42 protein-coding genes (1 of these 42 cut by a window edge) are annotated in these 53246 nt (G+C 68.0%); 19 read left to right on the forward strand and 23 right to left on the reverse strand.

The window, feature by feature from the left end; all coding sequences use genetic code 11:
• Positions 1 to 1527, reverse strand: the 5' portion of a protein-coding gene (locus VF643_RS15875) for an MFS transporter (RefSeq protein WP_331044353.1). It extends 39 nt beyond the left edge of the window; 1527 of the gene's 1566 nt are visible here — the first part of the coding sequence; the start codon lies at positions 1525 to 1527; its stop codon lies beyond the left edge, outside the window.
• Between the two features lie 180 nt (positions 1528 to 1707).
• Here VF643_RS15875 and VF643_RS15880 point away from each other — a divergent pair, with 180 nt between their 5' ends.
• From VF643_RS15880 to VF643_RS15895, 4 genes are all read left to right on the forward strand, one after another.
• Positions 1708 to 3930, forward strand: a complete 2223-nt coding sequence (locus VF643_RS15880) for a beta-glucosidase (RefSeq protein ID WP_331044354.1) — start codon at positions 1708 to 1710, stop codon at positions 3928 to 3930.
• Between the two features lie 64 nt (positions 3931 to 3994).
• The gene (mgrA, locus tag VF643_RS15885) at positions 3995 to 5077 is read left to right on the forward strand and encodes an L-glyceraldehyde 3-phosphate reductase (RefSeq protein WP_331044355.1); all 1083 of its coding nucleotides are present in this window, start codon (positions 3995 to 3997) and stop codon (positions 5075 to 5077) included.
• 116 nt (positions 5078 to 5193) lie between these two features.
• On the forward strand, positions 5194 to 6159 hold the full coding sequence (locus VF643_RS15890; RefSeq protein ID WP_414713888.1) for a LacI family DNA-binding transcriptional regulator: 966 nt from the start codon (positions 5194 to 5196) through the stop codon (positions 6157 to 6159).
• A gap of 110 nt (positions 6160 to 6269) precedes the next feature.
• A complete protein-coding gene (locus VF643_RS15895) occupies positions 6270 to 7715 on the forward strand; it encodes a sugar porter family MFS transporter (protein ID WP_331044357.1) in 1446 nt (481 codons plus the stop codon).
• Between the two features lie 27 nt (positions 7716 to 7742).
• Here VF643_RS15895 and VF643_RS15900 read toward each other — a convergent pair whose 3' ends face one another.
• From VF643_RS15900 to VF643_RS15925, 6 genes are all read right to left on the reverse strand, one after another.
• The gene (locus tag VF643_RS15900) at positions 7743 to 10193 is read right to left on the reverse strand and encodes a glycoside hydrolase family 3 protein (RefSeq protein WP_331044358.1); all 2451 of its coding nucleotides are present in this window, start codon (positions 10191 to 10193) and stop codon (positions 7743 to 7745) included.
• A 55-nt stretch (positions 10194 to 10248) separates the two neighbouring features.
• Positions 10249 to 11031 (reverse strand): SDR family oxidoreductase, encoded by a 783-nt coding sequence (locus tag VF643_RS15905; protein ID WP_331044359.1) that lies wholly within the window; start codon positions 11029 to 11031, stop codon positions 10249 to 10251.
• A 1-nt stretch (position 11032) separates the two neighbouring features.
• Positions 11033 to 12190: a fumarylacetoacetate hydrolase family protein gene (locus VF643_RS15910; RefSeq protein WP_331044360.1), complete on the reverse strand. Its 1158-nt coding sequence runs from the start codon at positions 12188 to 12190 to the stop codon at positions 11033 to 11035.
• Between the two features lie 62 nt (positions 12191 to 12252).
• A complete protein-coding gene (locus VF643_RS15915) occupies positions 12253 to 12690 on the reverse strand; it encodes a hypothetical protein (RefSeq protein ID WP_331044361.1) in 438 nt (145 codons plus the stop codon).
• Positions 12684 to 13244 (reverse strand): DNA-3-methyladenine glycosylase, encoded by a 561-nt coding sequence (locus VF643_RS15920; RefSeq protein ID WP_331044362.1) that lies wholly within the window; start codon positions 13242 to 13244, stop codon positions 12684 to 12686. The genes VF643_RS15915 and VF643_RS15920 overlap by 7 nt, the downstream gene beginning before the upstream one ends.
• A gap of 8 nt (positions 13245 to 13252) precedes the next feature.
• Entirely contained in the window at positions 13253 to 14488 is a 1236-nt protein-coding gene (locus VF643_RS15925) for an NAD(P)/FAD-dependent oxidoreductase (protein ID WP_331044363.1), read from the reverse strand.
• A 187-nt stretch (positions 14489 to 14675) separates the two neighbouring features.
• On the opposite strand from VF643_RS15925, the gene VF643_RS15930 reads away from it, so the two are divergent.
• The 5 genes from VF643_RS15930 (at position 14676) to VF643_RS15950 (ending at position 24545) form a co-directional block, all read left to right on the forward strand.
• The gene (locus tag VF643_RS15930; protein ID WP_331044364.1) at positions 14676 to 15611 is read left to right on the forward strand and encodes a UDP-2,3-diacylglucosamine diphosphatase; all 936 of its coding nucleotides are present in this window, start codon (positions 14676 to 14678) and stop codon (positions 15609 to 15611) included.
• Entirely contained in the window at positions 15608 to 16642 is a 1035-nt protein-coding gene (locus tag VF643_RS15935) for a glycosyltransferase family 1 protein (protein ID WP_331044365.1), read from the forward strand. Before VF643_RS15930 ends, VF643_RS15935 begins: the two co-directional genes overlap by 4 nt.
• A 177-nt stretch (positions 16643 to 16819) precedes the next feature.
• Complete coding sequence (locus VF643_RS15940; RefSeq protein ID WP_331044366.1) at positions 16820 to 19300, forward strand: PhoX family protein; 2481 nt, start codon at positions 16820 to 16822, stop codon at positions 19298 to 19300.
• Positions 19301 to 19460: 160 nt separating this feature from the next.
• A complete protein-coding gene (locus VF643_RS15945; RefSeq protein ID WP_331044367.1) occupies positions 19461 to 23657 on the forward strand; it encodes a response regulator in 4197 nt (1398 codons plus the stop codon).
• 54 nt (positions 23658 to 23711) lie between these two features.
• On the forward strand, positions 23712 to 24545 hold the full coding sequence (locus VF643_RS15950; protein ID WP_331044368.1) for a siderophore-interacting protein: 834 nt from the start codon (positions 23712 to 23714) through the stop codon (positions 24543 to 24545).
• 16 nt (positions 24546 to 24561) lie between these two features.
• Here VF643_RS15950 and VF643_RS15955 read toward each other — a convergent pair whose 3' ends face one another.
• The 8 genes from VF643_RS15955 to VF643_RS15990 form a co-directional block, all read right to left on the reverse strand.
• Positions 24562 to 25572 carry an aldo/keto reductase gene (locus tag VF643_RS15955; RefSeq protein ID WP_331044369.1) on the reverse strand — a complete coding sequence of 337 codons (1011 nt, stop codon included), beginning with the start codon at positions 25570 to 25572 and terminating at the stop codon, positions 24562 to 24564.
• A gap of 18 nt (positions 25573 to 25590) precedes the next feature.
• On the reverse strand, positions 25591 to 26760 hold the full coding sequence (pobA, locus tag VF643_RS15960; RefSeq protein WP_331044370.1) for a 4-hydroxybenzoate 3-monooxygenase: 1170 nt from the start codon (positions 26758 to 26760) through the stop codon (positions 25591 to 25593).
• A 126-nt stretch (positions 26761 to 26886) separates the two neighbouring features.
• The gene (locus VF643_RS15965; RefSeq protein WP_331044371.1) at positions 26887 to 27828 is read right to left on the reverse strand and encodes a Gfo/Idh/MocA family oxidoreductase; all 942 of its coding nucleotides are present in this window, start codon (positions 27826 to 27828) and stop codon (positions 26887 to 26889) included.
• A gap of 132 nt (positions 27829 to 27960) precedes the next feature.
• Positions 27961 to 28800 (reverse strand): class III extradiol dioxygenase subunit beta, encoded by an 840-nt coding sequence (locus tag VF643_RS15970; RefSeq protein WP_331044372.1) that lies wholly within the window; start codon positions 28798 to 28800, stop codon positions 27961 to 27963.
• A complete protein-coding gene (gene ligA, locus VF643_RS15975) occupies positions 28800 to 29270 on the reverse strand; it encodes a protocatechuate 4,5-dioxygenase subunit alpha (RefSeq protein WP_331044373.1) in 471 nt (156 codons plus the stop codon). Before ligA ends, VF643_RS15970 begins: the two co-directional genes overlap by 1 nt.
• Positions 29267 to 30292, reverse strand: a complete 1026-nt coding sequence (locus tag VF643_RS15980) for an amidohydrolase family protein (RefSeq protein WP_331044374.1) — start codon at positions 30290 to 30292, stop codon at positions 29267 to 29269. The genes ligA and VF643_RS15980 overlap by 4 nt, the downstream gene beginning before the upstream one ends.
• The gene (locus VF643_RS15985) at positions 30289 to 31158 is read right to left on the reverse strand and encodes a DUF1932 domain-containing protein (protein ID WP_331044375.1); all 870 of its coding nucleotides are present in this window, start codon (positions 31156 to 31158) and stop codon (positions 30289 to 30291) included. The genes VF643_RS15980 and VF643_RS15985 overlap by 4 nt, the downstream gene beginning before the upstream one ends.
• A gap of 70 nt (positions 31159 to 31228) precedes the next feature.
• Complete coding sequence (locus VF643_RS15990; protein ID WP_331044376.1) at positions 31229 to 32443, reverse strand: LysR family transcriptional regulator; 1215 nt, start codon at positions 32441 to 32443, stop codon at positions 31229 to 31231.
• Between the two features lie 95 nt (positions 32444 to 32538).
• Here VF643_RS15990 and VF643_RS15995 point away from each other — a divergent pair, with 95 nt between their 5' ends.
• From VF643_RS15995 to VF643_RS16005, 3 genes are read left to right on the forward strand one after another with little or no spacing between them, the layout of a single operon-like run.
• Positions 32539 to 33213, forward strand: coding sequence for a 4-carboxy-4-hydroxy-2-oxoadipate aldolase/oxaloacetate decarboxylase (locus VF643_RS15995; protein ID WP_331044377.1), 675 nt, complete (start codon positions 32539 to 32541; stop codon positions 33211 to 33213).
• Positions 33206 to 34261, forward strand: a complete 1056-nt coding sequence (locus VF643_RS16000) for a 4-oxalomesaconate tautomerase (protein WP_331044378.1) — start codon at positions 33206 to 33208, stop codon at positions 34259 to 34261. Before VF643_RS15995 ends, VF643_RS16000 begins: the two co-directional genes overlap by 8 nt.
• Entirely contained in the window at positions 34258 to 35145 is an 888-nt protein-coding gene (locus VF643_RS16005; protein ID WP_331044379.1) for an amidohydrolase family protein, read from the forward strand. The genes VF643_RS16000 and VF643_RS16005 overlap by 4 nt, the downstream gene beginning before the upstream one ends.
• Before the next feature lies 1 nt (position 35146).
• On the opposite strand, the gene VF643_RS16010 is transcribed toward VF643_RS16005, so the two are convergent.
• The 3 genes from VF643_RS16010 to VF643_RS16020 all read right to left on the reverse strand — a co-directional run bounded on the left by VF643_RS16010 (position 35147) and on the right by VF643_RS16020 (position 37470).
• Positions 35147 to 35440, reverse strand: coding sequence for a GCN5-related N-acetyltransferase (locus VF643_RS16010; RefSeq protein WP_331044380.1), 294 nt, complete (start codon positions 35438 to 35440; stop codon positions 35147 to 35149).
• A complete protein-coding gene (locus tag VF643_RS16015; RefSeq protein WP_331044381.1) occupies positions 35437 to 36738 on the reverse strand; it encodes a glycoside hydrolase family 130 protein in 1302 nt (433 codons plus the stop codon). Before VF643_RS16015 ends, VF643_RS16010 begins: the two co-directional genes overlap by 4 nt.
• Positions 36739 to 36870: 132 nt before the next feature.
• Positions 36871 to 37470: a L,D-transpeptidase family protein gene (locus VF643_RS16020; protein WP_331044382.1), complete on the reverse strand. Its 600-nt coding sequence runs from the start codon at positions 37468 to 37470 to the stop codon at positions 36871 to 36873.
• Positions 37471 to 37672: 202 nt separating this feature from the next.
• Here VF643_RS16020 and VF643_RS16025 point away from each other — a divergent pair, with 202 nt between their 5' ends.
• From VF643_RS16025 to VF643_RS16035, 3 genes are all read left to right on the forward strand, one after another.
• Positions 37673 to 38374: a murein L,D-transpeptidase catalytic domain family protein gene (locus VF643_RS16025; RefSeq protein WP_331044383.1), complete on the forward strand. Its 702-nt coding sequence runs from the start codon at positions 37673 to 37675 to the stop codon at positions 38372 to 38374.
• Between the two features lie 93 nt (positions 38375 to 38467).
• A complete protein-coding gene (locus VF643_RS16030) occupies positions 38468 to 40042 on the forward strand; it encodes an MFS transporter (protein ID WP_331044384.1) in 1575 nt (524 codons plus the stop codon).
• Positions 40043 to 40056: 14 nt separating this feature from the next.
• The gene (locus VF643_RS16035) at positions 40057 to 41118 is read left to right on the forward strand and encodes an alanine racemase (protein ID WP_331044385.1); all 1062 of its coding nucleotides are present in this window, start codon (positions 40057 to 40059) and stop codon (positions 41116 to 41118) included.
• Between the two features lie 60 nt (positions 41119 to 41178).
• Here VF643_RS16035 and VF643_RS16040 read toward each other — a convergent pair whose 3' ends face one another.
• The 4 genes from VF643_RS16040 to VF643_RS16055 form a co-directional block, all read right to left on the reverse strand.
• A complete protein-coding gene (locus VF643_RS16040) occupies positions 41179 to 42228 on the reverse strand; it encodes a PHB depolymerase family esterase (protein WP_331044386.1) in 1050 nt (349 codons plus the stop codon).
• An 87-nt stretch (positions 42229 to 42315) separates the two neighbouring features.
• Positions 42316 to 43377, reverse strand: coding sequence for a glycosyltransferase family 2 protein (locus VF643_RS16045; protein ID WP_331044387.1), 1062 nt, complete (start codon positions 43375 to 43377; stop codon positions 42316 to 42318).
• Entirely contained in the window at positions 43374 to 45854 is a 2481-nt protein-coding gene (locus tag VF643_RS16050) for a DegT/DnrJ/EryC1/StrS family aminotransferase (RefSeq protein WP_331044388.1), read from the reverse strand. Before VF643_RS16050 ends, VF643_RS16045 begins: the two co-directional genes overlap by 4 nt.
• Positions 45855 to 45971: 117 nt before the next feature.
• Positions 45972 to 46556, reverse strand: a complete 585-nt coding sequence (locus tag VF643_RS16055) for an arylesterase (protein ID WP_331044389.1) — start codon at positions 46554 to 46556, stop codon at positions 45972 to 45974.
• A gap of 104 nt (positions 46557 to 46660) precedes the next feature.
• Between VF643_RS16055 and VF643_RS16060 the strand changes: the two genes are divergently transcribed.
• On the forward strand, positions 46661 to 47086 hold the full coding sequence (locus VF643_RS16060) for an organic hydroperoxide resistance protein (protein ID WP_331044390.1): 426 nt from the start codon (positions 46661 to 46663) through the stop codon (positions 47084 to 47086).
• Positions 47087 to 47102: 16 nt separating this feature from the next.
• Here VF643_RS16060 and VF643_RS16065 read toward each other — a convergent pair whose 3' ends face one another.
• Positions 47103 to 47672: a hypothetical protein gene (locus tag VF643_RS16065; RefSeq protein WP_331044391.1), complete on the reverse strand. Its 570-nt coding sequence runs from the start codon at positions 47670 to 47672 to the stop codon at positions 47103 to 47105.
• 63 nt (positions 47673 to 47735) lie between these two features.
• Between VF643_RS16065 and VF643_RS16070 the strand changes: the two genes are divergently transcribed.
• From VF643_RS16070 to VF643_RS16080, 3 genes are all read left to right on the forward strand, one after another.
• Positions 47736 to 48380, forward strand: coding sequence for a peptidylprolyl isomerase (locus VF643_RS16070; RefSeq protein ID WP_331044392.1), 645 nt, complete (start codon positions 47736 to 47738; stop codon positions 48378 to 48380).
• Positions 48381 to 48439: 59 nt separating this feature from the next.
• A complete protein-coding gene (locus tag VF643_RS16075; RefSeq protein ID WP_331044393.1) occupies positions 48440 to 49555 on the forward strand; it encodes an acyl-CoA desaturase in 1116 nt (371 codons plus the stop codon).
• 83 nt (positions 49556 to 49638) lie between these two features.
• Positions 49639 to 53001, forward strand: a complete 3363-nt coding sequence (locus VF643_RS16080) for a PAS domain-containing protein (RefSeq protein ID WP_331044394.1) — start codon at positions 49639 to 49641, stop codon at positions 52999 to 53001.
• Positions 53002 to 53246 lie beyond the last annotated feature (245 nt).

Raw genomic sequence — 53246 nt, forward strand, 5'->3', positions numbered from 1 at the left:
CGCATCGAGTTCGTGCAGGTCGCGACCGCGGGTTTCGCGGCCGAAGCGCGCCACCAGCAGCAGTGCAAGAAGCGACGGCAGGGCGATCATCGTTGCGCCGCGGCCCATCGACGGCGTGATGCCGGCGATCGTGAACGCCTGCGCCAGCAATCCGCCGGCCTTCGTACAGGCGGCAACCCAACCCGTCGCGCGCCCGCGCACGCGCATCGGGAAACTTTCCGCCGCATAAGGAAGGAGGATGGCCAGCAGCGCGTTCGATCCGACCAGCAGCAGCGCGACTGGAACGATCGGCCCGACCTTGCCGGTATCGAGCAGCAGCACGCTGGCAAGGCCGCCCAGCATCACCGCGATCGCCACTGCCAGCGACCATTTGGTGCTCCAGCGGCTGTAGAGCGCGGCTACGATGAACACCGTGGGGAAAGCGATGAGCGCGGATGCGGCGAGCAATCGGCTCGATCCGCCGACGCTATACCCGCGCGCGACCAGTTCGGCGGGAAGCCACAGCAGCAGGCCGAAATTGACGAGGCCCCAGGCCAGCGCGGCGACGCTGAGTGCGACCAGCTTGCCCACCGTCTGCGCGCTGGTGAGCGCGGCCACACGGGCGGGCGCCGTGGCCGGCAAGGTGGCGGTGCGCGCCACGGCGCCGAACCGGCGGAGCACGATATCGGCCTCCGCCTGTCGACCTTGCGCCAGCAGGAACTTGGCGGACTCGGGGATCATTCCGCCGAGCAAGATAAGCAGCAGGCCGGTCGGCAGGTTCATCAGCCACAGCACGCGCCACCCGAACGCCGGCTGTAGCAAGGCCGAGGCCCCGCTCGCGGCGAAATAGCCGCCGACCGCGCCCAGCCCGCCGACGAGCACCAGCGCCCAGCCGCGGTGCCGGTTGGGCATCGTTTCGGCGAGCAGGGCGTAGGTCACGGGCAACATCCCGCCTGCCGCGGCGCCCATCATGAAGCACATCGCGATGTTCCACACGAGCGACGGCATCGCGCCGCAGATCGACGTGCCGACGAACATCACCGCGGACAGCAGGATCGACGCCTTGCGCCCGTACAGATCGGCGAGCGCACCCCACAGGATCGACCCGACCACAGTTCCGGCCAGGGCGAAGAACGGCACGAGCGAAACCGTGCTCTTTGCCACGCGATATTCGCCGATCATGCCGGGCACGGTGAAGCCGAGCGAGGCGGGTTTCATGACGTCGATGACGAGCGCCACGGTGAGCACCACCATGAGCAGCCAGTGCGCGGTGCCCAGCGGCGCATCCTCGGGCGCGGCCACTACCACGATCTGCGCGCCGTTCTGCTGCCTGGCCGGCAGGAGGCCGTAAGCGGCGACGATCACGCCTGCGACGATCAGCGCCATGCCCCAGAGCATCGCGGCATCCATCGGCATGCCCGCCATCCGGTATCCCATGCTGCGCGCCTCGACGAACATCGGCAGATGCAGGAGCACGCCGGCAGTCACGGCCAGGCACCCGCACGCAAATGCCCAGGTCGCGCGTCGCCCCTGGAAAACCCCTCTCATGCCCATTCCCCAATAGCTTGGGTGGCGCCCTACACGATCGCTGCCGCCTTCCCAAGCCATGCGCAACGCGCCGGCCCTAGTTGATGTTCGCGCTAACAGATTCGCTTTCCATCCGGGAACGCCTGCCGCTATGCTGGCAAAAAAGCGGCCCGGCGAACGGGTGCGCAGGAGAGGACAGCCATGATTTCGCATCGTGCCATGATGTTGCCGGCATTGCTGCTGGGCACCGCCGCGCTGGCTCAGACCGGTGCGCCCCGCCGGCCCCAGCCCGTCGTCCCGACGGCACGGCCCTGGGCGAACCAGGCACTGTCGCCCGATGTGCGTGCCGGCCAGCTGATTGCCGCGATGACGCGTGCAGAGAAACTGACTTTGGTGTTCGGGTATTTCGCCACCGATTTCGAGCCGAAGAAGTACAAGGCTATCGCCGGCAGCCGAGCAGGATCGGCCGGCTATGTGCCCGGCATACCGCGTCTGGGGGTGCCGCCGCAGTGGCAGACCGATGCCGGGATCGGCGTGGCGACGCAGGGCGGTGCCGCGGTCAAGCGGGAGCGTACCGCCTTGCCGTCCGGTCTGGCCACAGCGGCCAGTTGGAACCCGGACACAGCGCTGAAAGGCGGGGCGATGATCGGCGACGAGGCGCGGCGATCGGGGTTCAACGTGATGCTGGCAGGCGGCGTCAACCTGATGCGCGAACCCCGCAACGGCCGCAATTTCGAATATGGCGGCGAAGATCCGTTGCTGGCGGGAATCATGGTCGGCGCGCAGATCGCGGGTATCCAGTCCAACCACGTTATCGCGACGATCAAGCATTATGCGATCAACGACCAGGAAACCGACCGCGACACCGGCAATTCGATCATCGCGCCCGCCGCAGCACGAATATCCGACCTGCTCGCCTTCCAATTCGGGATCGAGCGCAGCGATCCCGGATCGGTGATGTGCGCATACAACCGCGTCAACGGCACCCATGCGTGCGAGAATCCGTTTCTGCTGACCGAGGTGCTGCGCCGCGACTGGAAATGGCCCGGCTATGTGATGAGCGACTGGGGTGCGACGCACAGCACCGTGGCCGCCGCCAACGCGGGACTGGAGCAGGATTCGGGCTTTCCTTTCGATACCGAACCGTTCTTCGGCGCGCCGCTGAAGGCTGCGGTGGAGCGCGGCGACGTATCGGCCGCGCGGCTCGACGAGATGGCGCGGCGGATCGTGCGGACGATGTTCGCGCACGGCCTGTTCGATCATCCGGTTTCCGAGCAGCCGATCGACATGGCCGCCCATGCCGACGTGACCCGGGCTGGCGCAGAGGAGGGCGCGGTGTTGCTGCGCAATGAAGACGCGCTGCTGCCGCTGTCGCCCTCGGTGAAGCGGATCGCGGTGATCGGCGGGCGGGCCGACAAGGGCGTGCTGGCGGGTGGGGGATCGTCGCTGGTGTATCCGGTCGGCGGCAATGCGGTGCCGGGGCTGGAGCCGAAGACCTGGCCTGGGCCGGTGATGTATTACCCATCCGCCCCGCTTGCCGCCATCCGGCGGCAGGCGCCGGGCGCCGACGTTCGCTTTGCGGACGGCAGCGATCCTGCCGCTGCGGCGGCGCTGGCGCGTGACAGCGACGTCGCCATCGTCTTCGCGACACAATGGGCGGGCGAAGCGTTCGACGTGCCGCTGTCGCTGGGCGACCAGGATGCGCTGATCGCGGCGGTGGCCGCGGCCAACCCGAAGACGGTCGTGGTACTGGAAACCGGCGGGCCGGTGCTCACCCCGTGGCGCGGAGAGGTCGGTGCGATCCTGGAAGCGTGGTATCCGGGGACCGAAGGTGGCACCGCGATCGCCAACCTGTTGTTCGGGCGCGTCAATCCGTCCGGACGCCTGCCGGCCACCTTCCCGCGCAGCCTCGATCAGCTGCCTCACCCGGCAGAGCCGAACAAGGGCGATACCCATTACACCGAAGGCGCGACGGTCGGCTACAAATGGTACGACGCCAAGGGCCTGGAGCCTGCCTATGCGTTCGGCCACGGTCTGTCCTATACGAACTTCGCCTATGACAGGCTGACCGCGCGGGCGAGCAGAGGCGGGATCGTCGCCACGTTCCGCGTGCGCAACACCGGCGCGCGCGCAGGCCAGGCGGTCGGCCAGGTCTATGTCGCACCCCCAAGCGGCGGCTGGGAAGCGCCCAAGCGGCTGGGCGGATGGCGCAAGGTGCCCCTGGCACCCGGGGCGGCGCAGACCGTCAGCGTCGCGATCGACCCGCGGCTGATCGCGACCTGGGACGAGAGCGGACGGCAGTGGCGCATCGCCGCCGGCCGCTATCGGGTGATGCTGGGCGCTTCTTCGCGCGATGTCGGGCAGAGCGTCGCCGTTTCGGTGCCGGCGCTCACGCTGCCCGCAGGGTGGCGCCCGCGTCCTTGAGCGTGCGGCGGAACAATCGTCGCGCTCGCGCTCTCTCGCGTCTTCATTGCCACGGAACACCATAATGGCTTTCGACCTTGCTTACCGCCCCGACGCCGATCGCTACGACGGCCGGATGCCCTACCGCCGCTGTGGGCGCAGCGGACTGGACCTGCCCGCCATCTCGCTCGGCCTGTGGCAGAATTTCGGCGGCACCGACGTGTTCGAGACCGGCCGCGCGATCCTGCGCCGCGCCTTTGACCGCGGGGTCACGCATTTCGATCTCGCGAACAATTACGGCCCGCCCTACGGCTCGGCAGAGGAGAATTTCGGCCGCGTCATGGCGAGCGACTTCCGCGCGCATCGCGACGAACTTGTGATTTCGACCAAGGCCGGGTGGGACATGTGGCCCGGACCCTATGGCAAGGTCGGTGGCAGCCGCAAATATCTGATCGCCAGCCTGGACCAGAGCCTCGCGCGGATGGGGCTCGACTATGTCGACATCTTCTATTCGCACCGCGTCGACCCTGACACGCCGCTAGAGGAGACGATGGGTGCGCTGGCGCAGGTCCATGCGCAGGGCAAGGCGCTGTACGTCGGCATCTCGTCGCACTCGCCCGAACTCACCCGCCGCGCTGCCGCGATCCTGACCGAGTACAAGGTGCCGCTGCTCATCCACCAGCCGAGCTATTCGATGCTCAACCGCTGGGTCGAGGGTGGGTTGCTGGACACGCTGGGTGATCTGGGAGTCGGGTGCATCGCCTTTTCCCCGCTGGCGCAAGGCATGCTGACGAGCAAGTATCTGGGCGACCTGCCCGAGGATGCACGCGCGTCGCGCGGGGGTTCGCTCTCCCCCAAGTTGCTGAGCCAGGACAATCTGCGCCGCGTGCGGGCGCTGAGCGACATCGCTACGGCGCGAGGACAGACGCTGGCGCAGATGGCGATCGCCTGGGTGTTGCGCGACCGCCGGGTGACCTCGGCGTTGATCGGCGCACGCACGGTGGCACAACTGGACGACAGCCTGGACGCGGTGAAGCGGCTGGACTTTACCGCCGACGAATTGCGGACCATAGACTCCCACGCGGCCGATGGTGGCATCGACCTGTGGGACGTGTCCTCCCGGATCACTGCGATGCCCGCAGCCGGCGGCATGCCCGGCGGCGGCTGAGCGGTGCGACGTTGCGTCGTCTTCAGGTTCATGACACGAACGTCAGCGTGACGAGCCCTTCCAGACGATCCGCCGCCACGATCAGCGATGTTGCGCGACTGGCGGGCGTGTCGGCGATGACGGTGTCGCGCGTGACCAACGGAGAGGGCAATGTCCGCCCCGGCACGCGCCACGCCGTAGAAGCGGCGATCACCGCGCTCAGCTATGCGCCGAACGCCGCCGCCCGCAAGCTGGCGGGAGCACGGCAGCTGCGCGTCGGCTTGCTCTACAGCAATCCCAGCGCTGCCTATCTCAGTGAATTTTTGGTGGGGAGTTTGGATCAGGCTAGCCGGCGTGACGTCCGGCTGATCGTTGAGAAATGCGAGCTTGGCGATCACGAACTGGAAGTGGCGCGCCATCTGATCGCGGGCGGGATCGACGGCATCATCCTGCCGTCACCCTTGTGCGATTCGGCCGATCTGATCGCGATGCTGGTGGAAAAGGGAGTCCCCGCAGTGCTGGTCGGCAGCGGCAAGCCCAGCGAAGCGCTGTTCGCGGTCAGCATCGACGAGACGGCGGCGGCGTATGCGATGACCCGGCATATCCTGGCGCTCGGGCATCGGCGCATCGGCTTCGTGATCGGCAACCCGGCGCAATCCGCGAGCCCCGACCGGCTCGACGGGTATCGCGCGGCGTTGCGCGACGCGCGTGTGCCCGCGGACGAAGGGCTGATCGCGCAGGGGCTGTTCACCTATCGCTCCGGCCTCGCCGCCGCCGAGCGGCTCCTCGACCACGACAACCCTCCCACGGCGATATTCGCCAGCAACGACGACATGGCCGCGGCGGCCGTGGCGGTGGCGCACCGCCGCGGGCTTGACGTTCCTGGCGACCTGACGGTGTGCGGGTTCGACGACACCACGCTGGCGACCGCGATCTGGCCCGAACTGACCACAATCCACCAGCCGATCGCGGACATGTCGCGCGCCGCGGTCGAGATGCTCGTCGGCCAGGCGCGGCGGGGGCAGGAGACCGTCGCGGAGCGGCACCAGCTGTTGGCGTTCACGCTGGTGCGGCGGCAGTCTGAGGCGCCGCCCCGAGAATGACGACGGACCGCGCCTGAAGGGGCAGGCGCTTGACTTGAAGCGGCGGCTTGGCATGGTAGCGCTCACAACGTGGCGCCATCCAAGGTCGCCCGGCTGGCGAGGGGCCTGACATGACGAACAGCGACGGCGGCATCGGCCGCGGCGAGGATCGAGCCGGAGAGGGCACGGTCAATTATCGCTTCATCGCCGCGATCGTGATGGTCGCGACCATCGGCGGGTTCATGTTCGGATATGATTCCGGCGTCATCAACGGCACGCAAAAGGGGTTGGAGGCAGCCTTCGATCTGGGGCGGCTGGGAATCGGCATCAACGTCGGCGCGATCCTGGTAGGATCGTCGATCGGCGCGTTCGGCGCGGGGCGCCTGTCCGACCGCATTGGTCGACGCGGCGTGATGATGCTGTCGGCGGTGCTGTTCCTGGTCAGCGCGCTGATGGCGGGCGCGGCGGATACCTCGGCGGTGTTCATCATCGCGCGGATCATCGGCGGGCTGGGCGTCGGCGCCGCGAGCGTGACCTCCCCCGTCTATATCTCCGAAGTGACCCCGGCGAGCGTCCGCGGGCGGCTGTCGAGCGTGCAGCAGGTGATGATAATCTCCGGCCTGACCGGCGCGTTCGTCGCCAATTACCTGATCGCGCGCTATGCCGGCGGCTCCACCGCGGCCTTCTGGGGCGGCTTTCCCGCCTGGCGCTGGATGTTCTGGCTGCAGGCGGCGCCCGCGCTGCTGTATCTGCTGGCGCTGCTCGTCATTCCCGAAAGCCCGCGCTACCTCGTCGTCAAGAACCGCGATGCCCATGCACACCGCGTTCTGACCCGGTTGTTCGGCACCGCCGAGGCGGATCGCAAGGTCGCCGAAATCCGTGCCAGCCTCGCCGCGGATCACCACAAGCCCAAGCTGTCCGACCTGATCGACCGCACGACGGGGAAGATCCGCCCGATCCTTTGGGCCGGCATCGGCCTTGCGGTGTTCCAGCAGCTCGTCGGCATCAACGTCGTGTTCTATTATGGCGCGACGTTGTGGGAGGCGGTCGGCTTTTCCGAGAACGACGCGCTGCTCACCAACATCGGCTCGGGCGTGCTGTCGATCGGCGCGTGCCTGCTGGCGATCGGATTGATCGACCGGATCGGCCGCAAACCGCTGCTGCTGGTCGGATCGGCGGGCATGGCGGTGACGCTGGCGATCGTCGCGTACGCCTTTTCAACGGCGGTGACGGCGGCGGACGGCGCGGTGTCGCTGCCCGGCAACAACGGCGTCATCGCGCTGGTCGCCGCCAATCTGTACGTCGTCTTCTTCAACGTCAGTTGGGGGCCGGTGATGTGGGTGATGCTCGGCGAAATGTTCCCGACCCAGATTCGCGGGTCGGGATTGGCAGTGTCGGGTTTCGCGCAGTGGATGGCCAACGCCGCGATCTCGGTCAGCTTCCCCGCGCTGGCGGTGTCGCCCGGGCTGGCACCAACCTACCTGGGCTATGCGTTCTTCGCCGCGGTGTCGTTCTTCTTCGTGCGTGCGATGGTCCACGAAACCCGCGGGCGCGAACTGGAGCAGATGCAGGGGTGATCGTCCCGCGGCGAGCGGCGCGGTCTGTCAGCGCCGCACCGCCGGAGGACATACCGATCCCGCGGGATCGGTCGCCAGCCGCAGGTCGGCGATGGCGATCGAAAGTGGTCCCGTCGCGGTCAGTGCGAGAGGCGTGTCGACCTGTGCCACGTTCATGCCCGCGTCGCGCAGGCATTTCAGGGGCACGCGCACCGTCCGCCATCCAGCGCCCGCCGCAAACAAGGCGGTCGCATCCACCGAACCTGTACCTGTGGACAGGGTGACGCGCGCCGTGGGTGCGCGTTCGACGCGATATTGCATCTGGAGCATGATGTCCGCGTTGGTTTCGCGCGTCAGATCGAGCGAGGGTCCGGCGATGCGCACACTCGCCTCGCCGGTCGCCGGCCAGTCCAGCCGTACCGCGCCTTCCTGCGTCTGTGGGCCATCGACCGCCTGCCGTGCGACGCGGCTGCCGGGTGCGAAGGCGAAGGGCGCGGGCACGCGGCCCTTGGCGAAGAACAGGCTGGTGTTGGCCAGGCTGGCGTCGACGCCGGCCACCTCGGCGAGTTTGGGCACTTTTCCGGGCCGTGCGTAGCTGAGGCCATAGCCGAATGCGAACAGCGGCGCGTAGTCGGCTCCGCCGCGGTTGAGCATGAACTGGCCCGCCGTCCGCGGCCAGCTGAACGACAAACTGCCGGCAAAATCGCGACGCGGCTTGCCGTTGCGGTCACCCACCAGCACGTCGGCCACGCCGCCGCCCTGGCTGCCCGGCAACCAGGCTGCGACGAACGCGTCCGACTGGTTCAGTTCGGGGTTCACCCAGAGCGGTCGGCCCGAGAGGAAGACGGACACCGTCGGAATGCCCGCCGTCTTGAACCGGCGGAGCAGCGCCAGTGCTTCCTTGTCGCCCGCCTGAAACTCCAGCGTGCGAACGTCGCCGCGCATCTCGGCATAGGGCATCTCGCCGAACACGACGACCGCCACGTCGGGCTTGCGGGTGAAGCGGCCATCCAGGCTCAGCGTCGCGCTGCCGCCGCCCTCCGCCAGGGCTTCGGCGATGCCGGCGTAGATCGACTGACCTGCCGGGAAATCCTTGTTGGTGTTACCGTCGCCCTGCCAGCTGAGCGTCCAGCCGCCCGATTGCAAGCCGATGTCGTCGGCATGGCTGCCCGCGACGAGCACGTTCGCAGTCGCCTTCAGCGGCAGGATGCCGTCATTCTTGAGCAGGACGAGCGATTTCGCCACCGCTTCGCGCGCCAGCGCGCGGTGTTCGGGAGCGCCGATCACACCTGAGCGGTTCGTCCAGGGACGCGCGGTATCGAACAGCCCAAGCCGTGCCTTCACGCGCAGGATGCGCCGCACCGCATCGTCGATCCGGGCCATCGGCATGGTTCCGGCCCGCGCCTGCGCAAGGGTGGTGTCGTACAGCCCGCGCCAGCTGTCGGGGGCCATCGCCATGTCCAGCCCGGCGTTGAAGGCTGCGGCGCAATCGGTCTTGGTGCAGCCCGTCACCTGCGCATGCCCGTCCCAATCGCCGATGACGAAGCCGTCGAAGCCCATCTGCTTCTTCAGTACCGCGGTCAGCAGCGAGGCATTGCCGTGCATCTTGGCACCCTGCCACGAACTGAATGAGGCCATCACCGTCATCACGCCCGCCTCTATCGCGGGCGGATAGCCGGCGGCGTGGATGTCGATCAGCGTCCGTTCGGCGACGTCGGCGTCGCCCTGGTCGATGCCGTCCTTCGTGCCGCCGTCACCGAGGAAATGCTTGGCGCTCGCCGCGACATGGCCGTTCTGGATACGGCCGGCGCCCGCGTCGCCCTGCAACCCCTCGACCATCGCGGCCGCATAGGAGCGGACGACTGCGGGGTCTTCGGAATAGCCCTCATAGGTGCGGCCCCAGCGGTCGTCCTGCGGCACCGTCAGCGTCGGCCCGAAAGCCCAGTCGATCCCCGCCGCCGCGGTTTCGCGCGCGGTCGCCTCTCCGATGCGGCGGATCAGCGCGGGATCACGCGCCGCGCCCAGGCCGATGTTGTGCGGGAAGATCGTCGCGCCGACGATGTTGTTGTTGCCGTGGACCGCGTCGATGCCGAACAGCAGCGGGATCGCACGCCCCTTGCGCGCGTCCGCCGCCACATCTGCGAAGGCGCGTGCGGTCGCGGCCCAATCGGGGCCGGGCGAGCGATCGGGCTTGCCGATCGGTGGCGAACTGCCGCCCGCCAAAATCGAGCCGAGCGGATAGCGGCGCAGATCCTCGGGCTTGATCGCGCCGATATCGGCCTGGATCATCTGCCCGATCTTTTCCTCCAGCGTCATGCCGGCCATGATGCGGGTGACGCGCGCCTCGGTCTCCGGCACGACCAGCCCGCGGCTGGCGGCTTTTGGCCAGAGCGCAGGCGTTGCGACCCCGCGCCCGGACGCGGGCGGATCGCCCTGGCCCGACGCTGCGGTCGCGAGCAGCATCGCCGCCGTCGCAAGAAAGGTCGCACGCACCTTCATATCGGTTCCTTTGCCATTCGGTCTGCCGGAGGCGTCTGCGCCTGCGCGGAGAAAATCATCGCCAGCCGGCATCGACGAAATAATCGTGGCCGGTGCACATCCGCGCATCGTCCGATGCCAGGAACAGCGCCAGAGCGGCGACATCGTGCGGCTGGACGCGGGTCTTCAGGCATTGCGCCGCGATGATCTCCGCCTCGCCCTCGGGCGTGTACCAGCGCAATTGGCGCGGTGTCTCGACGTTGCCGGGGACGATGGTGTTCACCCGGATGCCGTCTCCGCCCAGATCGCGGGCGAGCGCGCGGGTCATCCCCTCGATCGCGGCTTTTGCGGTCTGATAGAGAACCAGGTCGGGTAACCCTAGATGCCAGGAGATGGAGCCGAAGTTCAGGATCGCGCCCGATCGCTGGGCGCGCATGGTCGGGATCACTGCCTGCGCCGCGAAGAACAGGTGGCGCAGGTTCACTGCCATCCTGTCTTCCCAATAGGCCGGCGTCACGTCGGCAGGGGTGTGGCGATCGTCGCTGGCGGCGTTGTTGACGAGTACGTCGATGCCGCCGAGCGCCGCCTCCATCTGCGCGAACGCAGCCGCCAGCGCGTCCAGATCGCGCAGATCGACGGGGAGGAACATCGGAGCCACGGTGGCGCCCGATGACATCCGATCAACGAGCGCGCGCGACGGCGCCTCCGCCACGTCGACGAACGCGACCCGCGATCCTTGCGCGACGAACGCCTCGACCAAGGCTGCCCCGATGCCAGAGCCTCCCCCGGTGACGATGACCCGCTTGCCCGCCAGGCTGGGATAGACAGCCCGATCGGCCGATGCTTCGCGATCCATCATCCTATGCCCCCTTAAGTCCGCGTGCGGCGAGTTGGCGCAGCGTGGCGCCGATGCCAATCGTCCACGGTGCGGCGTCGCGCGACGTGGTTACCTGGTTGACCAGCGTGCCCAGCGCTGCGCTGGCGATGGTGACGATATCGCCGGGTTTGTGGGTGAAGCCGCGGCCGGGGTCGTCGCGATCCTGTGTGGGGGCGAACAGCGTGCCGAGGAACAGCACGAAGCCGTCGGGATATTGATGCTCGCTCAGCGTCTGGCGCACGAGGTCGAGCGGATCGCGGCTGATCTGGCGCATCGAACTGCGGCCGTGGAGGACATAATCGTCCTCGCCCTCGATCTTCAGCGACACCTCGGCGGCGCGCACGTCCTCCATCGTGAAGCCGTCGTCGAACAGCCGCACGAACGGGCCGAGCGCGCAGGATGCGTTATTGTCCTTGGCCTTGCCGAGGAGCAACGCCGAGCGCCCCTCGAAATCGCGCAGATTGACGTCATTGCCGAGCGTCGCCCCGACCGGCGTGCCGCTTGCGTCAAGCAGGAGGACGACCTCCGGTTCTGGGTTGTTCCAGGTGGAATCGGATCGCACGCCGACCTGCTGCCCCCAGCCGACCGTCGAGAGGACGGGCGCCTTGGTGAACACCTCCGCATCGGGGCCGATCGCGACCTCCAGATATTGCGACCACATCGCCTCTTCGATCAGCACCGCCTTCAGCGAAGCGGCCTCGGGAGAGCCGGGTGTCACCGCGCGGATACCGCCGCCGATCCGCTCCTCCAGCCGGGTGCGCAGTGCCGCCGCGGCGCCCGCATCGCCGCGCGCACGCTCCTCGATCACGCGCTCTACCGCCGACATCGCGAAGGTGACCCCGGCCCCCTTGACGCATTGAAAGTCGATCGGGGTCAGCAGGCGCGGCGTGGCGGCGGCGTCGCCGGTCGCCAGGTCCAGAGCATCCAGCGGCCCGGCGTCGCGCCCCGCGGTGCCGTCGAGCGCGCCGGCATCGACGAGCAGCGAGACGGTGGGGGCGATGCCGGCCATGTCGTACACCTGCCCGCCCTGGATGATGACGGGGCAGGGGCCTTCGCCGAAGTCGATCCGACCCAGCAGCCGAGCGTCGCGCCAATCAGCGGGCAAGTGCGATCCCGCGTCGAATTGAAGGGTGCCGGCCATGTGTTTTCCTCGCCTGTTAGCGCTACCGTATCCGGCCCGGACGGCTAGTCAAGCCGGTGCCGTCAGCGCAGTTCGGGGAAAATCTGCTCCACGGCATCCTGCAGATCGCGGGTGCCCAGCGCGAGATCGAGCTGGTCGAGCAGGCGCCGGATTAGCAGGGCACGATGCGGGCCGATCCCGGCGATCGCCTCCAGCGGCGGCAGGTCCGGGTCGGCGACGCGGTCGGCCACATCGCCGAGCGTTTTCAGGCCCGCCTCCACCAATCGTGCGCGCAGCCCCGCGGGAAGCGCCGACTGGCGGACCGGCAGGTCGCGGCCGTCGGCAAGCGATCCGGCCGATCGAAGCCGCGTGAACCCTGCCTTCTCGCGCTTGAGCGCGCGCCGGATATGCGACAGCTGGCTCGACGTCAGCGCAAGGGTGCGGCCGATGTGCCGGTAGGAGCAGCCCGCCGCGCGCAGCACCCGCGCCTCCTCCAGATTTTGCGCGGCCTGGCTCAGCATGGCGCGGGGAAGGGCCGGCTGACGAAGCGCGATCCCGCCATGCCGAAGCGCCATGGTTCGGCAGCGGCCTTGGTGATGCCGATGCGTGGGCCGGTGACGATCGCCGGTTCGCATGCGCGTGGGGCAAGCGCGAAGGGGGACCGATCGACGGGCAGGCCGTCCATCGCGCCCGTGACGCCCAGCGCCGCACACAGCCGCCCCGGCCCCGAACACAGCAGCCGCGGATCGTCGGTGCCGCGTCGCGCCGCCATTATGCCCAGCCCGACGCGCGGCTCGATCGCGCGGATCAGGACTGCGGCGGCGACCTCCCGCCCACCGACGATGTTCATGCACCAGTGCAGGCCATAGATTCGATACACGTATATGAGGCCCGCCGCCCCGAACATCGTCGCGTTGCGCGCACGCTGCCCGGCGAAGCTGTGCGAGGCGGCGTCGCCGGCGTGATAGGCCTCGGTTTCGACGATGACGCCGCCGACGCCATCGACGGTGAGCATGCAGCCGATCAGCGCGCGCGCGAGATCGACGACGGGTCGATCGTAGAAGGCCGGGTCCATCGCGCCCGTCAGGTCATCGCCTTCAGCGGCACCGATGTGTCCGCCAGCAGTGCCGGGTCGATCACCCGCCGATCGACCACCAGAGCGCGGCCCTGTACGTAATCGCGGGTGGCGTTCACGCAGTCGAGCGCGCGGACTTGCCCCTGTTTGAGGTAGATGACCGAGAAGCTGCGCGTCGCCGGATCGCCGCGCACGACGGTGGCATCATGCCCGATCGACAGGCCGACCGTCTGCAGTTTCAGATCATATTGGTGCGACCAGAACCAGGGCACCGCGTCATAATCCTCCGCCGCGCCCGTTTGCGCCTTGGCGACGACATTGGCCTGATCGTTGGCGTTCTGCACCGATTCCAGCCGGATCGTCGCGCCATCGGCAAAGCTGTTGGCATGGGCGGCGCAGTCGCCGATCGCATAGACGTCGGGCAGCGTGGTGCGGCACTGCGCATCCACGTCCACGCCGTTGGTGCCCGCCGCCCCCGCGGCGATCAGGGGCGCCACCGCGGGGATGATGCCGATGCCGACGATCACCATTTCGCATGCCAGCACGTGGCCATCCGCCAGCCGCACGCCGCACGCGGCCCCGCCGCGTTCCTCGATACAGTCGACGGTGACGCCAGTGCGCAGATCGACGCCGTGCGCACGGTGTTCCGCCTCGTAGAAGCGCGACAGCGCCTCTCCCGCGACCCGCGCCAGAACGCGGTCCTGCGCCTCCAGCACGGTGACGTGCTTGCTGAGCTTGGTCAGCACCGCTGCTGCCTCCAGGCCGATATAACCGCCGCCGATCACCACGATGCGGGTGACATCGGGAAGTTCGGCGATCATCCGATCGACATCGGCCCGGTTGCGGACGCCATGTACCCCGGTGAGGTCGTGCCCCGAACACACCAGCCGCCGCGGCGCCCCCCCGGTCGCCCAGACGAGCGTGCCGTAGTCGATCCGGCCGTCGTCGCCGAGCGTCACCTGATGCGCGACCGGATCGACCGTGACGATCGTGCGCCCGAGCAGCAATGCCACGTCGCGCTCCCCCCAGAAACGCGCCGGGCGGATCAGCAGCCGTTCGAACGGCTTGTCGCCCGCCAGATAACCCTTCGACAGCGGCGGCCGTTCATAGGGCGGGTCCGCCTCGTCGCCGAGCAAGGCTATGCTGCCCTGGTAGCCCCGCTGGCGCAACGCGATCGCCGATTGCGCGCCGGCATGGCCCGCGCCGGCGATGAGGATGTCGTAACGGAGCGCGGCAGTGGTCATCCAGATGCTTCCTCCAGCGGTTCACGGCCGCGTTCTACACGCTGACCGTGCAAAAGGAACGGCCATCCGGTCGCTCGGCCGACTGCCATTCAGATGTCATCGTAACCCCATAAAACCGTCGCAGAACGGTCCTAGAGCGGCGAAGCATCGGGCGATATTCCATCGCCGTCGACCGGGTGCATCTATCATGGCCAGTCTGCCGGACCTGCCCCTCTTCGCGCGGCGCGACAGCAGCGCGCAGGCCAGCGCGCGCATCGCCGCGCGCCTGCCCGCGTGGCTGGCCGATCCGGATGACGGCACCGCCGAGGAACAGCCGCCGCGAACCCGCTATCGCACGATCTGGATATCCGACCTGCATCTGGGCACCACCGGCTCCAACGCCGCGATGCTGCTGACCTTCCTGAAGTCGCACGAATGCGAGACCTTGTACCTGGTGGGCGACATCATCGACGGGTGGCGCCTGCGCAAGGGATGGTATTGGCCGCAGTCGCACAACGACGTGATCCGTGCGGTGTTGAAGATGGCCAAGCACGGCACGCGGGTGATCTACATACCCGGCAACCACGACGAACATTTCCGCGACTATGTGGGCCTGGAGTTCGGCGGGATCGAATTGCTCGCCGAAGACGTCCACGTCACCGCCGACGGACGCCGCCTGCTCGTGATCCACGGCGACCAGTTCGACAACGTCATGCTCTATGCCCGGTGGCTCGCGTTTCTGGGCGACCGTGCCTACACGATGTTGCTGCGCAGTAACGGCACCGTAAACTGGGTGCGTCGCCGCCTGGGTCTGCCCTATTGGTCGCTCGCCGCGCACATGAAGAAGCGCGTCAAGAATGCGGTGCAGTTCATCTCCCGCTACGAGGAGGTGGTCGCCCACGCCGCCGCCGAACGCCGCGTCGACGGCGTCGTCTGCGGCCATATCCACTCGCCCGAAATCCGCCGCTTCGGCGACATCACCTATTACAACGACGGCGATTGGGTGGAGAGCTGCACCGCGTTGGTGGAGGACGCCGCCGGCGCGATGTCGCTGATCGATTGGGCCGAGCACATGCGTGCGGAGCGCCGACATGAGCGCACGGCACCGCGGCTGGTCGCCAGCGCAGAGCCGGTTCCCGCATGAGAATCGCGCTGGTCAGCGATGCCTGGGCGCCGCAGGTGAACGGCGTCGTGCGCACGCTGACGGCCACCGTCTCGCACCTGCGCGCGCTGGGGCACCGGGTCGAGACGGTCACGCCCGATGCGTTCCGGACGGTCGCGTGCCCAAGCTATCCCGAGGTTCGGCTGGCGCTCGGGGCAGGACGCGTGTTGCGGGCGCGGCTGGCGGCGTTCGATCCCGACACGATCCATATCGCCACCGAAGGGCCGCTCGGCTGGGCGGCGCGGAGCTGGTGCATCGACCAGGAACTCGCGTTCACGACGTCGTTCCACACCCGCTTTCCCGATTATCTGGCGGTGCGGACCCATCTGCCCGCGCGGATGTTCTGGGCGCCGCTGCGCCGGTTCCATGCGGCAGCCGCGCGCGTTCTGGTGGCGACGGGGACGCTTGAGGACGAACTGCGCGGCCGTGGTCTCGATCGGCTTCACAGGTGGTCGCGCGGGGTGGATCTGTCGCTTTTTCACCCCGATGGCCCGCGTCTGCCAGCTCTCGACGGCGTGCCAGGGCCGATCGCACTCCATGTGGGTCGATTGGCACCGGAGAAGAACATCGAAGCCTTCCTGAGCCTCGACACCCCCGGCACGAAGGTCGTGGTCGGACACGGCCCGGCCCGTGCTACGTTGCAGCGCAGATTTCCCGAGGCCGTCTTTCTGGGGGCGCTTCATGGGGAGGCGCTCGCCGCCGCCTATCGCAGTGCCGACGTATTCGTCTTTCCCAGCCGCACCGACACCTTCGGGCTGGTGATGGCGGAGGCCATGGCATGCGGCACGCCGGTCGCGGCCCTGTCGGTGGCCGGGCCGCTCGACGTCATCGGCGATCCCCGCGGCGGCGCCCTGGACGACGACCTCGGCCGCGCGATCGAGCGGGCTTTGCAGCTCGACCGCGCGGCGTGCGCGCACGTCGGACGCGGGTTCGATTGGGCGGCGTGCACGCGACAGTTCCTTGCGGGTCTTCAGCCTGTGCGCGATCGGATCGCGAGTCGCGTTCCTGCTTAGCGACGACGACCGACTTTGGCCGTTCGCACGCATCTTTTCCCGTGGCTCCAGAAGCTATCGCTGTCTTCGATCCGTCATGGCGGTGACATCGTCGAGTCTTCCCTCTGCAACGGCCACGCCGCATTTGGCCGCCAAAAGCCTCGAAGCGGCGGCAGGGACCGGCCGGGGGGAAATCAGATGACGGCGTTCGATTCGGCTTGCGGCTATGACGATGGGGATATCGACACCAACCGGTCGGTGACGCCGCACCTGAACGATCTGGTGGCGACGCGCTATTCACGCCGTCAGACGCTGATGGGCGGATTGTCGGCGATGACCACCGCGGTGTTCGGCAGCGCGCTGCTCGCCGGCTGTGGCGACGACGACGACGGCAACGCCGCCGACCTGAGCGTCACCGCCAGTGCATCCGGGATGGCCGCTTCAGGGCGGGTCGTCACGCTCACCGGCTCGGTGTCGGGCGGTACATCGGACAGCGTCGGCTGGGCGCAGGTCAGCGGCCCTTCGGTGACGCTGACGGGTGCCGCGACCAATGTCGCGACCTTCATCGCGCCGAGCGTCGCGACCGGCACCGCCTTGGCGTTCCGCTTCACTGCGCTTTCACGGGGCGCGCCGGCATCGGCGACGGTCGAGGTCACCGTCGGCGCGGCGAGCCTGGGCTTCACCGCAATCCCCAAGAGCCTGGCCGATACGGTCGCGGTCCCCGCCGGGTACAGCGTTACCACCCTTTACCGCCTGGGCGATCCGATCGCCGCGGGCGTCACCGCTTATGCCAACACCGGCGCGGACGGCGATTTCGCGCGTCGCGCCGGTGACCACCATGACGGGATGAGCTATTTCGGCCTGGCAGCCACCGGCAACGCGCCCGATCGCACCAGCAGCACGCGCGGGCTGCTGGTGCTCAATCACGAGAACATCACGATCGCGTATCTGCATCCCAACGGCCCGACCAACTTCACCGCCGCCGGCCCGCGGCCCGAAGCGGAGGCGCTGAAGGAGATCGAGGCGCACGGCGTTTCGGTGGTCGAGGTGACCCGTACCGGCAATGCATGGAGCTATGTTCAGGCATCCGCGCTCAACCGCCGCATCACCCCGCGCACGCCGATGACTTTCAGCGGCCCGGTCCGCGGCGATGCGCTGCTGCGCACTGCCTTCTCGCCGGACGGCACCGCCGGGCGTGGCACGATCAACAATTGCGCCAACGGCACGATGCCGTGGCAGACGTATCTGACCAACGAGGAGAATTGGGCCGGATACTTCCGCCGCGACACCGGCGATGCGGCGGTGCGGACCGCGGCCGGGCAGGCACGCCAGAACGCGTCGCACGCCCGTTACGGCATCCGTGAGGCGAACAGAGGCAATTACTTCTGGAGCACGGTGACCCCGGCGGCCGCGACCGACACGACCTTCCGCCGCTGGAACATCACTGCCGACGCGACGCTGTCGGCCGACGGCACCGCCGATTTCCGCAACGAAGCCTTCCAATATGGCTGGGTCGTGGAGATCGATCCCTTCGACCCGGCGTCCACGCCGCGCAAGCGCACCGCGCTCGGCCGGATGAACCACGAAGGCTGCGAAATCGGCCGGACGATTGCCGGGGTCCGCCCCGCCTTCTACATGGGTGACGACGCGCAGAACGAATATATCTACAAGTTCGTCTCGGCGACGCCCTGGGTTGCCGCGGACGCAGCGCGTGCCGACCGGCTGGCCGTTGGCGACAAATATCTGGACGCGGGCACGCTCTACGTCGCGCGGTTCGGCGCGGACGGCAGCGGGCAGTGGCTGCCGCTGGTGTTCGGACAGGGTCCGCTGACGAGCGCAAACGGCTTCACCAGCCAGGCCGACGTGCTCATCAACGCCCGCCTGGCCGGCGACGCCCTGCAGGCCACGCGGATGGATCGGCCGGAGTGGACCGCGGTCAATCCGGCCACGGGCGAGATGTATTGCACGCTGACCAACAACGCCTCGCGCACCGTCGCGGGCGTCGATGCGCCCAATCCGCGCGCCTATGTCGATCCCAAGGTCGACGGCCGCGCGGCGGGCACCGGCAACGTCAATGGCCATGTCATCCGTTTGCGTGAGGCGGGCGACACGTCGGAGGCGACCGGCTTTACCTGGGACATCTACGCGTTCGGCGCAGGCAGCGACCTCGATCCCGCCAACATCAACCTGTCGGGGCTGGACGCCACCAACGACTTCTCCTCGCCCGACGGCCTGTGGTTCGGCCTGCCCAGCAACGCATCGGGCCAGGTGACGCCGGTGATGTGGATACAGACCGACGACGGTTCCTATACCGACGTCACCAATTGCATGATGCTGGCCGCCATTCCGGGCATCGTCGGCGACGGCGGCACCCGCACCGTGACCAACACGATCGGCGCCGCAACAGGCAGCGCGACGACGCGGATCGGCAAGGCACCGGGCGCGACGCTGCGCCGGTTCCTGGTCGGGCCGAAGGAGTGCGAGATCACCGGCATCTATTCGACGCCCGACGGCCGCTCGCTCTTCGTCAACATCCAGCATCCGGGCGAGGGCGGGAACCCCGCGAACATCACCAGCAACTGGCCCGCGAACCAGGGCGGCGTCGCGGCAGCCGGATCGCGGCCGCGATCGGCGACCATCGTCATCACCAAGGACGACGGCGGCGTGGTCGGGCTTTAAGCGTCCGTTCCCCCCTTAGCGCCGCTTCGTCCGCGACGCGCCGCGAGGGGCAGGGCACGCCGCGCCGCCCGCCGGGGCGCGAGTGTTGGCACATCGGCCGATAGTGGGTAACGAGGCACGCATCGAACCTGGAGGATGCGTGGACAACGCGGGCCGGCGCATGCCGATCACATCGACATCGGCCGACATTCTGGACGGACCGGGCGAGGTGCGTACCATGATGCGCGCGCATGACTGGTCAGCATCGCCGCTCGGCCCCCCGGAAAGCTGGCCGCAGAGCCTAAAGACCGTCGTGCGCATCATGCTGTCGTCGCGCTATGCGATGTGGATGTTGTGGGGGCCGGAGCTGACCTTCCTCTGCAACGATGCCTATCGCCCGACGCTGGGGGTCAAGCGCAACTGGCTCGGCGCGCGTTCCGACAAGGTCTGGGAAGAGATCTGGCACGATATCGGCCCGCGCATCGAACGCGTGTTCGAGACCGGCGAGGCGACGTGGGACGAGGGGCTGCTGCTGTTCCTCGAACGCAGCGGCTTTCGCGAGGAAACCTACCACACGTTCTCATATTCACCGCTGGCGGACGATGACGGCGCGATCGTGGGCATGTTGTGCGTCGTGACCGAAGTGACCGAGCGGGTCATCGGCGAGCGGCGGTTGCGCGTGCTGCGCGACCTGGGCCTTCGCACGGCCGAGGCGCGCACCGTCGATGCGCTCTGGACGGCGGTGCGCGGGTGTCTGGCCGCCGATCCGTGCGATCTGCCGCTTACCCTGACCTATCTGCGCGAGGGCGACGCACATGTGCTGGCGGCGGCTACCGGCATCGAGGCCGGCCATGCCGCCGCGCCGGAGCGTGATCCCGAAGCCGTCTGGTCGCTGGAGGCCGGGGCGATGCTGATCGACGATCTGCCTTTGCGGTTCGACACACTGCCGGCCGGCCCTTGGGAATTGCCACCTGCACAGGCGCTGATCGTGCCGATCCCCGCGCAGGGGCAGGAGGAGCCGGTCGGCATGTTCATCGCCGGGCTGAACCCCTATCGCCCGCTCGACGCGGAATATCGCGGCTTCATCGACCTGTTCGTGGGCCAGATCGCGGCGGGGCTGGCCAGCGCGACCGCGAACGAAGCGGAGCGGCGCCGCGCGGAAGCGCTGGCCGAGATAGACCGTGCGAAGACCAACTTCTTTTCCAACGTCAGCCACGAGTTCCGCACGCCCCTGACGCTGATGATCGGGCCGCTCGAGGACGCGCTGGGGGATGCCGCGCCGCTCTCCGCGGAACAGCGCGAGCGGATCGACATCGCGCATCGCAACAGCCTGCGCCTGCTTCGCCTGGTCAACGGCCTGCTCGAATTTTCGCGGATGGAGGCAGGCCGGGTCCAGGCCAGTTTCCGGGTCACTGACGTCGCGATGCTGACCGCCGATCTCGCCTCCTCGTTCCGAGCGGCGACCGATCGTGCCGGCCTGACGCTGGAGGTGGATTGTCCGCCGCTTGCAGAAGCGCCGTATGTCGATCGCGACGTGTGGGAGACGATCGTCCTCAACCTGCTGTCCAACGCGTTCAAATTCACCTTCACTGGCGGCATTGCGGTGGTGGTCCGGGCCGACGCGGGTGCGGTTCGGCTGGAGGTGCGCGACACCGGGACCGGCATCCCCGCCGACGAACTACCGCGCCTGTTCGAACGCTTTCACCGGGTCGAAGGCGCGCAAGGGCGATCGTTCGAGGGCAGCGGCATCGGACTGGCGCTGGTGCAGGAACTGGTCAAGCAACATGGCGGCGACATGGCAGTCGACAGCGTGGTCGGGGCCGGCACCCGCTTTGTCGTGACGATCCCGCTGGGCGCCGCCCATCTGCCTGCCGATCGGCTGGCTCGGGACGACGAAGACCTGGTAGCGACCGAGCGCGCGCGCGCGTTCGTCGAGGAAGCCCTGCGCTGGCTGCCGGCAGATGGCGCCCCAGCGACGCTCGATGCGGTCAGCACAGAATCCCCGGGGGCGGGCGCGCGCATCGTCCTGGCCGACGACAACGCCGATCTGCGCGACTATGTCGCCCGGCTTTTGCGTCATCACGGCTATGTGGTGGAGACGGTCGGCGACGGGATCGACGCGCTGGCCGCAATCCGGCGCTCCCGCCCCGATCTCGTCATGAGCGACGTGATGATGCCACGCCTGGACGGGCTGGGTCTTCTGCACGCGATCCGTCGCGAGACGGCTTTGCGTGGCTTGCCGGTGATCCTGCTGTCCGCACGCGCCGGGGAGGACGCGAAGGTCGAGGGGCTGGAAGCGGGTGCCGACGATTATCTCGCCAAGCCCTTCTCGGCGCGCGAACTGGTCGCGCGGGTGAGCACCAATCTCGAACTGGCCAGGGTACGGCGCGAGATGATGGACGCGCTGGCAGAAAGCGAGGCGCGCTTCCGCAACATGGCCGATCATGCGCCGGTGATGATGTGGGTCACCGAAGCGGACGGCCAATGCACCTACCTCAATCGCGCCTGGTACGAATTCACCGGGCAGAGCGAGGCGGAGGCGCTGGGCCTGGGCTGGATCGACGCGACCCATCCGGATGACAAGGACCGCGCCGAACGCGTCTTCCTGGATGCCAATGCGGATGAGGCGCCGTTCCGGCTCGAATATCGCCTGCGTCGGACCGATGGCGCGTATCGCTGGGCGATCGACGCCGCCAGTCCGCGCTACGGCAGCGACGGCGCGTTTCTCGGTTATATCGGATCAGTGATCGACATCACCGACCGCAAGAGCAACGAAGACCTGCTGGCCCTGCGAGTCGCCGAGGAAATGGCGGCGCGCGAGGAGGCCGAAGAGGCGTTGCGCCAGGCGCAGAAGATGGAGGCGGTGGGCCAATTGACCGGCGGCATCGCGCACGATTTCAACAATCTGCTGACGATCATCACCGGCAATATCGACATCGCGCGCCGCAGCCTGGGCAGCGATGCGACCTCGCGCGCCGGCCGCGCGATGGACAATGCGCAAAAGGGTGCCGATCGTGCCGCCGCTCTCACGCAGCGGCTGCTCGCCTTCTCACGCCGCCAGCCACTGGCACCCAAACCGCTGGACGTGGACAAATTGGTCGGCGGCATGGCCGATCTGCTCCACCGCGCACTGGGCGAGCTGGTGCAGCTGGAGATCGTTACCAACCCGGGGCTCTGGCGCGTCGAAGCCGATGCCAACCAGCTGGAGAATGCGATTCTCAATCTGGCGGTCAACGCGCGCGATGCGATGGTCGAGGGTGGAACGCTGACGATCGAGACCGCTAACGCGCGGCTGGACGAACATTATGGCGCCGCACATGCGGAGGTCGCTCCGGGCAATTACACCGTGATCGCGGTGACCGACACGGGCGTCGGCATGACCCGCGAGACGCTGGCACGCGTGTTCGAACCGTTCTTCACGACCAAGGAAGTGGGCAAGGGGACCGGACTGGGCCTCAGCCAGGTCTATGGCTTCGTCAAACAGTCTGGCGGCCATGTGAAGGTGTATTCCGAACCCGGCGACGGCACCACGGTGAAACTCTATCTGCCGCGACTGATGAGCGAAGCCGACACCGACGACCAGCCGCATCACGACGGCGCCGATCGCAGTGCACGCGGGCAGACGATCCTGGTGGTCGAGGACGACGAGGATGTCCGCGCCTATACTGTCGAGATCCTGCGCGAACTGGGCTATAGCATCATTCAGGCGCATGATGGCCCGTCCGCGCTGGTCACGATCGAGCGCGAAAGCGGCGCGATCGACCTGCTGTTCACCGACGTGGTGATGCCGGGAATGAGCGGTCGCGAACTGGCGGACCACGCGCGCGCGCTGCGGCCTGCGCTCAAGGTGCTCTACACCTCGGGCTATACGCGCAACGCGATCGTCCACGGCGGACGGCTGGACAAGGGCGTCGAGATGATCGCCAAGCCCTTCACCTTCAAGGCCCTGGCGGAGAAGATCGCCGACGTGCTGGCGGCGGGATCGAGCGGTCGGCTGATCGTGGTCGAGGACGATCCCAACGTGCGCATGTTCGCGGTCGAGGCGCTGGTAGGCGCGGGCTATGCGGTGGACGAGGCCGCGACCGGGTCCGAGGCACTTAATCGCATTCGCGCGTCGCGGGGGCGCTATGACGCGGTGGTGCTCGACATCCGCCTGCCCGATGGCCGCGGTACATCGCTGGCCGCCGAATTGCGCGCGCTCCACGCCGACCTGCCGATCCTGATCGCCACCGGTGAGCACGAGACCGACGCCCGCGTCCGTTTCGCCAACGATCGCTGCGTCTCGGTGATCGGCAAGCCCTATAATGCAGCAATGCTCACGTCTGCGCTGGAGACGCTTGGGGTGCGATGCGCGGGGAAGGCCCGCGGTGCCGGTTAAGGCGCGTCAGCCGGCGAGAAAAGCAGCTGTGCCGTGCGCTCGTGTTCAGGAGATATGATGACGAAAATCCACGACACCGCCGATACGCCGCAATGGCAAAGGCTGGCCGGCGCCGCCATTGGCGGAGGGGAAGCCCGCATGACCCGGCACCAGATCACCCGCGTCCGCCACGAAACCCGCCGTCGGACGCTCACCGTCGACCGGATCGAGGATGTGACCCCGGGAATGCGGCGCATTCACTTCACCTGCGCCGATCTGGCCGATTTCGCCAGCGCCGGCTTTGACGATCACGTCAAGATGTTCATCCCCGGCCCCGTGGCACCCGGCGAGCGCGGCATGATGCGCGATTTCACCCCGCGCCGATTCGACCAGGCGGCAGGCACGATCGCGATCGACTATGCGCTTCACGATGCCGGACCCGCCGTCGCCTGGGCGATTGCGGCCAGGCCCGGCGATAGTCTGGAGATCGGCGGCCCGCGCGGCTCGGCCATCATCGCCGACGATTTCGACTGGTATTGGTTCATCGGTGACGCAACCGCGCTGCCCGCGATCGGTCGTCGGCTGGAGGAACTGCGCGACGGCGTTCCCGCCGTCAGCTTCGTCCTGGTCGACAGCCCCGCAGAGGCGCAGGAGATCGTCACGCAAACGGATTGGACACCGCATTGGGTCGTGCGTTCGGGGAGCGATGATGCGGCCAATCTCATCGCCGCGACCGCCGACGTGCCGCTACCGCGCGGCGACGGTTTCATATGGATCGCTGCCGAGGCGGGGGTAGCGCGGGCGGTGCGCACCGCGATCGAGGCACGCGGCCATCCGCGCGCTTGGCTGAAGGCGTCGGGCTATTGGCAGCGTGGCGACGAAGGGGTCCACGTCAAGATCGAGGACTGACGCTTATCGACGTGATCTAGGCGAGCTCTTCGCCCGGCAGCGTCTCGGTGTCGATCTGCGCCTGCATCGCCGCTGCATAGCGTCCGCCGCGTATCGTTCCGGGTGCGAAGATCACGTCGATTTGCACCAGCGTCTCGGGATCAAGTGTGATGTGTGCGGCGGCGACGTCCTCTTCCAGATGCGCGATGCTGCGCGTGCCGGGGATGGGTATGACGTGCGCGCCGCGCGACAAGACCCAGGCGAGCGACAGTTGCGCAGGGGTCAGCCCGAGGTGGGCGGCCAGGGCATCGTAAGCGTCCACAGCACGACGATTGTGCGCCAGATTCGGCTCGGTGAAGCGCGGCATCGCGGCGCGGATGTCGTGCGCAGCATAATCCGCCTGCCGCACCGCACCCGCCAACAGCCCGCGCGCGACCGGCGAGAAGGCGACGAACGCTGCGCCGATCTCACGGCACGTCTCCAGCACCGCGACTTCCGGATTGCGCACGACCGGCGAATATTCGCTCTGCACCGCCGCGATCGGGTGAACGGCATGCGCGCGGCGGATCGTGGCGGCGGACATTTCGGACAGGCCGATCGCGCCGATCTTGCCCTGCTCCTTCAACCGCACCAGCGCGCCGACCGACTCCTCGACCGGCACCCGCTTGTCGAGCCGGTGGAGATAGACGAGATCGACATGATCGGTGCCCAGCCGCCCCAGCGACCCTTCGACCGTCCGCGTGATCGCGTCCGGCGAGCCATCGAGCGAGCGCTTGCCATCGACGAAATCGAGCACGCATTTGGTCGTCAGCGTGAATTCGGAACGTCGGTGCATCACCGCGCCCGCGATCAGTCGTTCGTTCTCCCCCAGTCCATATAGCGCCGCGGTGTCGAGCAGGGTAATGCCCAGGTCGAGTGCCCGGTTGAGCAGCGCGGCCGCATCCTCTATCGACGGCGGCGTGCCATAGGCGTGGTTGAGGTTCATGCAGCCGAGTCCGATCGAGGACACGGTGTACGGCCCGAGGGCGCGGGTGGGGAGCTTGGTCATGGCGATCGGATACAGCCCCTAAAGCGGCAATCCCACGTAATTTTCGGCGATGACGGTCTGCATCGCCGCCGATTGTGCGACGTAATCCAGCTCGGCGATCTGCATCCGCCGCTCGAACGCGCCATCCTCGGGAAAACGGTGCATCAGCTTGGTCAGATACCAGCTGAACCGCTCCGCCTTCCATATCCGCGCCAGTGCCTTGGCCTCATAGCCCGTCAGCAGCGTCTCGTCGCCGCGCGCGTAATGCGCGATCAGCGCCGTCGAGAGGTAGGCGATGTCCGACGCCGCCAGGTTCAGCCCCTTCGCGCCGGTCGGCGGTACGATATGCGCGGCATCGCCCGCCAGGAACAGCCGCCCGTGGCGCATCGTCTCGAAGACGTAGGAACGCAGCGGCGCGATCGAGATTTCCAGCGGGTCGCCGCGCACCACCGCACGCTGCGCCAGGGGGGCGAAGCGCGCCTCCAATTCGTCCCACAACCGCGTCGCGGGCCAGTCCTCGACCCGTTCGGTCGTCGGCACCTGGATGTAATAGCGGCTGCGCGTCGGCGAGCGCATCGAGGCGAGGGCAAATCCCTTCGCGCCATTGGCGTAGATCAATTCGTCGTGGCACGGCGGCACATCGGCCAGAATGCCGAGCCAGCCGAACGGATAGACCCGCTCGAACTCGCGAACCCGCGCGGCCGGGATCGCCTTGCGCGACGGGCCGTGGAAGCCGTCGCACCCGGCGATGAAGTCCGCGTCGATACGCTGGAGCGCACCGTCCTTTGCGTAGGTGACGAACGGCGCGTCGCCGTCGACGTCGTGGAGTGCGACCTCGCTCGCTTCGAAAACGATGTCGAGATCGCGCGATGGTGCCGCGGCGATCAGATCGCGCGTCACCTCGGTCTGGCCGTAGACGGTGACGTGGCGCCCGGTCAGCTTGGTCACGTCGACCCGGATCAGCGCCTCGTCATTCGCTAGGTTGAAGCCTGATTCGATCAGCCCCTCGGCATCCAGCCGCTCGGCCAGCCCCAGCCGCCGCAGCAGGTCGGTCGTCACCGTCTCCAGCACGCCCGCGCGGATGCGGCTTTCGACGCGGGCGCGCGTCTGCCGCTCGACTACGACGCACGCGATGCCCTCCGCACGCAGCAGATGCCCGAGCAGCAGCCCGGCCGGGCCGGCCCCGATGATCGCGACAGACGTCCTCATAAATCCTCCCCGGCCCGGGGAGGGGGACCAGCGAAGCTGGTGGAGGGGGTACGCCACGGGCGACCCGCCCGCGGAGGCCCCCCTCCGTCACGCTGCGCGCGCCACCTCCCCGTCCCGGGGAGGATTTCAGCGGCCAAGTTGCACCTCCAGCGCGTCGAGCACGCGGTAGCAGGGCAGAACCTGCGCGACCGAACTGTTCGGCTCGCGCCCCTCGCGGATGGCGGCGATGAACTCGCGGTCCTGCAATTCGATGCCGTTGTTCGACACGGTGACGCCGGTCAGGTCGACCGGTTCCTCCTTGCCGGTGACGAGATCGTCGTAGCGCGCGATCCAGGTGCCGGTGTCGCAGATATAGCGAAAGAAAGTGCCCAGCGGCCCGTCGTTGTTGAAGCTGAGCGACAAGGTGCAGATCGCGCCGCTCTGTGCTTTCAGCTGGATCGACAGGTCCATCGCGATGCCGAGTTCGGGGTGGATCGGCCCTTGCAGCGCGTTGGCGGCGACGATCGGCCCTGCCTGATAGGCGAACAGATCGACGGTATGCGCGGCGTGATGCCAGAGCAGATGGTCGGTCCACGACCGCGCCTCGCCCTTGGCGTTCATGTTCTTGCGCCGGAAGAAATAGGTCTGGACGTCCATCTGCTGGATCGCCGCCTCGCCGCCCGTGAACTTGGCGTGCAGATACTGGTGGCTCGGATTGAACCGCCGCGTGTGGCCGACCATGCAGGTCAGCCCGGTCGCCTGCGCCTTTGCCAGCACGGCTTCGGCATCGGCAAGGCTGTCGGCGAGCGGGATCTCGACCTGGACGTGCTTGCCTGCGTCCATGCACTGGATCGCCTGGGCAGCGTGCATCTGCGTCGGCGTGCACAGGATCACCGCGTCGACATCGTCGCGCGCCAGCGTTTCGGCCAGATCGGTGGTGACGTGGCCGATACCGTATTTCTGCGCGACCGCCTGCGTCGGCTCCAGCCGTCGGCCGACCAGGCTCGTCACCTGAACACCGTCGATCAACTTCAATCCGTCGAGGTGCTTTTCCCCGAACGCGCCGGCACCGGCGAGGGCGATTCTCATGGCTAAACTCCCTCTCCCCGCTGGCGGGGAGAGGGTCGGGGAGAGGGGCAGTCTCTCGATCCCGACCCTGTGGTTTGAGGTTGATGGACTGCCCCTCTCCCAACCCTCTCCGCGGAGGGGAGAGGGCTTTGTTTACGCCGGCCGCAACACGATATGGCCGACCGCGGTGTTGCTGGCGGGGACGTGGTAGAAGCGATGCAGTTCCGCCGCCGCTTCCCCCATCGCGCCGCGCATGATGAGCCACATGACCAGCTCGATCCCCTCGCTGCCCGCCTCGCGCAGATAGTCGATATGCGGCATGTGGCGCAGCGCCTGCGGGTTCGCGGTCATCCAGTCGAGGAACCGGGTGTCCCAGGGCGTGTTTATCAGCCCGGCGCGCGGCCCCTGCAACTGATGGCTCATGCCGCCGGTGCCCCAGACCTGCACATTCAGATCCTCGTCATAGCTTGCGACGGCGCGCGCGATCGCCTCGCCCAGCGCCCAGCAGCGATTGCCCGACGGCGGCGGATAGGTGACGACGTTGACCGCGAGCGGAATGACCCGGCACGGCCACGCCGCGACCTGCCCGAACATCAGCGACAGCGGCACGGTCAGCCCGTGATCGACGTCCATCTGGTTGATGATCGTCATGTCGAATTCGTCGAGGATGCAGCTTTGCGCGATATGCCACGCCAAATCGGGATGCCCCTCGACAACCGGCACCGGCCGCGGCCCCCAGCCTTCGTCGGCGGGCCTGAATTCCTCGCCGCAGCCGATCGCGAAGGTCGGGATCAGGTTCGCGTCGAAGGCCGAGGCATGATCGTTGTAGACCAGGATCACGACGTCGGGCTTTTCCTCCGCCTCGAAGCGCTTGACCCAGTCATAGCCTGCGAACACCGGCGCCCAATAGGGTTCGGCGGTCTTGCCATTGTCGAGCGCCGCGCCGACCGCGGGGATGTGGCTCGATGCGATGCCGGCGGTGATGCGCGCCATCAGCGGGGCTCCTCTGGTGGCACGGGCGTGTTGGTGATCTCGCCGGCGATATCGGCGACCGCTGCCATCGCCTTCAGCGAGCGAAGCCCCTCGGGCGATCGGCCGCCGGCGACCATCATCGCCTGATAATCCTCCGGTGCCATGCCGGTCATCGTGCCGACCGCCTGGAGGAAGCTCTGTCCGTCGGTCGAGAACAATTTGGCCAGGAAATAGATGTTGCCGCCCTCGTCGAGCAACTGGTTGTAATCGCGGCGCAGCACACCGTCGCGCTGGGCGGGGGTCAGCTTCCACTCGTCCAGATACGATGGCTCGTCGGCCTTGAACCGCGACCGATTGTCCGCCTTCATCAGGCTCATCGCGAACTGGTTGAGCCAATAGCCCTTGCGTGCCCGCTTGGCGGTATAGACGCGCGTGCCCGGAATATCGTCGAACTCCGCCAGATAGGCGTGGATGTCGCGTACAGGGTTCACAGCCCGCGCTCCTTCAGTCTGGCGTCCAGCCGGGGAAACACGCGCCGCGCATTCCCTTCGAAGATCGCGTGCTTGTCGGCATCGGGCACGGAAAGCGCATCGACGTATCGTTTCGTATCGTCGAAATACTGCCCCGTCTGCGGGTCGATGCCGCGTACCGCGCCCACCATCTCGCTCCCGAAAAGGATGTTCTTGGTGTCGATCACTTCTGCGAGCAGGTCGATGCCGGGCTGGTGATAGACGCAGGTGTCGAAATACACGTTGTTCATCACGTGCGTGGCCAGATCGGGCTGCTTGAGCATGTCCGCCAGACCACGGTAGCGCCCCCAGTGATAGGGCACCGCACCACCGCCGTGCGGGATGATGAAGCGCAAGGTTGGAAAATCGCGGAACAGATCGCCCTGGATCAGTTGCATGAAGGCGATCGTGTCGGCGGCAATGTAGAAGGCGCCGGTCGCGTGCAGCGCCGGGTTGCAGCTCCCCGACACGTGAATCATCGCCGGCACGTCCAGCTCGACCATCTTCTCGTAGAACGGATACCAGTAACGATCGGTCAGCGACGGCGCAGTAAAATGCCCGCCGCCGGGATCGGGGTTCAGGTTGCAGCCGATGAAGCCCAGATCGTTCACACAGCGGTCGAGTTCGGCGATCGACCCGGCCAGATCCGCCGCCGGACTTTGCGGCAGCATGCACACGCCGGCGAACGTCTCGGGATATAGCGCGCAGACGCGGGCGATCAGGTCGTTCGATGCGCGCGCCCAGGCGATGCTCACGCCCTCGTCGCCGATATGGTGCCCCATCGTCGAGGCGCGGGGCGAGAAGATCGTCATGTCCGCGCCGCGTTCCCGGAGCAGCTTCAGCTGGTTCGCCTCGATCGTCTCGCGGATTTCGTCGTCGGAGATCGCCGGGTAGGGCGGGGGCGCCTCGCCGGCCTTAAACGCCGCTTTCTGCGCGTCGCGCCACGCATCATGCTGCGGCGGGGCGGTGGTGTAATGGCCGTGGCAGTCGATTATCATCGTCATGCGGCGCGCGCCTTTTCGTGGATCGGGAGAAGGGCGCCGAGCTTGGCGGCCAGGCCATCGGGCGGCGTCAGCTCCAGGGCACCGATCGCCCGCTGGCGCGCGATCGTGGCCCGCGCCATCGCCGATCCGGTGCCGAGCGCCTCGAGCGTGGCGACGACTTCCTCCATTTCGGCGGCGCGACGCAAGCCGTGGACCATCATCCGATCGAGATTATAGTCGGCGCGAGCCTGCCAGCCCGGTGACGGAGAACTGGCATCGAGCGAGGCGATCACCGCCTCTGTGACTCCCGCGGCCTCGGCGGCAAGCAGACATTCGGCGGTCAGCGCCTCGACACCCTTGACCATGACCGAGCGTATCATCTTGATCGACGATGCCGCGCCTACGGGGCCGTCGACGACCGACACGTCGTGAAAGCCGATGTCTTTCAATGCGCGCGCGCCCTCGGCGGCATGTGGCCCGCTGACCAGCAACGGCACGCCCATCCGCTTGGGATGGACCGGTGCCATCACCGCGACATCGACATAGCGCCCGCCGGGTGCCTCGATTGCCGCAGCGGCCGCGCGCTTGGTCTCGGGCGCGACGCTGTTCATGTCGAACCACAAGGTGCCGGTCGCGATCGACTTCGCCCCGGCCTGTGCAGCTGCAAGCGCCTGATCGGCGGTGACGAGCGAGAGCACTGCTTGCGCACCGCTCAGGGCATCGGCTGCACTGTCGCAGGCGGTGACGCCTGCGGCGGCGAAATCGGCGAGCTTGGCCGCACGCGTCTGGGCGTCGTCGGTCTTGCTGTCATATCCCTGAGCCGGCACGTCGCCCGCAAAGGCCGCGCCAGCTTCCCCGAATCCGATGAAGGCCAGCGTGACTGCCATGCAAATCGCGTAAGATCGGGCGAGGCGTGCGCGCAAATCCAATCGCCGAACGGATATTCGATTTTCGGAACTATCCCGCGGAACCGGATAGCGGACCCGGGCGTGCAAACTGTTCGAGCAGCGCGATGAAGCGGGCTTGCGCCGCCGTCGGGCGCCAGCCGATCCGCGTCGTGATCCCGATCGTCCGCACCCCGTGTGCCAGCGGTCGTCCGATCGTCGTCAGCAGTCCGCCGGCCACTTCCAGCGCGACCTGATCCGGCGAGAGGAGGGTCAGCAGGTCGGTGTCGCGCAGCACGCCGCGGATCACCATCACCGATCCGCACTCGATCGGTGCCGCCGGCGCCGGCCGCCCGGCGAAGAGCGTGTCCCACTGCGCCCGCAGCGGTGTATCCACCTGTCCGACGACCCAGCCATATTCCGCGAAATCGTCCAGCGTCGGTTCGACGATCGCCGCCAGCGGATGCCCGACACGCGCGATGATCACCAGCCGGTCCTCGAACAACGCGCGCTGTTCCAGGCCCGGCGGAGGCTCGTCGCGCAGCGCGCCCACCATCAGGTCGATGATGCCGTCGCGCAGCGGCTCGACCAGTTCGCGCCACGATCCTTCTGCCACGTCGATCACCGCGCGCGGCGTGCTGCCGACGAACGCCGCTATGGCGCGCGGCAGCAACAGCGCGCGCGATAGCGGCATCGCGCCGATCGCCATCCGCCCCGCCTGCTGGTCGCTGCCGAGTTCCGCGATCCCCGCGCCGATCTCCCGCGCCGCCAGCCGGACGCCGCGGGCCAGCCGCCGGCCGGCTGCGGTCAGCACCACCCCGCGCCCGCGCCGCTCGGCAATCGCGACGCCGCATATCTGTTCCAGATCGCGCACCGCACGGTGGAGCGCGGGCTGCGACACACCTGTCGCCACCGCCGCCGCGGCGAAGCTCCCGGCGTCGGCGAGCGCCAGAAACGCTTGCAACTGGCTTGCGGTCATCAGCATTTCGGGAAGCGCGAAGCCGCGCCCCGTGCGCCGCGCCGCGCCGCGCGTCGCCGTGGTCAGATGCGCGAAGGCTGCGGTGGCCCGTTCGGCAAGCGCCAGACCCGCAGCGGTCGCGCTGACTCCGTCGGATCGGCGGTCGAACAGGATCGTGCCCAATTGCCGCTCCAGCTTGGCCAGCCCCTGGGTCAACGCCGGCTGCGAAAGGTTCACCGCCTGTGCCGCGGCGCTCATGTTGCCGCGTTCGACGATTGCCGAAAGCGCGCGCAAATGGCGCAGATTGAGCGAATAGGGGCCTGGCGTCATGGACTGATGATAGCAAAAACTTATCGCCTTCACACGATTGTGATTGGTGCCGTCGGGCGCCATCCTCCAATCGCGGCGCGACAAGGGAGCATCGCATGGCAGGCCGGGTGATACGCAAAATCGGACGCGCGGATGCTGCCGTGATCGACGGCCTGGCTGCGGCGGGCGTCGCCACCGTCCACGAGGCGCAGGGCCGCATCGGCCTGCTCGGCAGTCGCCTTCGTCCGATCTACGCCGGTGCGCGGATCGCGGGTTCGGCGATCACGATCTCGGCCCCGCCGGGCGACAATTGGATGCTCCACGTCGCCATCGAGCAATTGCGATCGGGCGACATCCTGGTTCTCGCTCCCACGAGTCCCTGTGAAGACGGCTATTTCGGCGATCTGCTGGCCACCTCGGCGATGGCGCGCGGCTGTCGCGGCCTGGTGATCGACGCGGGTGTGCGCGACGTTGCTGACCTTTCGCGAATGGGTTTCCCGGTCTGGTCGAAGGCGGTGTTCGCGCAAGGCACGATCAAGGCGACGCTCGGATCGGTCAACGTTCCCATCGTCTGCGCGGGTGCCGCGATCGAGGCCGGCGACGTGATCGTCGCCGACGACGACGGCGTGTGCGTCGTCAGGCGGGCCGATGCGGCCGCGGTGCTGAAGGCCGCGCAGATGCGCGAGGCGAACGAGGAAGCCAAGCGTCAGCGACTTGCGGCGGGCGAACTCGGGCTCGACATCTACGACATGCGCGGCAAGCTGGAGGCTATGGGCCTGCGCTATGAGTGACGGCGTGCCCTGCACCTGGATGCGGGGCGGTACGTCGAAAGGCGGCATGTTCCTGGCCGACGACTTGCCGAGCGATCCGGCGGCACGCGACGCATTCCTGCTGCGCGCATTCGGATCGCCCGATCCCCGTCAGATCGACGGCATGGGTGGCGCCGACCCGCTCGCCTCCAAGGTCGCGATCGTGTCGCGCTCGGCACGGCCGAATGTCGATGTGGACTACCTGTTTCTCCAGGTGTTCGTCGATCAGGCGATCGTCAGCGATGCGCAGAATTGCGGGAACATGCTCGCCGCGGTCGGACCCTTTGCGATCGAGCGCGGACTGGTGGCCGCGACCGGCGATGAGACGCGCGTCGCCATCTTCATGGTCAACACCGGCCAAGCGGCGGTCGCGACGGTTGCGACGCCGGGAGGCATCGTCATTTATGCTGGCGACGCGCGGATCGACGGCGTGCCGGGCACGGCGGCGCCGATTCCGGTGCAATTTCGCGATACCGCCGGGTCGACTTGCGGCGCATTGCTGCCGACCGGCAACGCGGTCGATCTGATCGACGGCGTCGCCTGCACGCTGGTCGACAACGGCATGCCCTGCGTGGTCTTCAAGGCCGAGGATGTCGGCGCGACCGGCTATGAGGACCGCGACACGCTTGAGGCGGCAACGGAACTCAAGGCGCGGATCGAGGCGATCCGGCTGCGCGCGGGGCCGCTGATGAACCTGGGTGACGTCGCCGACAAATCGGTGCCCAAGATGATGCTGGTTGCCCCGCCGGCACATGGCGGCGCGGTGACGGTGCGCAGTTTCATCCCGCACCGCGCGCATGCCACCATCGGGGTGCTGGGGGCGGTCAGCGTCGCCACCGCATGCCTGATCGCCGGATCGCCCGCCGCCGATGTGGCCGAGGTGGGGTCGGGTGCGCTGCGAACGCTGTCGGTCGAGCATCCGACCGGCGAGATGACGTGCGTCCTGGAACTGGACTCGGTCGGATATGTCACCGGCGCGGCGTTGCTGCGGACCGCGCGCAAATTGATGGAAGGCCGAATTTTCGCATGAGCACCGACGCGCACGGCCGTATCCGCAGCTGGACCGAGACGCCTTGCGCGCCAGCCTTCGTGCCGCCGCCCGGAGCGGTGGACGCGCATTGTCATGTGTTCGGGCCCGCCGATCGGTTCCCTTTCTCCGCCAAGGCCAAATACCGGCCGCAGGATGCGACGCCAGAGATGCTGTTCGGCTTGCGCGACCGGCTGGGTTTCGCACACAATGTCGTCGTCCAGGCGACCTGCCACGGCGTCGACAATGCGGCGACGCTGAACGCCATCGCTCTGTCGAACGGCAAGGCGCGGGGCATCGCCGCGGTCGATCCCGCCATCGACGAGGACGCTTTGCATGCGCTGGACGCGGGCGGCATCCGCGGCATAAGGTTCAACTTCCTCAAGCGGCTGGTCGATGACGCGCCCAGGGACAAGTTCCTCGACGTGGCCGCGCGCCTGCCCGCGGGTTGGCACGTCGTCATCTATTTCGAAGCCGACATCCTGACCGAATTGCGCCCGTTTCTCGATGCCATGCCGGTGCCGATCGTGCTCGATCACATGGGCCGCCCCGACGTTGCCCAAGGTGCCGACGGCGCGGACATGCGTGCGCTGCGTGCGCTGCTCGACAGCCGTCCCGACGTGCATTTCAAGGCGACGTGCCCCGATCGCCTCGACGCCGCCGGCCCGCCCTGGGACGATTTCGCGCGGGCGGTCGCGCCGCTGGTAGCGGAGTATCCGGACCGTGCGATCTGGGGCACCGATTGGCCGCATCCGAACATGCAGGACGCGATCCCCGACGATGGCGCACTGACCGACATGATCCCCCGCATAGCCCCTACGCCCGAATTGCAGCACAAGCTGCTCGTCGCCAATCCGATGCGCCTCTATTGGCCCGAGGAAGCCTGATTCATCGCTCGGCACGCCAAGCAAGTGACGCTCGGTTCAACGCTGCCAGGTCGGCTTCGCCCGCGATGACGGCACGGCCGATCGCGACCGCGTTCGCCAGCGTCTGCTCAGGCGCATGCGCATAGGCTGGACGTTCCGCGATCGAGTCATACCAGCAGCCTCCGGTCGCGTGATCGAGCAGAATGCGCTGGAAGCAATGATCCGCGCGAACGGGCCAGCGGCGTGCTGCCGCCAGGGCCGGAAGGATCACGCGCGTCAGGTGCAGCCATTCGGCTTCGAGCGCCTGTCGGCTCACGGCATCGTCATCGCGGCCAGAATGTCGTCCACGCACACCGTCGCGAAGCCCGCGTAATTGTCCGCGATGCCGTAGGGAAGCAGCAGGGTGCGGCCGCGGACGATCCCGCCGCAGCTATAGATTACATTGGGCACATAGCCGTCGCGATCTTCTGGGCCGGGTTCCATCAGCGGATGCGCGAGGCGGCCGAGCACCTTCGACGGATCGTCGCGGTCCAGGAGCGCAGCGCCGATGCAGTAATTTCGGACGACGCCGACGCCGTGGGTGAGCAGCAACCAGCCTTCGTCGATTTCCAGCGGCGATCCGCAATTGCCCATCTGGATGATTTCCCAGGGATAGGCGGGTTCGAGTATCTTGCGCTGCGGGTGCCAGGTGAACAGGTCGTCCGACATTGCGAGCCACAGATTTTCATTGTCGTGGCGCGAGATGGCGCAGAATTTGCCCGCGATCTGGCGAGGGAACAGCGCCATGCCCTTTGCCCCGGCAAGCTCACCGATCACCGGGTGCATCTTGAAGGTACGGAAATCGTCGGCCTGGAGCATCTCCTGCCGCACGCCCTTGTCGCCCAAAGCGGTGTACGTGCCCGCATAGGTCGGCGCGTTATCGAAGAACTGCACCGGCGTGAGGCGCAGGTCTTCCAGTCCGCGGCTCTGGCTGGGGACGACGGGGAACAGGACGGTTTCGGATGGTTCGCGACTGCCCCTGCAGTCGAGCTGGATCGTGTCGCCGTCGTGCCAGCCGAGCGGTACTTCGATCACCGGCGGGATCGCGGTGGCGCTGGCCGGGTCCATCGCCAGGGTGCCGTCCGCGGCCCAGACACCCGTCCGAAAGGTCACCGATGACAGATGCCCTTCGCCGATACCGCGCAAGCTGACGACGATGCGGACCGCACCGTCTTCCAGTCCCGATTGATCGGGATGAGGAACCGCGCTGGGATTGAACAGCGCGGCGGCTTCGAAGCTGTACTCCGCGCTGAGGTACGCACCGATCAGGATGCGCTGGTCGGGCGACACCTGAGCATCTGCCGGGACCATCCCGGCCACGGCATCGAACTGACGTTCGAGCAGCGGGCAGACGTCGCGGTGGCGCTGGTCCAGCGAGGCGCGCGCGCGATCGAGTTCGACGTGGAGTTCATGCGGCGGGATCGCGAGGACGCGTGCGATGATGCGCTCGGCGCGGGGGTGCCCTTCCACCGCGAATGCTTGCGGATCGGACGGCAGGAACGGGCGGATCACGGTGCGCGCCGGGTCCGGCCGCAGGACGACGTCGAGATGGTGCAGCGGAATGGCGTTTGTCATGGGCGGGCAAACGCCTGAGGAGCGTGCTGGGGTACAGCATTCTCTCGATGCTTAGGCGCTCCGGAAAATCGTCCGACTGTCGCTCAGCCGGGGCGTCGACGCAGGTAACGCCGCGGGCTTCCAACGGTCGGCTTACCTGCCTATCGACGCCAATTGCGTGGAATTGGCCTTTGCGGTCGTCGCCGTCTCTGCATCGGGCATCGCGGCAGGTTCAGGCACCCAGTCATCACCCGGCACGAACGGCTCGTCCATGACCGTCACGGTCGTGCCGACAGTGGTGATCGCGAACAGCTTTTTCGCAAAGGCGGCGGGCAGGCGGACGCAGCCGTGGCTGGCGGGAAACCCCGGATTGCGGCCGGCGTGAAGCGCGATGCCGTCCCAGGTCAGCCGCTGCATGAAGGGCATCGGCGCGGCGTCATAGAGGTTGGATTTGTGATCCTCCTTCTTCTGGAGGATCGGATAGGTGCCCGCCGGCGTACCCTTGCCCTCCTTGCCGGTCGATACGCTCGATACCGCGATCAGCGTCTGGCCGCGGTAGACATAGGCGCGCTGATCGGTGACGCTCACGACGACACTGACCGGCTCCAATCCGGCGTTGTCGGCCCAGACGAATCGATTGGGCGGGACGGCCACGGCTGCGGCGGCGGTCACGCCGACATCCCCGTCCGCGGCGTGCGCGCTTCCCGCGGCTGACGTGGCGAACAGCGCCAGCGTGATGGCCCATGCCTTCATGGTCGATACTCCTGACCGGTACACTCTAGCCGAATCAACGCGCGACCCCCCGTTTGGTGTTCCATCGGTGCAACCGACGAGACGATGGTATTTCGCGGCGAAATCACGAGGCATCCCGCAACCGACGGAATTCGCGCGCGAAATTTAACCGGTTCGCTGCTATATCGGGTTCGCGGGTGTGGCTGGTCATGCAAGGGCATAGATGAACGAGATGGGCGAAGTGGCACGCGATCGGCGTGCGTTGGTCAAGAACAGCCTGGTGCTGGGCAGCCTGCTTGCGGTGCCCGGCGCGGTGTCGGCGGCACAGAAGATGGCGCGTATCACGTCACGCGATCTGAAACCGCTGTCGCAGCCTCCGCTTCCCGGTCGGCCGGCGCCCATCATCACCAGTTCAAAGGTCGTCCGTCCCGAACTGCTCCGTCGCGCGCTGGCGTCGCTCCAGCGCCATGGCGGGCAGGTGAAGAGGGATCGGATCGCGATCGTCGATTTCGCGGCTCCGTCATCACAGCCCCGGCTCCATTTCCTCGATATCGCATCGGGCAGGAGCACGTCGTTGCTCGTGGCGCATGGCAGCGGGTCCGATCCTGCGCACACCGGCTATCTCGCGCGCTTCTCCAACGCCTTCGGATCGAATGCGTCCAGCGAGGGGGCGTTTCTGGCCAGCGATTATTACGTCGGCAAGCATGGCCGCTCGCAGCGGCTGATCGGGCTTGACCCGACCAACGACAATGCGCTCGGCCGCGCGATCGTGGTCCATGCGGCCTGGTATGCCAACAAGGACATTCTGCGCACCCGCGGTGTGCTCGGGCGTAGCCAGGGGTGTTTCGCGGTGGGCGAGAACGACCTGTCCGAGGTTTTCGCGCGGCTGGGCGAAGGGCGGATGATCTACGCGACGAAGGTGTGATCCAAGCTTTGCCGAGGCGGCTCGGCGAGGACGGACTTTGGGCTGTTCAAGTCTCGGCCGTAACCCGCTAGGGCGGGTGGGCAGGGAGGCCCGATGCAACATACCGAACAGCCGTCACCAGCGGACATCCGCCTGGTCATCACCGCGTCGTCGCTCGGCACGGTATTCGAATGGTATGATTTCTTCATCTACGGCACGCTCGCCGCGTCGGGGATCATCGGTCGCACGTTCTTTCCTGCGGGTAACGAAATCGTCCAGACCCTGCTCGCCTGGGCGGGCTTTGCGGTAGGTTTCGGGTTCCGGCCGCTGGGCGCGGTGCTGTTCGGCTATCTGGGTGACCGACTGGGGCGCAAATATACGTTTCTCGTCACCATCGCGCTGATGGGCATCGCGACCGCAGGCGTCGGGCTGGTCCCGTCCGCCGCGACGATCGGTCTGGCTGCACCGGCATTGGTGCTGCTGCTCCGGATCGCGCAGGGCCTGGCGCTCGGCGGCGAATATGGCGGAGCGGCGATCTATGTCGCGGAACATTCGCCGCCGGGCAAAAGCGGCTTCTATACCAGCTTCATCCAGGCCGGCGTGGTCGGCGGCTTCATCCTGAGCCTGGCCGTCGTGCTGGTGACCAAGGGGCTGCTTCCCGCCGCGGTCTGGCAGGAATGGGGTTGGCGGCTGCCGTTTCTCTTCTCGATCGTGCTGCTGGCCATATCGCTCTGGATGCGGCTGAAACTGTCGGAAAGTCCGGTGTTCGCGGCGATGCGTGCGGCAGGCGAGCGGGCGAAGAACCCGATCGTGGAGAGCTTCACCTATCCGGGTAATCTCAAGCGCATGGTCGTGGCGCTGTTCGGGATCGCGGCGGGCCTGACGGTGATATGGTATACCGCGATGTTCACCGTGCTGTCCTTCCTGCAAGGGCCGATGCGGGTGGACGAGACGATCGCCCAGTTGATCGTGGGCGCGGGCGCACTGATGGGGATGGCGTGGTTCGTTCTTTTCGGGCGACTGTCGGATCGGATCGGGCGCAAGAAGCCGATCGTCTGGGGCTATGCCGCGACGCTGCTGCTGCTCTTCCCCATCTTCTGGGGACTGGGGTCGGCCGCCAATCCGGGCCTGGCGAAAGCGGCGGTGGCCGCGCCGGTGATCGTGTCGGGGCCGCATTGCGCCTACAGCCCGTTTGCCAAGGCGCAGGGCGATGCGTGCGGGCAGCTTCTCGATCACCTCTCGAAGAAGGGCGTCGCCTATGAGACCCGCGCGACGCCGGGAACGGTGCTGTCCATCGGCGGCATCCCCGTGCCCGATCACAGCCCCGCCGGGGTCGATGCCGCGCTGGCAGCGGCGGGGTACGATCTGAATCCGGTGGTGCCGTCGGCTGTGAACATCGCCAAGATACTGGTGCTCATCCTGATGCTGGGCGCGCTGTCCGGCGTCACCTTCGGTCCGGTCGCGGCGTTGCTGTCCGAAATGTTTCCGCCGGCGATCCGCTACAGTTCGCTGTCGATACCCTACCATCTTGGCACGGGGTATTTCGGCGGATTCCTGCCGTTCATCTCGCAATATATCGTGGCGCGGACGGGCGATCCTTATGCGGGGCTTTGGTATACCTGGGTGGTCGTCGCGATGGCGCTTGTGGTGACGGCGGTTTGGCTTCGTGAGGAACGCCCGGCGCGATGACACCGGCGCGGCCTGTGGACACGCCATCTGCCCGTGCGACCGTGATCGCGGATACTGCGCCCCTGCGCTTGCACCTGGACGGAGCGGCGCTGGTCGCCAATTGGCGCGCGCTCGACCGGCTGAGCGGCACCGCGGCATGCGGCGCGGCGGTGAAGGCCGATGGCTATGGCCTGGGGGCGATCGAGGTCGCGCGCAGACTGGCGGCGGCGGGGTGCCGTGATTTCTACGTCGCGACCTGGGCGGAGGCGCAGGCGCTGGCGCCGCTGGGTCTGTCGGTGTCCGTCCTGCACGGCGTGCGGCCTGAGGACATGCCCCTTGCGCTGTCCGGCTTCGCAAGACCGGTGCTGAATACTTCCGCAGAGGTGGCGCGGTGGCGCGATGCCGGTGGCGGTGTGTGCGACGTGATGATCGACACGGGGATGAACCGTTTAGGGCTGTCCACCGACGATGTCGCGTTGCTCGAAGCGCTGACGATCGACACGCTGATGAGTCATCTGGCGTGCGCGGATGAAGACAGCGTGGCGGCGACAGCGATGAACGCGCGCCAGCAGCGGACGTTCGCCGCTCTTGCCGGCCGGACTCGCGCGCAACGGCTCAGCCTGGCCAATTCCGCCGGCATCGCCCTGGGCGAGGACTATTCCTTCGACCTCACCCGGCCCGGTCTGGCGCTTTACGGCGGCATCCCTCGTGCCGAGTTCGCCGGCGTGATCGCGCAGGTCGTTCGCCCGCAGTCCCAGGTTCTCCAGCGCCGGCGCGTGCCCGCCGGCCAGACGGTAGGATACAACGCCGTCTGGACCGCCGCGCGCGAGACGGAGGTCGCCATTCTCAACCTCGGCTATGCGGACGGCTATTGGCGCGGCTTTTCGGACACGGGATCGGCCGGTGACGGCATGTTCCCGGTTATCGGGCGCGTGTCGATGGACCTGATCGCGCTCGACGTCACCGCCGCTCCGCCGGCCGAGGGCGATTGGGTGGCCATCGACTATGCCTTGCCGCAAGCCGCGACGGCATCGGGCATGTCGCAATATGAACTGATTACCGGGCTGGGGCAGCGGCACGCGCGCATCTGGTCATAGGCGGGTAGATGCGAATGTGGCCGTGTCACCACCCGCCGACCATCGCTGCACGTCAGGATTTCAGCGCATCAATCCTGCGGCGCGCAGGGCGCCCTCGATGATGTCGCCGACACCGTTGGCGGCTTGTGGCGGGGCTGCCGGCCTGGCGCGCGCGCGGGGGACCGCGATGGTGTCGGTCAGGCCCCAGCTTTCGGCGATCCGCAGCGTCGACGACACGCCGACGTCGAGCATGTACGCCCCGCCCGCGCCGCAGCCGTCCTCGCCCATCGGGTCGATCGGCGTGCCGTGCGCCATGCCCGCGATCGCGTGCGCCTCCACCGCCACGCGCCCATCGCCATCGTGCCAGATGCGCTGGGCGTCACCGTCGACGAGCGCGGTCTCGCTCGGTCCGGCGGAGAGATCGTGGACGCCAAGCCACTGCGCGACCACCGCTTCGCCGGTCGCCGGCGCGACCGTGTGATCGGCGGTGCCGTGCCATACCGACACCCGCGGCCACGGCCCTTGGTGCGGCGATGCGTCGCGCACCGCCCGCGTCAGCGTGGCTGCATCGGGAAGCCCCGATCCGCGCATCCGCTCCATCGCCTGGCCGACCGACGATGCGGTGCCGTAGGGGAGGCCGGCGATGATCGCGCCGCCCGCGAAAACGTCCGGGTAGGTCGCCAGCAGCGCGCTCGCCATCGCGCCGCCCGCCGACAGGCCGGTGACGAAGACTCGTGCGGGATCGAGCGCGTGGGCGGCGCGTATCTTCTCTATCATCGCGCATATGGCGGCCACTTCGCCCTGGCCGCGGGTCGTGTCGGCGGGAAGAAACCAGTTGAAGCACAGGTTGGGATTGTTCGCGCGAGTCTGTTCGGGAAACAGCAGCGCAAAGCCGTGGCGGTCGGCCAGTTCGGACCAGCCCGAGCCGTGATCGTAGGCCGCCGCGGTCTGCGTGCAGCCGTGCAGGACCACGACCAGCGGGGCGCCGGCAGGAAGATCGTCGGGCACGTAGCAGCGCGCGCGAAGGCCGCTGGCGCTGGCGCCGAAATCGGGCAGGTCGCTGAGCCGGTCGGTGCCGGTGGCGCCGATCTTTGGGTGCAGCCGGGTTATGGTGTCAGCGATCGAACGCATGTTCATCCTCCAGGAGATCACGCTTTCTATGCTGCGCTGCACAATTTATGGGGGCGGACAGGCGCGAGGGCAAGGGGGTCGCAGTCCCTAACCGGCACGGCGCAGGGTGCGCGTCCAGCCGACGAGCCGCGACAATAGCAGATCGTCGACCCCTGCATGGCCAAGGCCGAAATCGGCGGGCCTGACCGCCGCGAGGTCCGCCAGCGTCAATGTGCCCGCGCGAAGCCCCGCGCGGCCGATCCCGGCCCAGCGTCGCGCGGTTTCCCAGCGGATCAGGCGGCTGTCGGCGGCGGGATCATGGCGCGCCAGAAACGCCGCCTGAAGGGTCGCCATGCCCGCCCCCAGCGCGGCCAGCGTCGCGCGATCGGGCACGGGATCGCCGCGCATCAGGTGGACCACGAGCAGCCGGGCGAGCGCCGCCGCCGCCGCCTCGCCCAGGATCGCGGCGTGCGCCTGCGCCAGGACGCGGGTGGCGCTGTCCTCCATCGTTTCGGTGAAGCGGTTCGACGCGCCGCCGCCGTGGCGGCGATAGACGACCAGCGCCTCGTCCAGCCGGGCGATTCCGCCATGCGCCTGGACGCGGTGATAGAGGTCGAAATCCTCGGCATAAAGGATCTCGGGCCGGGTGAACGGATCGAGCCGGCGCGCGACGTCGGCGCGCACCATCACCGAGGACCAGGCAAGCGGGTTCTCTATCCAGGTGAGCCACGCGATCAGCGCGGGCGTCGTCACGGCGGGATAGCGCGACGGGCCGGTGCGGGTGCCGTCGAGCCAATCGACCTGCGTGCCGAGCAGGGCGCAATCGGCATGGGCATCGAGCCACGCCACCTGGCGCGCGAACCGTTCGGGGCGGCACAGATCGTCCTGGTCGAGCCCGGCGATATAGCGACCGCGCGCCTCCGCCACGCCGCGGTTGCGCGCACGCACCGGGCCGCCGTTGACCTCCAGCGCGATCAGGCGGACCCGATCGTCGGGCCAGGCGCGCACGATGTCGCGGGTGGCGTCGGTGGAGCGATCATCGACCACCAGCACCTCGAAATCGGCAAGGGTCTGCGCCGCCAGCGAGGCGAGCGTCTCCTCGATCAACCCCGCGCCATTGTAGGCGGCCATGACGACCGAGACGATCGGCGAGGTCGGCGATCCGCTCACGCCGCCGCGCGCGCTTCCTGCGCCAGCACCTGATCGATTATCATCATCCCGACGTCGTTCTGCCACAGCCACAGGCCGTTGGCCTGACCCGAGAAGCTCGCCTCGCCGCCCAGCGCGCCCCAGGGGACGAAGCCGGCGGCAAGACCGATGCCGTAAAGTCCCGGGATCGCTGCACCAGCGCCATCGACCACGCGGCAATGCCGATCGACCATCGGCGCCCCGCCATGGGCCGCCAGCGCGATGGCGGAGCCGGCGGCGTCGAGGACCGGCAGCGCGTGCGGGCGATAGCCGAGCGCCGCGATGACGAGGTCGGCGTCGCGCAGGATGTTCCTGGCGCGCGCGTCGTCACCTTCAATGCGGTGGAGCGCGACCCGCGGATCGGGCGCGCGCCCGTCGATGCCGAGCATGCGCAGCACCAGGTCGCGCGCCTCCAGCCGGAAACCCGCCAGCCGATAGACGAAGCCGGATACCGGGCAGATGTCCTGCGGGCCGAAATCGGTGAACCCTTCGGCATGGGCGGCCTCGACCGACGGATAGAAGGGGCGCAGGGGCCGCCGGTGGAGCAGGGTGATGGCGCCCGCGCCAAGCGGCAGCGCGGGGCGGCCACGCAGCAGCAGCGCGACCGTGGTCAGCGCGCTGGTCGATCCGCCGATCACCGCGATCCGTGGCGCCCGCTTCGCGCAGAGCAGATCGGCGACCTTCTCGAACCCGCCGAGTGTCAGCACGTCGTCCGACTGAACCAACCGTTCGCCTGCGATGTCGATGAGCCGGGCGCCTGCGACGCTTTGTGCGGCGAGCCGGTCGAGCGGCTGGTGCCCGCCGGTGGCGATCGCGACGGCGCGGCTGCGCTGGTCGAAGACATGGCCATCACTCAGGCGGCGTAGCTTGACCGTCCACAATCCGTCGCCGTCACGCACCGCCGCAACGGCTTCATGCCCCGACAAGACCGCGCCGCCGTTCGCACGAACGATGCCGCCCAGGCGCTCGCCGCTCTCGCGAAGCAGCGGCCCGACCTCGACCAGCGGCACGCCGAGTGCGGCCTCGTGCTTGGCGACGGCGCGACCCGCTGCGTGGTCCACCAGCGCGGCGAGTTCGGGGTGGATATTGTCGCGGATCGCGGTGAGGAAGGTCTGCGCGGTCGAATCGGAGGTGATCGCATAGCGGCCGAGCCGTCCGCCGCCGATCGCGGCGTCGCGCTCCACCACCACCAGGCCCGATGCGGCGAGATCGGGCAGCAGGCCACGCTTGGTCGCGGCCGTGAGCAATGCGGTGCCAGCCGGCCCGCCGCCGACGACGACCAGCGAGGCGATGCGTGGCGCCGCAGCCCGTGCGGGTACGATACGGTCCTCCGCGGCGCAGGCGCGGACGAAGGCGTCGGCGGCGCGGTGTGCATCGGCGGGGTCCATCGCATCGGTGATCGGCAGCGACAGCATGCGCGCGGCGATGCCGTCGGCGACCGGGGTCGGCTCGATAACGGCGGTCGCGCGGAACCAGGGCTGTTCGCCGAGATGCGGGCTGAAATAGCGACCGCAGCCGATGCCCTCCGCCTCGATCCGCGTGGCGATCGCGTCGCGGCGGTCGGCGATCCGGGCGGGAACGAGAACCGGCATGAACTGCATCGCGCGACGGCGTCCGGCGACCGTCTGCAACGCGAATTGCCCCAGCGCCTGGCGATAGGCCCCCTCCACCGCGGCGCGGCGGGTGCAGACGTCCTCGATCGTGCGCAATTTCTCCCGCGCCATGACCGCGAGCACTTCGGGCATTTTGGCGTTGATGCCGGGCAGCGTCGCGCTGCGTCCGCTCTCGAAGCCGAAATTGGTCATCGCGCGCAGCGTCGCGATCAGCCCGGCGTCACCGCTGTGGATCAGCCCGCCCTCGGCCACCGCAAAGGTCTTCGTGGCATGGAGCGAATGGACGATCGCGAACGGTGCGTCCGCCCCGAAGCCTTCGCCCGCCTCGTCGAGCGTGCCCAGCGACGATGCGGCATCGACGACCACGCCGACGCCGTAGCACTGCCGCAGCCACGTATAACGATCGAGGTCGATCGCATTGCCGAAGGTCGCATAGGGGAGGACCACACCGACGCGCGCGCCGTAATGGCGCAGCAGCCGCTCCTCCTCGGCCTCTGCCGCTGCCCAGTCGCCGGGGTCGATGTCGCAGACCAACGGGGTCAGCCCGGCCCAGGCTGCCGCCTGTGCGGTGGCGGCGAAAGTCAGCGCGGGCATCAGGGCAAAGGTGCCGGGCTTCGGGTCCAGCCCGGCGGCGTGGCGGATCGCGATCATCAGCCCGAGCGTGGCGTTGGCCACCGCCAGGCTTGCCCCCTTTCCGCCGAACAGGTCGCGCGTCACCTCCGCCTCGAACGCGCGCACTTCGGGACCGTTGTTGCTGTAGATGCCCGATGCCTCGACCCGGCGCAGCGCCTCGCCGAGTTCGCTCAGCCGTGGCGGGTTGGGCGCGATCAGGGGCAGGGGGATCATCGGCTTCCGTTCGGCAGTGGTCCTGCCGCTCATGCCGCCAATGTCCCTAAAGACCGGTTAGCGCAGAATCTTTGCTGTGGTCGCGCGAATGACGAACCCGGCCACCGCCGCGCGCCGCTATGCCGCCTTCGCGCGTTCGCCGGCGATCAGGGCGGCTTCGACATGCGGCAGGATCGCCTGCGCGACGATGCCGATCGCGCGTGCATTGGGGTGGATGCCGTCGGCCAGCACCAGCGCGGGATCGCCGACGACGCCGGCCAGGAAGAACGGGTAGAGCGGCACGCCATGCGCCGCCGCCAGATCGGTGAACACCGCGTCGTAACCGCGCGCGAAGCTGCCCAGGAACGGTGGCGCCTGCATCCCCGCCAGCAGCACCGGAATGCCGCAATCGGCGAGCGCGCGCAGGATCGCGTCCAGATTCTCGCGCATCCGCGCCGGTGCCAGGCCGCGGAGCAGATCGTTGGCGCCCAGTTCGACGATCGCCAGGTCCGGCCGCACCGTCAGCCGGGAAAGAACACGCGGCAGCCGCGCCCGGCCACTGGCGCTGGTATCCCCCGATACGCCCGCATTGATGACGTGCGCGGCGGGGCGGGTGGTGCGCAACAGCCGCTCCAGCTGCGCGGGAAAGCTGTCGATGCTCGCCAGGCCATAGCCCGCGGTCAGGCTGTCGCCGAACGCGAGCACGTTCGGATGATTCGTCATTTCGGATGGCATGGGTTGAAGATGGGGAGGCCGGATGCGATTTCCAGCCGGAGCCGGAACGGGCGTTGGACCGTTCAGGCGCGCTATTCATCAGGAGACCATCCATGTCCGTCACCGTCATCTACAAGACCAGCGCCACCGCCACCGGGGGCCGCGACGGTGCCGCGAAATCCGACGACGGATCGGTCGACGTGAAGCTGGTCGTGCCCAAGGAGATGGGCGGTCCGGGCGGCACGGGCGCCAACCCGGAAAAGCTGTTCGCCGCCGGCTATTCTGCGTGCTTTCTGGGCGCGATGAAGGCGGTGTCGGGCAAGGAAGGCGTGAGCGTGCCTGCCGACGCCACCGTGACCGCGGAAATCGGCTTCGGTCCCCGATCGGAAGGCGGTTACGGGATCACCGCCGACCTGACGATCGCGCTGCCCGGCGTCGAGCGCGCGGATGCCGAGCGGCTGGCGCAGGCGGCGCATGTGGTCTGCCCCTATTCGAATGCCACGCGGGGCAACGTCGATGTCGGCCTGACGGTGGTTTGAGCGATGGCGCTGGCGGCTATCGTCGCCAGCGCCGCATCGCCGCTTGGTAATCGTCGGCCGCGTCGTCGCGATCGCGGGTCAGGCGGCGGGTCTCGCTGGCCTGGGTGCGTTCCAGGTCGCGGCGTTCGCGGGCGAGTGCGGCTTCGCGCTCGGCGAGTGCGCCAAGTGCCTCCTTCTGCCGGGCCTGTGCGGCGGCGAGCGTGGCTTCCGCCTCGTCCAGCGCGGCGCGGCTGGGTTCGGGCTTCGGCGGCGGGGTTGGGGGCTTGCGCGCGGTGCGCGGCGGTGCGGTCACATCTGGTGGAGGCGCGTCCTTGGCCTTGCGCTTGGGTGCTTTCGGCGGGAGGGCAGCGAGCTGTTCCGCCGCGGTGCCGCGCAGGCGCTTGATGACCGTATCGGGCGCCGCCAGTGCTTCGGCGGTCAGCGCCGGGTCGGTGACCTCCTCCGCCGCCCCGCGCGCGAACAAATCCTTGTCGCTTCCCCACGCGCGCAAGGCTGCCGCGCGGCTGGGCGCTGCGACATAGGCGTCGTGGAAACCGATCGCGGTGCGATAGACCTTGAGCCGGCGGGCTTTGGGAGCTTTGGCCATCGGTACCCGATAGCAGAGCGGCGGCGGCTTGCGCAGCGTCGCTGCCGCTTATAGCGCGCGGCGATGCGCTTGCTCCTGCTTCTCGCCCTGCTGCTCTCGTGCCCCGCCGCCGCGCGAGAACCGGCGATCGTGCGGGTGCGGCTCCAGACCTCGGCCGGGCCGATCGTCATCGCACTCGACGCGCGGCGGGCGCCCAGGACGGTCGAGAACTTCCTGGCCTATGTCGACGACGAGCGGTTCGACGGCACGACCTTCTACCGTGCCGCGCGCAGCAAGCGAGCGCCCAGACAAGGCTTCATCCAGGCCGGCATCCGCACCGATGCACGCCGCATCCTGCCGCCGTTTCCGCTGGAAACCACCGCGATGACCGGCATCCGCCACACCGATGGCGCGATCTCGATGGCGCGGGGCAGCGAGCCGGGGTCGGCGGGGGGCAATTTCGTCCTGCTGGCAGGGCCGGCGCCGCAGATGGACGCGCGCGCCGGGTATCTCGGCTATGCCGCGTTCGGCCATGTCGTGTCGGGCATGGCAGTGGTCCGCCGCATCCTGGCACTGCCGACCGGTGGCGGCATGGACGCGTTCAAGGGGCAGATGATCCTGAAACCGGTGCGCCTCATCACCGCGCGGCGGCTGGATGGCACGCGCAAGCCGACCGGGCTGGTCAAACCGTGGCTGATCGAGACGCGCGCACGGGCGCCGCGCCGGTAAAACCGCAGCCAACCCGTTCTTACCATTTCCAAAACCGTTCGCCCACGATACCGGGAACGATGCACGCCGATCATCACGATATCGTCTATCCGTCCGCCATCCCCTTCGTCCTGCTGCATATTTCCGCGGTCGCCGCGGTCTGGACCGGGGTGAGTGCGGCCTCGCTTGCGCTATGTGGTGCGTTCTATCTGCTGCGGATGTTCGCAGTGACCGCGGGCTATCACCGCTATTTCTCGCACCGCGCCTTTGCGACCTCGCGCGCGTTCCAGTTCGTTCTGGCGTGCCTGGCGCAGAGCAATGCGCAGAAGAGCGTGCTGTGGTGGGCGTCCAAGCACCGTCACCACCACCGTCATGCCGACACGCCGGAGGACGTCCACTCGCCGCGCCACACCGGTTTTCTCTATAGCCACGTCGGCTGGATTTTCGCGCGCTGCCACGACACCGCGGACCTGTCGAGCGTTCCCGATCTCACCCGCTATCCCGAACTGCGCTGGCTGCATACGCACGAGAATGCGCCGGCGTTCGCTCTTGCCGCGATGTGCCTGGCTTTCGGTGGGTGGCAGGGGTTGGTCGTCGGCTTCGTCTGGAGCACGATCCTGGTGTGGCACGCGACGTTCTGCATCAACTCGCTCGCGCATGTCAGCGGCACCCGCGCCTATGTGACGGGTGACGATTCGCGCAACAACTGGCTGCTGGCGATCGCGACGATGGGGGAGGGCTGGCACAACAACCATCACGCCTTCCAGAGCAGCGCGCGTCAGGGCTTTCGCTGGTGGCAGGTCGATCTGACCTATTATCTGCTACGCGCGCTGGCGTTCGCGGGTATCGTCCGCGGCCTCAAGCAGCCACCGCTCAGCGTCGTGCGCGGCGAGCAGCGGTTGGGGGCCAAGGTCGTCCACCGTACCGCCGAACAGCTCGCCGCGCGCTTCAGCGCCGAACGGATCGCGCAGAGCCTGCGCGCCGCCTGTTCGGAGCGGGAACTCGCGGCGCTATGCCAAGCCCTGCACGACGCGGCCGCCACGGTCTTCCACCCGAATCTGCCGAGCCGCGCAGCGCTCATGGCCGAAGCGCGTACGCTGTATGCGCGTACTCCTTCGCTGGAGGAGATCGTCGAGCGGGCACAACAGATGCTGTTCGCCGCCGTGCGCCAGCGGCTCGGCGCGGTGCAGGCGTGATCGCCCGCGCCGCCCGAATGCCTCTGGCGTTCGTGCCGGTGGCGGCATAGACCCGGCATCGCAAGCAGATAGACACAGGCAGTTTGATCGACCCTCCGCCCTCCAGCGACCCGGCTCCCGCCTTCCTCTCGGGCGGCGGCGTCATGGGCGCGGCGATGCGCGGGCACGATTGGTCACGCTCGCCGCTGGGCGCGCCGCAGGGCTGGCCGCAATCGCTGCGCGCGGTCGTCAGCCTGCTGCTGAATTCGCGCTTCCCGATGTTCCTGGCGTGGGGCGAGGCGCTCGGCTTCCTCTACAACGATGCCTATATGGAAATCCTCGGCGGCAAGCACCCCGCCGCGCTGGGCGCGCGCTTCGCCGAGGTCTGGCCCGAGATCTGGGACGACATCAGCCCGCTGATCGACGCGGCGATGGCGGGCGAGGCCAGTTATTACGAGAACCTGCCGCTGACCATGCAGCGCAAGGGGTTCGAGGAACAGACCTGGTTCACCTTTTCCTATTCCCCCGTCCGCGATGAAAGCGGGGCGGTGGCGGGGATGTTCTGCGCCTGTACCGAGACGACCGATCAGGTGCTGGCGGAGCGGCGGACCACCGGCGAGCGCCAGCGGCTGGCCGAGATGTTCCAGCAGGCGCCCGGCTTCATGACACTGCTGGAAGGCCCCGACCACCGGTTCGCGCTCGCCAACGCCGCCTATATGCGGCTCGTCGGCGATCGCGACGTCATCGGCAAGACCGTTGCCGAAGCGCTGCCCGAGGTGGTTGAACAGGGCTATATCCTGCTGCTCGACGGCGTCTGGCGCAGCGGGAAGGCGTTCAGCACCGCCGGCGCCCGCTATGCGGTGCAGGTCGTGCCGGGCGGGCCGACCGACGAGCGCTACGTCGATTTCGTCTATCAGCCGATCACCGATGCCGAGGGGCGCGTCACCGGCATCTTCGTCGAGGGCACCGACATTACCGAGCGCAAGCGCGCGGAGATGCGCCGCGATGCGGTGGTCGCGCTTGAGGAGCGGTTCCGCGTGCTCGACGATCCTTCCGATCTGTCGTTCGCGTCCGCCGAACTGCTCGGCCGCGCGCTGGGTGCCCAGCGCGCGGGCTATGGCGTGATCGACGCCGAGGGGAAGGCGATCACGGTCGAGCGCGACTGGCAGGTGCCGGGTAGCGCGACCGTGGCCGGCGTCCACCATTTCCGCAATTATGGCACGTATATCGAGGAGATACTGGCCGGCCGTGCGGTGATGGTGGAGGACGTGTTGACCGACCCGCGCACCGCGGGTGCCGGCGATTCCTTCGCCGCGATCGGCGTGCGGGCGTTCCTCGACGTACCAGTGGTGGAATTTGGCAAGACCGCGGCGCTGATCTTCGTTCATTCGGCGACGCCGCGACCGTGGACGGAGGAGGAAATCGACTTCGTCCGCGACATCGCCGAACGCACCCGCGCCGCGGTCGCCCGGCGGATCGCCGAACGCGAGCTGCGCGACAACGAGCGCGAACTTCAGCGGTTGGCGGACAATCTGCCGCTGCTGGTCAGCTTCGTCGATCGCGACGAGTGTTATGCCTTCAACAACAAGGGCTATCACGACTGGTTCGGGCGAACCCCGGGCGAGTTGAAGGGACGCAGCGTGCGGGAGGTGATCGGCGACGACGCCTATGCGCTGATGAAACCGCAGATGGCGCGGGCCTTGTCGGGCGAGCGTTTCGCGACCGAGCAGTCCATCCCCTATCGCGACGGCGGGCATCGGCACGTGCGCGCCGATTACGTTCCGCGCATCGCCGACGACGGCACGGTCGAGGGTTATTATGCGATCCTGCAGGACATTGCCGACCGCAAGCGCGCCGAGGACGAACTCCGCGCGAGCGAAGCGCGGCTGCGCGATCTGAACGCCGACCTCGAGCGCCAGGTGATCGCGCGGGCGCGCGAGCGGGGCCTGACGTGGCAGGCGAGTCCCTATCTGCTGTCGGTGTTGAACGCCGATGGCCGATTTGAGGTGACGAACCCGGCGTGGGTGAAGGTGCTCGGCTGGGACGAGCTGGATTTGCGGGGCCAATCCTTTTCCGATCTGGTCCACCCCGACGACATGGCCGCGACGGCGGCCCGCTGGGACGATGTCGTGCACGGACAGCCGGTGCTGAGTTTCGAGAATCGGTATCGCGGCAGGGACGGCGCCTGGCACTGGCTGTCCTGGGTCGCGGTGCCGGCCGACGGCAAGGTCTATTGCACCGCGCGCGACGTGACCGAGGACCGCGTCCGCGAAGCCGAACTGGCGCGGGCGCAGGATCAGTTGCGCCAGGCGCAGAAGATGGAGGCGGTCGGCCAGCTGACCGGCGGCATCGCGCACGATTTCAACAATCTGTTGACCGTCATCCGCGGTTCTGTCGAACTGCTGATGCGGCCCGGCCTCTCGGAGGAGCGGCGCACCCGCTACATCCAGGCGATCGCCGACACATCTGCGCGCGCGACCAAGCTGACCGGCCAGCTTCTGGCCTTCTCGCGGCGCCAGGCGCTAAAGCCCGAGGTGTTCGATGCGGTCGAGGCGGTCTGCGCCATTGCGGACATGATGGGCACGCTCATCGGGCCGCAGGTGACTCTGGAGATCGACGACCCGGGCGTTGCGTGTTGCGTCAATGCCGATCCCAGCCAGTTCGACACCGCGCTCGTCAACATGGCGGTCAACGCGCGCGACGCGATGAACGGCGAGGGGCGGTTGACGATCACCGTCGCTGCGGTGGATGGTGTGCCTGCGATCCGCAGTCATCCCGAGATCGCGGGCGATTTCGTATCCGTCGCGCTCGCCGATACTGGCTCGGGGATCGCGATCGACACGATCGACCAGATTTTCGAGCCATTCTTCACCACGAAGTCGGTCGGCCAGGGCACCGGGCTTGGCCTGTCGCAGGTCTTCGGCTTTGCCAAGCAATCGGGCGGTGAGGTGCAGGTGGACAGCGTGCCGGGCAACGGCGCGGTCTTCACCTTATACCTGCCACGGGTCGCGGCACCCGGTCCGACGGGGTCCGATGAGCGCAGCGAAGCGACCGCCCCGCCGCCGCCGCCGCCGACCGACGGCGGCGGTGCCTGCGTGCTGGTGGTCGAGGACAATGCCGACGTCGGCGCCTTTGCCACGCAGACGCTGCACGAACTGGGATATGAGACGACGTTCGTTCCGGACGCGGCGACCGCACTCGCGACGCTTGCAGCGGCTGATGAAGACGCGTTCGACGTCGTCTTCTCCGACGTCGTCATGCCGGGGATGAGCGGCATCGAACTCGGGCAGGAAATTCGCAGACTGTATCCCGATCTGCCCGTCGTCCTCACCAGCGGCTACAGCCATGTGCTGGCGCAGAACGGCACCTATGGCTTCGAACTGCTGCACAAGCCCTATTCGATCGAGGAACTCTCCCGCGTGCTGCGCACCGCCGCCGCCTGGGGTGCGCGGCAGCCGGGGGTTTAGAGTCGAACTCGACCAGGTTGATACGCAATAGCCCCTCCCCTGAAGGGGAGGGGAGAGCAAACTTGGTCGAGTTCGACGGTAGAGCGTGATGACGTCACCTTTACCCGTTCGTGCTGAGTAGAGACCGAGTAGCCGCGCAAGCGGCGTATCGAGGACTCGTATCGAAGCACCGTTGGTACGCGAGCCACCTGTCCTTCGATACGCCCTCTCGACACGCTGCTGCGCAGCTACTCGATGGCTACTCA

The sequence above is a fragment of the Sphingomonas sp. genome (genome assembly GCF_036387595.1).
Taxonomy (GTDB): domain Bacteria; phylum Pseudomonadota; class Alphaproteobacteria; order Sphingomonadales; family Sphingomonadaceae; genus Sphingomonas.

Coding starts and splice junctions, on each gene's coding strand:
- VF643_RS15880 (WP_331044354.1), top strand. CDS start 1,708: ATGATTTCGCATCGTGCCATGATGTTGCCGGCATTGCTGCTGGGCACC.
- mgrA (WP_331044355.1), top strand. CDS start 3,995: ATGGCTTTCGACCTTGCTTACCGCCCCGACGCCGATCGCTACGACGGC.
- VF643_RS15890 (WP_414713888.1), top strand. CDS start 5,194: ATGACGGTGTCGCGCGTGACCAACGGAGAGGGCAATGTCCGCCCCGGC.
- VF643_RS15895 (WP_331044357.1), top strand. CDS start 6,270: ATGACGAACAGCGACGGCGGCATCGGCCGCGGCGAGGATCGAGCCGGA.
- VF643_RS15900 (WP_331044358.1), bottom strand. CDS start 10,193: ATGAAGGTGCGTGCGACCTTTCTTGCGACGGCGGCGATGCTGCTCGCG.
- VF643_RS15905 (WP_331044359.1), bottom strand. CDS start 11,031: ATGATGGATCGCGAAGCATCGGCCGATCGGGCTGTCTATCCCAGCCTG.
- VF643_RS15910 (WP_331044360.1), bottom strand. CDS start 12,190: ATGGCCGGCACCCTTCAATTCGACGCGGGATCGCACTTGCCCGCTGAT.
- VF643_RS15915 (WP_331044361.1), bottom strand. CDS start 12,690: ATGCTGAGCCAGGCCGCGCAAAATCTGGAGGAGGCGCGGGTGCTGCGC.
- VF643_RS15920 (WP_331044362.1), bottom strand. CDS start 13,244: ATGGACCCGGCCTTCTACGATCGACCCGTCGTCGATCTCGCGCGCGCG.
- VF643_RS15925 (WP_331044363.1), bottom strand. CDS start 14,488: ATGACCACTGCCGCGCTCCGTTACGACATCCTCATCGCCGGCGCGGGC.
- VF643_RS15930 (WP_331044364.1), top strand. CDS start 14,676: ATGGCCAGTCTGCCGGACCTGCCCCTCTTCGCGCGGCGCGACAGCAGC.
- VF643_RS15935 (WP_331044365.1), top strand. CDS start 15,608: ATGAGAATCGCGCTGGTCAGCGATGCCTGGGCGCCGCAGGTGAACGGC.
- VF643_RS15940 (WP_331044366.1), top strand. CDS start 16,820: ATGACGGCGTTCGATTCGGCTTGCGGCTATGACGATGGGGATATCGAC.
- VF643_RS15945 (WP_331044367.1), top strand. CDS start 19,461: ATGCCGATCACATCGACATCGGCCGACATTCTGGACGGACCGGGCGAG.
- VF643_RS15950 (WP_331044368.1), top strand. CDS start 23,712: ATGATGACGAAAATCCACGACACCGCCGATACGCCGCAATGGCAAAGG.
- VF643_RS15955 (WP_331044369.1), bottom strand. CDS start 25,572: ATGACCAAGCTCCCCACCCGCGCCCTCGGGCCGTACACCGTGTCCTCG.
- pobA (WP_331044370.1), bottom strand. CDS start 26,760: ATGAGGACGTCTGTCGCGATCATCGGGGCCGGCCCGGCCGGGCTGCTG.
- VF643_RS15965 (WP_331044371.1), bottom strand. CDS start 27,828: ATGAGAATCGCCCTCGCCGGTGCCGGCGCGTTCGGGGAAAAGCACCTC.
- VF643_RS15970 (WP_331044372.1), bottom strand. CDS start 28,800: ATGGCGCGCATCACCGCCGGCATCGCATCGAGCCACATCCCCGCGGTC.
- VF643_RS15980 (WP_331044374.1), bottom strand. CDS start 30,292: ATGACGATGATAATCGACTGCCACGGCCATTACACCACCGCCCCGCCG.
- VF643_RS15985 (WP_331044375.1), bottom strand. CDS start 31,158: ATGGCAGTCACGCTGGCCTTCATCGGATTCGGGGAAGCTGGCGCGGCC.
- VF643_RS15990 (WP_331044376.1), bottom strand. CDS start 32,443: ATGACGCCAGGCCCCTATTCGCTCAATCTGCGCCATTTGCGCGCGCTT.
- VF643_RS15995 (WP_331044377.1), top strand. CDS start 32,539: ATGGCAGGCCGGGTGATACGCAAAATCGGACGCGCGGATGCTGCCGTG.
- VF643_RS16000 (WP_331044378.1), top strand. CDS start 33,206: ATGAGTGACGGCGTGCCCTGCACCTGGATGCGGGGCGGTACGTCGAAA.
- VF643_RS16005 (WP_331044379.1), top strand. CDS start 34,258: ATGAGCACCGACGCGCACGGCCGTATCCGCAGCTGGACCGAGACGCCT.
- VF643_RS16015 (WP_331044381.1), bottom strand. CDS start 36,738: ATGACAAACGCCATTCCGCTGCACCATCTCGACGTCGTCCTGCGGCCG.
- VF643_RS16020 (WP_331044382.1), bottom strand. CDS start 37,470: ATGAAGGCATGGGCCATCACGCTGGCGCTGTTCGCCACGTCAGCCGCG.
- VF643_RS16025 (WP_331044383.1), top strand. CDS start 37,673: ATGAACGAGATGGGCGAAGTGGCACGCGATCGGCGTGCGTTGGTCAAG.
- VF643_RS16030 (WP_331044384.1), top strand. CDS start 38,468: ATGCAACATACCGAACAGCCGTCACCAGCGGACATCCGCCTGGTCATC.
- VF643_RS16040 (WP_331044386.1), bottom strand. CDS start 42,228: ATGCGTTCGATCGCTGACACCATAACCCGGCTGCACCCAAAGATCGGC.
- VF643_RS16050 (WP_331044388.1), bottom strand. CDS start 45,854: ATGATCCCCCTGCCCCTGATCGCGCCCAACCCGCCACGGCTGAGCGAA.
- VF643_RS16055 (WP_331044389.1), bottom strand. CDS start 46,556: ATGACGAATCATCCGAACGTGCTCGCGTTCGGCGACAGCCTGACCGCG.
- VF643_RS16060 (WP_331044390.1), top strand. CDS start 46,661: ATGTCCGTCACCGTCATCTACAAGACCAGCGCCACCGCCACCGGGGGC.
- VF643_RS16065 (WP_331044391.1), bottom strand. CDS start 47,672: ATGGCCAAAGCTCCCAAAGCCCGCCGGCTCAAGGTCTATCGCACCGCG.
- VF643_RS16070 (WP_331044392.1), top strand. CDS start 47,736: ATGCGCTTGCTCCTGCTTCTCGCCCTGCTGCTCTCGTGCCCCGCCGCC.
- VF643_RS16075 (WP_331044393.1), top strand. CDS start 48,440: ATGCACGCCGATCATCACGATATCGTCTATCCGTCCGCCATCCCCTTC.